The sequence below is a fragment of the Prevotella sp. HUN102 genome (assembly GCF_000688375.1).
Classification (GTDB): Bacteria; Bacteroidota; Bacteroidia; order Bacteroidales; family Bacteroidaceae; genus Prevotella.
The window spans coordinates 288357-332120 of record NZ_JIAF01000003.1 but is presented as its reverse complement, the minus strand read 5'-3'; the positions used below and the strand labels follow the sequence as shown (position 1 = coordinate 332120).

The 43764-nt window shown below is 46.7% G+C and carries 33 protein-coding genes, 2 tRNA genes, 3 rRNA genes, 2 pseudogenes and 1 riboswitch (1 of these 41 cut by a window edge); of the genes and pseudogenes, 25 read left to right on the top strand and 15 right to left on the bottom strand.

Annotated features, from left to right (window positions below; translation table 11 throughout):
• The 14 genes and pseudogenes from P150_RS0104565 to P150_RS0104495 form a co-directional block, all read left to right on the top strand.
• Positions 1–1300: ribosomal RNA gene (locus tag P150_RS0104565) — 16S ribosomal RNA — on the top strand; the annotation flags it as partial.
• Between the two features lie 158 nt (positions 1301–1458).
• Positions 1459–1532 (top strand) — tRNA-Ile (locus P150_RS0104560).
• A 14-nt stretch (positions 1533–1546) separates the two neighbouring features.
• Positions 1547–1620 (top strand) — tRNA-Ala (locus P150_RS0104555).
• 173 nt (positions 1621–1793) lie between these two features.
• A 23S ribosomal RNA gene (locus P150_RS0104550) occupies positions 1794–4706 on the top strand.
• Between the two features lie 161 nt (positions 4707–4867).
• Positions 4868–4980 (top strand): 5S ribosomal RNA (gene rrf, locus P150_RS0104545).
• Between the two features lie 52 nt (positions 4981–5032).
• Positions 5033–5173, top strand: coding sequence for a hypothetical protein (locus P150_RS17440; RefSeq protein ID WP_155952927.1), 141 nt, complete (start codon positions 5033–5035; stop codon positions 5171–5173).
• 449 nt (positions 5174–5622) lie between these two features.
• Positions 5623–6006 (top strand): annotated as a pseudogene (locus tag P150_RS0104530) (ATP-binding cassette domain-containing protein); the annotation flags it as partial.
• 7 nt (positions 6007–6013) lie between these two features.
• Complete coding sequence (locus P150_RS0104525; protein WP_028896662.1) at positions 6014–6496, top strand: hypothetical protein; 483 nt, start codon at positions 6014–6016, stop codon at positions 6494–6496.
• Between the two features lie 493 nt (positions 6497–6989).
• Positions 6990–7148 (top strand): hypothetical protein, encoded by a 159-nt coding sequence (locus P150_RS17435; RefSeq protein WP_155952926.1) that lies wholly within the window; start codon positions 6990–6992, stop codon positions 7146–7148.
• Between the two features lie 86 nt (positions 7149–7234).
• On the top strand, positions 7235–7996 hold the full coding sequence (locus P150_RS0104510; RefSeq protein WP_028896661.1) for a GLPGLI family protein: 762 nt from the start codon (positions 7235–7237) through the stop codon (positions 7994–7996).
• The gene (locus tag P150_RS17430; RefSeq protein WP_036932048.1) at positions 7993–8292 is read left to right on the top strand and encodes a hypothetical protein; all 300 of its coding nucleotides are present in this window, start codon (positions 7993–7995) and stop codon (positions 8290–8292) included. Before P150_RS0104510 ends, P150_RS17430 begins: the two co-directional genes overlap by 4 nt.
• Before the next feature lie 8 nt (positions 8293–8300).
• Positions 8301–8762, top strand: a complete 462-nt coding sequence (locus P150_RS17425; RefSeq protein ID WP_155952925.1) for a GLPGLI family protein — start codon at positions 8301–8303, stop codon at positions 8760–8762.
• Between the two features lie 73 nt (positions 8763–8835).
• The gene (locus tag P150_RS0104500) at positions 8836–11394 is read left to right on the top strand and encodes a carboxypeptidase-like regulatory domain-containing protein (protein ID WP_028896660.1); all 2559 of its coding nucleotides are present in this window, start codon (positions 8836–8838) and stop codon (positions 11392–11394) included.
• A gap of 439 nt (positions 11395–11833) precedes the next feature.
• Positions 11834–14626, top strand: a complete 2793-nt coding sequence (locus P150_RS0104495) for an outer membrane beta-barrel protein (protein ID WP_028896659.1) — start codon at positions 11834–11836, stop codon at positions 14624–14626.
• 290 nt (positions 14627–14916) lie between these two features.
• Here the strand turns inward: P150_RS0104495 and P150_RS0104490 are convergent, their stop codons facing one another.
• The 3 genes from P150_RS0104490 to P150_RS0104480 all read right to left on the bottom strand — a co-directional run bounded on the left by P150_RS0104490 (position 14917) and on the right by P150_RS0104480 (position 19187).
• Positions 14917–15585, bottom strand: coding sequence for a thiamine diphosphokinase (locus P150_RS0104490; RefSeq protein ID WP_028896658.1), 669 nt, complete (start codon positions 15583–15585; stop codon positions 14917–14919).
• A gap of 512 nt (positions 15586–16097) precedes the next feature.
• The gene (gene pnuC, locus P150_RS0104485; protein WP_155952930.1) at positions 16098–16694 is read right to left on the bottom strand and encodes a nicotinamide riboside transporter PnuC; all 597 of its coding nucleotides are present in this window, start codon (positions 16692–16694) and stop codon (positions 16098–16100) included.
• A 129-nt stretch (positions 16695–16823) separates the two neighbouring features.
• Entirely contained in the window at positions 16824–19187 is a 2364-nt protein-coding gene (locus P150_RS0104480; RefSeq protein ID WP_028896656.1) for a TonB-dependent receptor, read from the bottom strand.
• 19 nt (positions 19188–19206) lie between these two features.
• A riboswitch (TPP riboswitch) is annotated at positions 19207–19306 on the bottom strand.
• Between the two features lie 942 nt (positions 19307–20248).
• On the opposite strand from P150_RS0104480, the gene P150_RS0104465 reads away from it, so the two are divergent.
• The 8 genes from P150_RS0104465 to P150_RS0104425 all read left to right on the top strand — a co-directional run bounded on the left by P150_RS0104465 (position 20249) and on the right by P150_RS0104425 (position 30627).
• Entirely contained in the window at positions 20249–21193 is a 945-nt protein-coding gene (locus P150_RS0104465) for a hypothetical protein (RefSeq protein WP_028896653.1), read from the top strand.
• Positions 21194–21599: 406 nt separating this feature from the next.
• A complete protein-coding gene (locus P150_RS0104455) occupies positions 21600–23978 on the top strand; it encodes a C10 family peptidase (protein WP_028896651.1) in 2379 nt (792 codons plus the stop codon).
• 94 nt (positions 23979–24072) lie between these two features.
• Complete coding sequence (locus tag P150_RS0104450; protein WP_028896650.1) at positions 24073–24777, top strand: hypothetical protein; 705 nt, start codon at positions 24073–24075, stop codon at positions 24775–24777.
• A 65-nt stretch (positions 24778–24842) separates the two neighbouring features.
• Positions 24843–26714 (top strand): Omp28-related outer membrane protein, encoded by a 1872-nt coding sequence (locus P150_RS0104445; RefSeq protein WP_028896649.1) that lies wholly within the window; start codon positions 24843–24845, stop codon positions 26712–26714.
• Positions 26715–26960: 246 nt separating this feature from the next.
• Complete coding sequence (locus P150_RS0104440) at positions 26961–27449, top strand: TlpA disulfide reductase family protein (RefSeq protein ID WP_028896648.1); 489 nt, start codon at positions 26961–26963, stop codon at positions 27447–27449.
• Between the two features lie 4 nt (positions 27450–27453).
• Positions 27454–29127, top strand: coding sequence for a DUF6029 family protein (locus P150_RS0104435; RefSeq protein WP_028896647.1), 1674 nt, complete (start codon positions 27454–27456; stop codon positions 29125–29127).
• Positions 29128–29153: 26 nt separating this feature from the next.
• Positions 29154–29939 carry an Omp28 family outer membrane lipoprotein gene (locus P150_RS0104430; RefSeq protein ID WP_028896646.1) on the top strand — a complete coding sequence of 262 codons (786 nt, stop codon included), beginning with the start codon at positions 29154–29156 and terminating at the stop codon, positions 29937–29939.
• A 28-nt stretch (positions 29940–29967) separates the two neighbouring features.
• Positions 29968–30627 (top strand): hypothetical protein, encoded by a 660-nt coding sequence (locus P150_RS0104425; RefSeq protein ID WP_028896645.1) that lies wholly within the window; start codon positions 29968–29970, stop codon positions 30625–30627.
• 135 nt (positions 30628–30762) lie between these two features.
• Here the strand turns inward: P150_RS0104425 and P150_RS15930 are convergent.
• The 11 genes and pseudogenes from P150_RS15930 to P150_RS15915 all read right to left on the bottom strand — a co-directional run.
• A pseudogene (locus P150_RS15930) lies at positions 30763–31671 on the bottom strand (ATP-binding cassette domain-containing protein); the annotation flags it as partial.
• Between the two features lie 141 nt (positions 31672–31812).
• Positions 31813–32451 (bottom strand): thymidylate synthase, encoded by a 639-nt coding sequence (locus P150_RS0104415; RefSeq protein ID WP_028896644.1) that lies wholly within the window; start codon positions 32449–32451, stop codon positions 31813–31815.
• A 25-nt stretch (positions 32452–32476) separates the two neighbouring features.
• A complete protein-coding gene (locus P150_RS0104410; protein WP_028896643.1) occupies positions 32477–33307 on the bottom strand; it encodes a DNA adenine methylase in 831 nt (276 codons plus the stop codon).
• Between the two features lie 66 nt (positions 33308–33373).
• Positions 33374–33616, bottom strand: coding sequence for a hypothetical protein (locus tag P150_RS0104405; RefSeq protein ID WP_028896642.1), 243 nt, complete (start codon positions 33614–33616; stop codon positions 33374–33376).
• A gap of 254 nt (positions 33617–33870) precedes the next feature.
• Positions 33871–34113: a hypothetical protein gene (locus tag P150_RS0104400; protein WP_231477574.1), complete on the bottom strand. Its 243-nt coding sequence runs from the start codon at positions 34111–34113 to the stop codon at positions 33871–33873.
• 379 nt (positions 34114–34492) lie between these two features.
• Positions 34493–36358, bottom strand: coding sequence for a hypothetical protein (locus P150_RS16835; protein ID WP_051617547.1), 1866 nt, complete (start codon positions 36356–36358; stop codon positions 34493–34495).
• A gap of 54 nt (positions 36359–36412) precedes the next feature.
• Entirely contained in the window at positions 36413–37507 is a 1095-nt protein-coding gene (locus P150_RS16830; protein ID WP_155952924.1) for a hypothetical protein, read from the bottom strand.
• A 555-nt stretch (positions 37508–38062) separates the two neighbouring features.
• Entirely contained in the window at positions 38063–38536 is a 474-nt protein-coding gene (locus P150_RS0104385) for a nuclear transport factor 2 family protein (protein ID WP_036932045.1), read from the bottom strand.
• A gap of 50 nt (positions 38537–38586) precedes the next feature.
• Complete coding sequence (locus P150_RS18150) at positions 38587–39144, bottom strand: DapH/DapD/GlmU-related protein (protein ID WP_028896638.1); 558 nt, start codon at positions 39142–39144, stop codon at positions 38587–38589.
• 3 nt (positions 39145–39147) lie between these two features.
• Positions 39148–39510 carry an aldo/keto reductase gene (locus P150_RS15920; protein ID WP_081819275.1) on the bottom strand — a complete coding sequence of 121 codons (363 nt, stop codon included), beginning with the start codon at positions 39508–39510 and terminating at the stop codon, positions 39148–39150.
• Complete coding sequence (locus P150_RS15915; RefSeq protein WP_051617545.1) at positions 39488–40021, bottom strand: flavodoxin; 534 nt, start codon at positions 40019–40021, stop codon at positions 39488–39490. Before P150_RS15915 ends, P150_RS15920 begins: the two co-directional genes overlap by 23 nt.
• A gap of 136 nt (positions 40022–40157) precedes the next feature.
• Here P150_RS15915 and P150_RS0104365 point away from each other — a divergent pair, with 136 nt between their 5' ends.
• Complete coding sequence (locus P150_RS0104365) at positions 40158–40991, top strand: AraC family transcriptional regulator (protein ID WP_028896637.1); 834 nt, start codon at positions 40158–40160, stop codon at positions 40989–40991.
• Between the two features lie 212 nt (positions 40992–41203).
• On the opposite strand, the gene P150_RS0104360 is transcribed toward P150_RS0104365, so the two are convergent.
• Positions 41204–42220 (bottom strand): hypothetical protein, encoded by a 1017-nt coding sequence (locus tag P150_RS0104360; RefSeq protein WP_028896636.1) that lies wholly within the window; start codon positions 42218–42220, stop codon positions 41204–41206.
• Between the two features lie 494 nt (positions 42221–42714).
• Between P150_RS0104360 and P150_RS0104350 the strand changes: the two genes are divergently transcribed.
• Together P150_RS0104350 and truA are read left to right on the top strand one after the other, a co-directional pair.
• On the top strand, positions 42715–43116 hold the full coding sequence (locus tag P150_RS0104350) for an OsmC family protein (RefSeq protein ID WP_028896635.1): 402 nt from the start codon (positions 42715–42717) through the stop codon (positions 43114–43116).
• A 174-nt stretch (positions 43117–43290) separates the two neighbouring features.
• A protein-coding gene (gene truA, locus P150_RS15910) for a tRNA pseudouridine(38-40) synthase TruA (protein ID WP_051617544.1) crosses the window boundary here: on the top strand, positions 43291–43764 show its 5' portion. It continues 336 nt past the right edge of the window; the window shows 474 of its 810 coding nt (coding positions 1–474); its start codon is at positions 43291–43293; its stop codon lies beyond the right edge, outside the window.

Sequence of the window (43764 nt, the reverse complement as noted above, 5' to 3'; positions counted from 1 at the left end):
GGGATGGGGATGCGTCTGATTAGCTCGTTGGCGGGGTAACGGCCCACCAAGGCAACGATCAGTAGGGGTTCTGAGAGGAAGGTCCCCCACATAGGAACTGAGACACGGTCCTAACTCCTACGGGAGGCAGCAGTGAGGAATATTGGTCAATGGCGGGAGCCTGAACCAGCCAAGTAGGGTGCAGGAAGACGGCCCTATGGGTTGTAAACTGCTTTTATGCGGGGATAAAGTGGGCCACGCGTGGCTTATTGCAGGTACCGCATGAATAAGGACCGGCTAATTCCGTGCCAGCAGCCGCGGTAATACGGAAGGTCCGGGCGTTATCCGGATTTATTGGGTTTAAAGGGAGTGTAGGCGGCCTGTCAAGCGTGTTGTGAAATGCGGATGCTCAACATCCGCACTGCAGCGCGAACTGGCTGGCTTGAGTGCACGCAACGTAGGCGGAATTCATGGTGTAGCGGTGAAATGCTTAGATATCATGAGGAACTCCGATCGCGAAGGCAGCTTACGGGAGTGCGACTGACGCTAAAGCTCGAAGGTGCGGGTATCGAACAGGATTAGATACCCTGGTAGTCCGCACGGTAAACGATGGATGCCCGCTGTCGGTGTTTTGCTCCGGCGGCCAAGCGAAAGCGTTAAGCATCCCACCTGGGGAGTACGCCGGCAACGGTGAAACTCAAAGGAATTGACGGGGGCCCGCACAAGCGGAGGAACATGTGGTTTAATTCGATGATACGCGAGGAACCTTACCCGGGCTTGAATTGCAGATGAAGGATCCAGAGATGGTGACGCCCCTCGGGGCATCTGTGAAGGTGCTGCATGGTTGTCGTCAGCTCGTGCCGTGAGGTGTCGGCTTAAGTGCCATAACGAGCGCAACCCCTCTCCCCAGTTGCCATCGGGTTATGCCGGGCACTCTGGGGACACTGCCGCCGCAAGGTGCGAGGAAGGTGGGGATGACGTCAAATCAGCACGGCCCTTACGTCCGGGGCTACACACGTGTTACAATGGCCGGTACAGAAAGTCGGTGGCGCGCGAGCTCCATCCAATCCTCAAAGCCGGTCCCAGTTCGGACTGGGGTCTGCAACCCGACCCCACGAAGCTGGATTCGCTAGTAATCGCGCATCAGCCATGGCGCGGTGAATACGTTCCCGGGCCTTGTACACACCGCCCGTCAAGCCATGAAAGCCGGGGGTGCCTGAAGTCCGTAACCGTCCAGGAGCGGCCTAGGGCAAAACTGGTGATTGGGGCTAAGTCGTAACAAGGTAGCCGTACCGGAAGGTGCGGCTGGAACACCTCCTTTCTGGAGAGGGTGCCTTTTCCGGGGAAGTTTTCCTGTTCGGAAGTTGCGTTTGGTATTCATTGGTGGGTTCATTTCCCTTCTTGTGCTGCGCCTCCTCTGTATTCCTGATACCGAATAGAGAAAAGCCCGGCTGACGGCCGCACGGTTTTTTCCAACTCAGTCCTATAGCTCAGTTGGTTAGAGCGCCACACTGATAATGTGGAGGTCGGCAGTTCAAGTCTGCCTGGGACTACTTCGGAATCCCCCGGGGGATTAGCTCAGCTGGCTAGAGCACCTGCTTTGCAAGCAGGGGGTCAACGGTTCGAATCCGTTATTCTCCACCCTGCCCGTCCTGCGCGGAAGCGCATCTGGGCATAAGATCTTTGACATATTGACACAAGCAAACTGTAAAGTAAAGACGAAGGCGCACTCTCCTTTGTGGAGTGTGTTCGCAAATGATTTCTAGATACAGCTGAAAGTATGAGCTACTCGCTCCTTTTTTGGAGCCGAGTCGAGCAGAAAGTATATAAGGGCGGATGGCGGATGCCTAGGCTCACGGAGGCGATGAAGGACGTGATAAGCTGCGACAAGCCCGGGGTAGGTGCAAATGACCTTTGATCCCGGGATTTCCGAATGGGACAACCCGGCATCCTGGAGGGATGCCATCCCGGCGGCTGCCGGGAGGCCAACGCAGGGAACTGAAACATCTTAGTACCTGCAGGAAAAGAAAATAATTCAATGATTCCCCCAGTAGTGGCGAGCGAACGGGGAGCAGCCCAAACCCGCGGCGTGGCGACGCGCTGCGGGGGTTGTAGGACCGCGGGGGCGCATCCCGGAGGCGAGAGGAAGATTCTGGAAAGAATCCCGGTACAAGGTGACAGGCCTGTACTCGAAGCCCGAGGGAGCGTAGCGGTATCCTGAGTAGCGCGGGACACGTGAAATCCTGTGTGAATCCGCCGGGACCATCCGGCAAGGCTAAATACTCCCGTGAGACCGATAGTGTACGAGTACCGTGAGGGAAAGGTGAAAAGCACCCCGGCGAGGGGAGTGAAACAGTTCCTGAAACCATCCGCCTACAAGCGGTCGGAGCACGCCCTGCGTGTGACGGCGTGCCTTTTGCATAATGAACCTACGAGTTACCATGTCTGGCGAGGTTGAGGGGCTCAGCCCCGTAGCCGCAGTGAAAGCGAGCCTGAAGAGGGCGTTTAGTCAGATGGGGTAGACGCGAAACCAAGTGATCTACACTTGCCCAGGTTGAAGTCCCGGTAACACGGGATGGAGGACCGAACGGATAAGCGTTGAAAAGCTTCCCGATGAGGTGAGTGTAGGAGTGAAAGGCCAATCAAACTTGGAGATAGCTCGTACTCCCCGAAAGGCATTTAGGTGCCGCGTGCGATGTTCTCCGTGAGAGGTAGAGCGACCGATAGGTCGAGAGGGCTTCACCGCCTATCGAGACCTGACGAACTCCGAATGCTCACGGACTGGAGTCGCGCAGTAAGGGGGCGGGTGCTAAGGTCCGTCCCCGAGAGGAGAAGAATCCTGACCGCCGTCTAAGGTCCCGAAATTCCGTGCTGAGTTAGTCTAACGAAGTCTGGTCCCGGTGACAGCTAGGATGTTGGCTTGGAAGCAGCCATTCATTCAAAGAGTGCGTAACAGCTCACTAGTCGAGGGTCCGGGCGTGGATAATAATCGGGTATAAGCCGGATACCGAAGACGCGGGATAGCATTGTATATAAAAAGTATCGGTAGGGGAGCATTCCATGTGCGCCGAATGGTGCGGGTGACCTATCCTGGAGCGCATGGAAAAGCAAATGTAGGTATAAGTAACGACAAGGGGGGTGAGATTCCCCCCCGCCGCAAGACCGAGGTTTCCCGGGCGATGCCAATCAGCCCGGGGTCAGTCGGGTCCTAAGTCTCAGCCGAACGGCGATGGCGATGGCAGACACGGTTAACATTCCGTGACTTGCGTGTTCAGCGACGTGGAGACGGAGCAGTGACACTCTCGCGCCCTGACGGAATAGGGCGTTGAAGGGCGTAGTCCGTGAGGGGTGCAGGCAAATCCGCATCCCGAGACGAACCCCGACAGTACGGAGCCTCCCCCGGGAGGGTCCGACAGCAGAGGTAACCATACTCCCGAGAAAATCCGCTAAGCTCATGTTCACGCAACCCGTACCGCAAACGGACACACGTGGTCGGGTAGAACATACTCAGGCGTTGAGAGATTCATGGTTAAGGAACTAGGCAAACTGACCCCGTAACTTCGGGATAAGGGGTCCTCCCTGTTAGCTCAGGGAGGCGCAGAGAATAGGTCCAGGCAACTGTTTAACAAAAACACAGGGCTGTGCAAACTCGAGAGATGACGTATACAGCCTGACACCTGCCCGGTGCCGGAAGGTTAAGAGGAGAGCTCAGGAGCGATCCGAAGGCTTGAATTGAAGCCCCGGTAAACGGCGGCCGTAACTATAACGGTCCTAAGGTAGCGAAATTCCTTGTCGGGTAAGTTCCGACCTGCACGAATGGTGTAATGATCTGGACGCTGTCTCAACCATGAGCTCAGTGAAATTGTAGTATCGGTGAAGATGCCGATTACCCGCGATGGGACGAAAAGACCCCGTGAACCTTTACTACAGCTTAGCACTGACCTCGGTCATCCGATGTGTAGGATAGGCCGGAGGCTTCGAAGCGGGTGCGCCAGCATCGGTGGAGCCATCCTTGAAATACGGCCCTTTGGCTGTCTGAGGTCTAACGCGCGATTTGTGCGGACACTGCTTGGCGGGTAGTTTGACTGGGGTGGTCGCCTCCAAAAGCGTAACGGAGGCTTCCAAAGGTGCCCTCGGGCCGATTGGTAACCGGCCTTACAGAGTGCAATGGCATAAGGGCGCTTGACTGGGAGGCAGACATGCCGAGCAGGCAGGAAACTGGGGCATAGTGATCCGGTGCAAGTGTATGGAAACTGCATCGCTCAAAGGATAAAAGGTACTCCGGGGATAACAGGCTGATCCCCCCCAAGAGCTCATATCGACGGGGTGGTTTGGCACCTCGATGTCGGCTCGTCACATCCTGGGGCTGGAGAAGGTCCCAAGGGTTGGGCTGTTCGCCCATTAAAGTGGCACGCGAGCTGGGTTCAGAACGTCGTGAGACAGTTCGGTCTCTATCTATCGTGGGCGTTGGAGTTTTGCGTGGTGCCGCCACTAGTACGAGAGGACCGTGGTGGACAGACCTCCGGTTTGCCGGTTGTGCCGCCAGGTGCACCGCCGGGTATCTGAGTCTGGTATGGATAAGCGCTGAAAGCATCTAAGTGCGAAGCCTTCCGCAAGATTAGAGCTCCTATTTGAGGGTCGTCATAGACGATGACGTTGATAGGGCGCAGGTGTAAAGACGGCGACGTCAAAGCCGAGCGCTACTAATTGCCCGAAGCTTTCGCTTGTTGGTTTATGCTTTGAGCTGTATTCCGGTTCGGGTTTCCCCGTGTGGTCCGGAAGTGAGAGAGGATTCTTTGCGGCGTCTTTCCTTTGTTTTGCTTGTGGCGATAGTCGCCCTTACGGTTCCTCCCCAGAGTGAGCGGGGATGGTGGTCCGATAAAACTTATCAGGTGGTTATTGCGCCGGGGTTCCACCTCTTCCCATTCCGAACAGAGAAGTTAAGCCCGGCTGCGCCGATGGTACTGCGATGCAATGTGGGAGAGTAGGTGGCCGCCTTCTTTTACGGAGAGTCCCCTGAACGATATGTTCGGGGGACTCTTTTTTTGTATGTGTGCCGTTCCTATTCCGCTGCCTCCTCCCGTATGCCGTTCCTGTTCCGTGGAGTGCTGCCGGATTGGGGGAAGCGGCATTTGATGGAAGAAGGCTCGGCGTGGTGGAAAGCACGGATGGAAATCCTGTGTTCGGCGAGTAGCTGATGTTGTTTTATGGAATTTTTCTTCTTGACTTATTCTGAAATTCAGATTTTCAGATGTTTTTTGTTATAAGAAGTATATTTTGCAGAAGAAGTATGTGGTACTACTAATTTTTTATTGTACTTTTGAAAATTTATGAATAAAAACTGTATATTCTGAATGGCTCAAATGTTCAAAAGAACGGTCATCGGCGTGGCTTCCAAATGTACTGTTGTCGGGATTGATGATAACTCTTTAAAGCCAATTTTAGAGGAGCTGCTTATAAGAGCTTCTTTTTGTTCGAACTTCAAAACTATATACAAAATCCTTACCTCTTTTATATTACCTCTTATTCTTCTTGTAGCCTAAGCACGAATTTCATCCAAATACTATGGGTGGGATTTATATTGTGTATCAGTAATTTTATGAAATATAAATTTTAAGATAAAAGAATGATTTATTAGGCAAGTGCATCGATGAATACGTTATGAACCTGCCCCTGAAGTACAATACCAAAATCGGTAGATATGGTGTGGGGCTAAGTCAGGGACAGAAGCAGCGCATACTCATTGCCAGAGCCGTCTACAAGAATCCGACCTATATCTTCCTCAATGAAGCCACAAATTCCCTCGATGCCAACAATGAGAGGAGAATAGTGCAGAACCTTGACGCATTTTACAAAGGAAAAACCGTCGTAATCGTGGCGCATAGGCTCAGTACTGTCAGGAATGCCAGACAAATAGTGGTGCTGGACAAAGGAAAGGTGGTAGAGACCGGCAATCACGAAGAGCTTACGAAAAAGCGTGGCACATACTACGCCCTTGTGAAGAATCAGTTGGAACTGGGAAACTAAAAGCAATATGGAAAAGAACGACAAGATTGAACTGAGAAGTGAAAAGGTAAGGAATATCATAGGAGAGATTCCCCCAACAGTAGTGAGATATGGCATCCTCTGCATCGCGCTGACGGTAATAGGGCTGCTTGCGGCAATCTCTACCCTGCCATGGCCCGAAACCGTCAATGCCAGTATCGTGGCATTGGACGAGAATCAGGCGATTCTGTCTGTCCCCTACCGGTATGTGAACGACATAAAGCCGGGGATGAAAGCAAGCGTGGCATTCGAGGGATACAATGCTGAAGACTTCGGATACAAAGAAGGGGAGATTGTGAGCACCGACACGACGCCCAAGATGAGAAAGAATGGAAACATCTTTACAGCAACTATCGCCATCCGAGCAGAGAAGTACAGGATGAAGAAGGGGATGGCAGGCACGGCAAGCATACTCATATCCAACAGGACTGTGTTGGAAAGGATGATGCAGAGACTATTCTATTCCAAGTGATATGCTGAATATAACCAAGCAGCGCGTAACGAATTTGCGCCGCACACTCAATAAAAAACTATTCAACACCGAGGGAACAAATGGATTGGACAAGCGTATCAGAAGCATTTAGCCTGCTGTGTACTGAGTAAACAGTTATCCATAAACCTCTTATAACCAACGATATACAAACTTTTTATACTGCTGTATACTAAGTGTACTCATTTTCTTTGGCATTTTATTTATTATTCTTTACCTTTGTAGCAATCTTCTGTGTTTATCTACAATTATATAATTGCTCGATGAATGTAAAATAGCTGATATATTACCTAATGTATATCAAACATAGTAGATGAGAATAAAATAATAGATATCAAGGACAAAGAAGTAGCTAACCTTTTAATTTGTTATCTATATAGAGGGCAAGGTCTAACCTCTTTAAAGGCAAGAAGTCCCCAAACCGGTTAAGGACGTTATTGGCAGACTTTTTTTAACATTAATAAACAACAAAAACATGGAAAAATTAAAAATTGAAGAATTAGAAAACATCTTTGGTGGTGAAAATAAAGAACTTTGCAAGGCTGTACAAGCACTTGCTGCTCTTTATCGTGAAGACGGTGCCTCTGAAAAAGACTGGAGCACTTGGGTTGCTTTATATGAAGAGTATTGTTAATAACACTATTCATATATTTCAAAATACGATTTAGGATAATTTAAATTTTCCTAAATCGTATAGTTAAATATATAAAACATTTCATTATGAAAATCTTTTTCTTGGGATTTCTTTTACTTCTTTTCAATTTTCAGAATTGTAAAAGCCAAGATACGCATATAATAGAACCCTGCCTTATGGAGATTTCATATCAGGAATCTTATAACGGAATGGGAAGCAACTTTGCCTTACGCATAGGAAAAAATCATAGCCAATATTTCTGTTATGACAAGTTGCGTTCCGACTCTCTTGGAAGCAATCAAGAAACAGGAATGATTCTTTTAAACGAATTGTTGGATGCTGCTAAAAACAGACAAGATAAATCCAAACAGAAAGGGACAGGGCCCGGATGCGATGAGTATACGTATCGAAATATCGAAAAGAATACTTTTACAACTTATGCGCAAATTGTCAGCACCTCTTATAGAATTGAAGAAACGATTCCTCAACAGGACTGGACTATCAATGAAGACACTACAATGCTGATACTTGGATTCAACTGCTATATGGCTACAACGCATTTTCGAGGAAGGGACTGGACTGTATGGTACACCGAAGAAATACCTGTGCAGCAAGGACCGTGGAAATTAGGAGGACTGCCCGGGCTTATTCTTTCTGCCGAGAGTAAAGATTTTGTAAACTTGAAAGCTATTGCCGTCAATACCGGGAATCTAACGCCAATAACATTCTATAACTACTGGAACAAGAAATTCGAGGACGTGGAGAGGGAGGCTTTTCTAAAGATTTCAAATAATCACACGCTATATCCCAAAGGCACCATTATGACTCCTAAATTTGAATTGGAATGAAAAAATACATCTTAATATCTCTACTGCTCATATTAAATCCACTTAATGGATTTACACAAGAGACGCATATAATAGAGCCTGCCGAGCTGGAGGTTATCTATTCCACACAAGAAAACTTCCGATGGGACAAGTATGCACTGCGATGCGGCAGAAATACAAGTCAGTATTTCAGTATCAGCAGGTTGGGATTCCTGAAAATGATGGCATCGAAGGATGATGTAGCCGTTCTGGCTGATATGAAGCAGTCGCTCGAAGACTTGAACATAACTGATCCCAGAAAGAAAAAAAGGCACTGAGCACAGGAATGAACGACTTTATCTATCGAAACCTCGAACAGGGAAAAGTTACCACCTATACCTATATTATGTTCGACAAGTACGTGATTACCGAAGATATTTCCACGCCTGAATGGATCATCAACGAGGACTCGGTAATCAATGTATTGGGAATGGAATGCAAGAAAGCAACGGCAGACTTCCGCGGACGCCATTGGGAAGTGTGGTACACCGAACAGATACCCGTTAGTCTTGGTCCTTGGAAACTGAATGGCCTCCCGGGGTTGATTCTGAAGGCAAATTGTCCTGGTCTGATGTCAATCGAAGCCACCAGCGTCAGCAACAAGAACCTTGAATCGGTAACATTCTATAATCCTTTGAGCTTTAAGTATATGCCCATCAACCGGAAAGTGTTCCTAAAGAAGATGCACACTCCGGGGGCTTATCCAAACGGGGGGATGGGAGAAACCATAGAACGGGATTGGGAATAACCTGCATCAGACTCTGATATGAGTATGAAAGAGGCAAGAATCATTATAGTATGACTCCATAATCGGGATTGCAATGATAAAAGAAATACGGATGTTCACAGCAGTATTGTTCCTGTGTCTAGCACAAACTGTCCTTGCACAAATAACCATTACCGGAACCGTAACCGATAAGGGTGGCAGTCCCATACCGTCTGCCATCGTGAAGAGCGTCGATGCGACTACCAAAAAGACCACAGCCTATTGCAGCACCAATCTCGATGGGAAGTTCAGCATCAAGACAAAAGTTGGAAATGAGCTTCAAATCACGGCAATGAGTTACAGGAAATGGCAGATGCCGGTAAAGGAGAATATGGCAGAACAGCATCTCGTACTGGAAGAAGACCCGAAGGCATTGGATGAGGTAATCGTGAAAGCAGCCCCCGTAAAGCTCAACGGCGATACAATAAAATATCTTCTGGGGGCTTATGCCAAGCCCGGCGACCGTACTTTGGCAGATGTTCTGGCACGCATTCCGGGAGTGGAGGTGGATAAATCGGGAGTCATTTCATACGAAGGGCGCAGCATCAGCAACTTCTACATAGAGGGAATGGATATGTTGGGCGGCAAATACGGTGCTGCCACGAAAACGTTGCCGCAAGGCGATGTTGCCACCGTAGAGGTAATGAAGCACCATCAGCCCATCCGTGTGTTGGATGATTTTATTTATTCCGACGAAAGTGCCATCAATATCCGTATGAAAAAAGGAGCAAAAGCACATTGGATAGCTTCTTTCAATTCGGGTGGAGGCTATAAAAGCAAGGGAGCATTGTGGAGTTTTGAAACCTTTGCAATGCGATTGAAGCAGAACTGGCAAACCATCATTACCTATAAAACCAACAATACGGGCAAGAACATTGTAACAGAGACGTCCGACATATTTTCCTTCAACGACTTGAACAGCAAACTCAACCAACTCATTTCCCTACCCTTGCCCGCAAACAGCAGCTTAGAGCGACGCTCCTTATTCAACAGAAGCCACGCGCTGAGCCTGAATATGTTGCAGCGCATCAATGAATCGTCGCAGGTAAACTTCCAAATTACCTATACCAACGACCGTCAAGAGGGAAATTCGCAGCGTACTGCCGAGTATTTCACGAACAGGGGAAACAGAACAACCGACAACCACAAGCATTATACAGCAAAGACCAATGAACTCTTTGCCAAGATAAAATACGAGAACAATGCCAACAGGCAGTATCTGAAGAATGAACTTTCCACTAACCTGAACTGGAACAGACAGCTCCTGACCGAGCGTGGCACCCATCCACACGATATGAATGGCAATCTTCCTGTTTTTACGCTGAAAGACAATCTCACGGTTATGCGCAAATACGGCAACCGTCTGTTTTCCTTGGAATCACGAAACATTATGGAAGTACGTCCCCATCAGTTGGCTGTGGACTCGCTTCGGCAAGATATCAATCAGCACTATTACGAAACGGACACAAGGATTTCGGGCAGCTTTCGCCTCGGCAAGCTCATCTTGACAGGAAAGATTGGTGCAAACGCAGCACGCTATCAGTTTTCTTCCCGGCTTTCAGGCGTGTCCGACAGCATCGGAACGCTTGCAGGGAGAAGCCGTTTCTCTATGCTCCGTCTCTATGCCAGCCCGAATATGGAATACAAATGGGCAGATTTCATCTTCACGCTTTCTTCCGAGATTTCCTATAATCAATATAAATATAGCCTCGACAGGCGTAAATCCCGCACTTTGTTCTCGCCCAATCTTCACATTCGCTGGAATGCAACTCCACGTTTCACTTTCTCTTTCAATGGCAACATCGGACAATCGGAAGTAGACCCCAACCAGTTCTATCCCACCCTTGTGCTGGAAGACTATGAGTATATTCACAAGGGACTGGCAGATTACAGAATCGGAAGGGACAAGAGTGCAGACTTTATCCTGAGATACAACAATGCTCTGCAAGGCACATCGCTGCTATTGAGCCTGAACCGAACAATCAATACAACGCCCTATACCACCTCGCAGCACTATGCAGGCGACTACATCATACTCGGACTGGTGCCACAGGAGACGAAGAACAATCTGTGGAGCGTGAGATTCGTGGGAGCGCAAGGCATAGGATTTCTGAAAGGAAAACTGAATGTCAGGGCTATATACAATCGTCTGAAATCGAACCTTATACAGAATGACGAGCCAATGCCGTTCAATACCAAGACCTTGAACCTCAGTGCAGGGCTGACCATCGGCTTAATTCCACGGGTAGATTGCGGCTACAACCTTCATTACACCTTCCATCAGTCGGCGATGCCATCGCTTGCCACCACCTCCAACATCAACAACTGGAAGCACGAGGGCTATGTTCGCTTCCCCATTCTCAGGCAATTAACTGCCGAGGCAAAAGCAGAATACTATCACAATCAGATGGCAAACAATCTGTTTAAAGACATCTTCTTTGCAGATTTCTCTATAAGATACGCCTTTAATAAGTTTGACGTAACGCTGGAACTCAATAATATCCTGAACAAGAAAAACTATGGCTACGGCATCAATGGCACGCTGATTCACAGTTATAGCAATTTGGAGATACGTGGAAGGGAAATAATGCTGACCCTGTACTACAAGCCATAAGCCAATCATCACGCAACGAATTTACGTGAAAAACAGAACTGAAAACCATTCCATATTGAGGTATCAAGTGGACAGGGCAAGCGTATCAGAAGCATTTAGCTTGCTGTGTACCCACTTTTTACTCATTTATAACTCCCTATAATTCAAAACGATACGGATTATTTTTTACGCAGTGTACTAAGTGTACTCATTTTTTTGGTGCTTTTGCTTTATTTTTTTACATTTGCAAAAGACAATACCATTATTTACAACAAATAATCTAAGCGAATTATGGAAAAAATCAATACAACCATTCGTGCATTGTCTTCCTTCTCCACATCGCCTTTATACCGATGGTGGACAGAAGAGAATTCTTGCTGCACCCCGCGCTGACCTGAAAGCATAAATCCTGAAAAGCTGACTAATAAAAAAGAAATACTGATTAATAAAAAACTGATATATGGAAAACTACCTAAACAGAAAAGCAAACAATTTTCTCGCCGTTGTGCTTTGCCTTTTGCTCGCCACACTCCCTGCGAACGCCAAGGACACAGAGCACGCCATACAGGGAAGAGTGGTTGAGAACATTACCGGAGAGGCAATCCCTGCCCTCGTTACCCTGATGACGGCCGACAGCACCGTGATAGACACCGTTACGGCAACACTCGAAGAAGACCCGTATATGGGCGGATCGGTGGCTTTCTATGTCTTCAAGAAAGTGCTGCCAACGGGCAGATACATTCTGAAAGCATCGTATGCGGGCTATCACGACACGTTCGTGAACTGCGAAATCAGGAGCAGCCGCGAGGCTTTCATAAGCGTGAAACCCATCAGAATGCCCAAGATAAAGCAAAGGGAACTCGACGAGGTGGTGGTGGTAGCCACAAAAGTGAAGATGGTAATGAAAGGCGACACGATAGTCTACAATGCCGACGCCTTCAATCTTGCCGAGGGAAGTATGCTCGATGCGCTCATCAGCCGGCTTCCTAACACTACCCTGACCAAAGACGGAGAGATATACGTGAACGGAAAATACGTGCAGAGCCTGCTCGTGAACGGACAGGAGTTCTTTGCTGGAAACCCCAAGCTCGCACTCGAGAACCTTCCTTCCTACACGGTAAACAAGGTAAAGGTCTACGATCAGGAGGGAAGTGCGTCCAGAATGATGGGCAAGGATATGGGCGACAAGTCATACGTGATGGACGTAAGGCTCAAGAAGGAGTATTCCGTGGGCTATATGGGAAACATTGAGGCGGGAATCGGAACGGAGAAACGCTATCAGGCACGCGCCTTCGGTATGAAGTTCTCGGAAAAGGAACGCCTCGGCGCATTCGTGAATATGAACAACCTGAACGACAACCAGCGTGCGGCACTCTCGGGAGAATGGTCGCCACAGGACGTGGGCAACGGTCTTCTCACAACGAAAAGCGCAGGCGTGAGCTACATCCGGTTCCTGAACAATATGTTCTCTTGGTTCAGCACCGACAACACGTGGACGCATACCAATGCCAATATTCAATCCGTGTCGAACAGTCAGACTTTCCTGACCGGAGGAGATGCCTACCAATACAGCAGAAACGTGTTTATGAACAGTTCCGACAACTGGCAGACCAACAACAGTCTGCTCATAGAGGGCGACAGCTATTCTACCACCAACTTCCTCAAGGCATCCTATCTGCGCAAGAACGGACTGGGGAACATTGAGACGGAAACATCGGATGAAACATCGCCTCTCAACCGTATGCTTTCTGCCAACAGCCTGAAATCGGACAATTTCGATTTCAGCGCAGAGCATTCAAGCAGATACAAGGTTATTGCAGACCTGATAAGATGGGGTGTAAGCCTGAAGCTGAACAGGAACACACAGGAGAACTTCGCTATGGACGACCTGCAGGGACTGACAGGTTTAAAGCCGCGCGACTACCGAAACAATTATCTCGATGCGCTCAACCAGAGCCTGAGACTGTCCTCCAACATCAGCTATGACTACGGTATAGGCAATATCCATTTGCAGCCCGGCTATCAATACACTTATAACTACATCAAGACCGAGAATCTGCTCTACCGTCTCGACAAACTTTCGGGCAGAGACAGCAGCCGATACGACCTTCTTCCTTCTGCCATTGATGCACTGAAGAACGTCATCGACCACAACAACACCTATCAGTACCGTGAATACAGAAACGAGCACAGGTTCAACTTCCATTATATGAACCTGCATTCAAAGTTCCTGAACGCCGAGGTGCTCGTCAATCTGCCGCTGCGCCTTGCTCACGCACATCTCTACTACGACCGGATGGGACGGCACAACGTGGTGCGCAACAGATGGTTCTTCGAGCCTGACTTGTGGCTGAAGGGCGAAAAGGACTGGGATTTCACGGCAAAGATGTATTCCGAGCTGCCCGACCTCACTGCTATGGTGGGTTATCGCGACGACAGCAATCCCCTGAACATTATGCTCGGAAATCCCGAACTGAAAGACATTCACCACTACGAAGTGAATGCGGGCAAGACTTTCAGGGGCGCAAACCAACTGAATCTCAGCATAAGGATGGGCTATCACAGGATTGACAATGCCACAGCCTACGCACTGACCTTCGACAGACAGACCGGTATTTCCACTCTTCAGCCGATGAGCGTGGACGGAAACTGGAACTATAATTTCGGAATGGACTTCAGCCGGGCACTCGACAAGAATCGGAAATTTACGATCAGCAATCAATTCCTTGCAGACTACAATCACAATGTGGATATGGCGACCGTTGCCGGAGGAACGGAAAGTCAGCGCAGCATCGTGAACAACTGGCGAATCGGCGACAATCTCAAAGTAAACTACCGCCCGAACGACAGATACGAGTTCACGCTCCACGGAGGTGGAAACTATTACTTCATCAGCAGCAAGCGCAACGGATTCGAGAATATCCACGCAGGCGACTACAACGTGGGAATGAATGCACAGATAGAATTGCCGCTCGATTTCCAACTTACCACCGACATTACGATGTTTGCCCGACGTGGTTACCAACAGTCGGAAATGAACACAACCGACTGGGTATGGAACGCACAGCTTACCCGAGACATCATAAAAGGAAAACTGCTCGCAAAGCTGCAAGGCTTCGACCTTCTTCATCAGCTTTCCAACACGCAGTACCTGATGAATGCGCAGGGAAGAACCGAAACGTGGCGCAACAGCATTCCCCGATACGTGATGCTCACGCTCGCCTATCGCTTCAATGTCAATCCGAAAAGATGATAGTCAGGGGACAGGTTTACGAGTGAACAAGGGGACAAGGAGGTTAGTTTACAAGGAGACGAGGGGACAAATGAACAAGTAGATAAATATAAAAGCAATATTGGAAATGACAAGTTTTAAGCAAATTTACTTGTAAACTTGTCCACTCGTCCACCTGTCCCCTTATAAACTTGTTCACTTGTGAACTCGTCCATTTGTGCTCTTATCCTCTTGTTCACTTCCCAACTCATTCACAAACCTACTCGTTCACTTGTCCACTCGTCCCCTTGTAAACTTGTTCCCTTATAAACTTATTCACTCCCTCCTTTCGCCTCGTGCGTGCCATAGACGAGGTAAGGGCCGTCGCCGTCCAACGTGAACGAATCGCCGAGGGCTTCGTTTAAAGTGCCTTGCCATAATTCCTCGAACGGATACACGTTCCATTTCAGTCCTTCGCTCTCAAGTCGGGTGCAGCCGAACTGATAGACGCTTATCTGCTGGCGTGGAAAGGAAACGAAAACAGTCTTGCCCGAAGCCGGTACAAACCATCCGTAGTCGCTGACAATTATCGGACGAATCTTTAAATCCCTGTAATATCTCAGCAGTAGTGAAAGATTTCCGAGCGTATGATCCTCACGCTTTCCCGTTGCTCCGAGATAGCAGAAACGGGGATGCTCGCCAAGGCAGAAGTTGGTTATTGCAAACTTCGTGGCTTTGGTCAGGTCGTTATCGTCCTGTTCGTCAATCTGATGAAAGATGTGCCTGTATTTTTCTCTCAATGAGGGAGATATGGAATCGCCGTCACCGATAACGGCCTCGGGTTCAAATCCCAAGTCGAGCAGGTCGGCAAGTGCGCCGTCGCACGCCACGATGTGCCGGGCATTGCGCAGAATCCTGATAGGCAGAACACTATTCGGCACTTCGCCTGCGCCAAACACCACAACGTCGTATTGCTCTTCTATTCTAATCACTTCTTTCATCTGATTTTATTCTTAATTTTAAGGGAACAAGGAACGAGCTGACAAGGAAACAAGTTCTGTTGCAATCCCATCCGCCATAAACCGAAAGAGAAAAAGTTATCTTCATCGGGATATAGTTTTTATTCCAACACTCCAAAGGTAGTATATATTTATTGATTCGGGAGCCGAATATGGGGATAAAAATCCCCTTTTCCCATCTGCTTTCCATAACCTTAAAATCAAGGGTCGGGAAATATTACGTAATATTTAGAGAAATATCACGTGATATTTGAGGAAATATTACGTGATATTTGGATGAATATCACGTGATATTCTGATGAGTATAAAGTAATCTTCCTTGAAAAGACACGTGATAAACCATCTCAATTAGTCCAAGAGCGCAAAAACAAGACTGAAATCACAGGAATCAGGACTCTTTTACGTGTCCCCCTCGTAAACTTGTCTACTTGTAAACTCGTTCACTTGTCCACTCGTTCACTTGTAAACTTGTCCACTCGTTCACTCGTCTACTTCTAAACTCGTCCACTCGCAAACCTCTCCTCCCTCATCATTCTCTTCCACTTGAAGTAGCCTGCCACGGCAATGATGACGTAGAATCCGTAGAGGCCTGCCGTAAAGGGGATGCCCTTGATGGCATAGAGCACCGAGAGTTCCACGTCTACCACTATCCATATCCACCATTGTTCGAGATATTTCCTTGCCAACGCCCACAGTCCGATGAAGCTCAGCGAGTTGCCGAAACTGTCGAGAACGGGAACCGTGGAGTTCGTGAAGTTCACAAGCACGAGATATACTGCCAGCCACAGCACCAGAAAAACGATGACGGACGGAAGAATCAGCCGTAAGGGAAAACGGGTAATGGGGATTTCCACGCTGCCGGACTTCTTTCTGCCGAACTTCCAATACAGAAATCCGTAGACGGCGGCGAGCGTATAATAAATCTGCATACCGAAATCGGCGTACAGCCCTGCCTTGAAATACACGTAGGTGTAGACCATCGGCATAATGATACCCGTGAGCCAGAGCCATATACTGGCCTTGTATTCCTGATAGATATATATCAGTCCGATGACGGTACCCACTATCTCAAGTTTCTGATAGGTGTCCATATCGGCAAAATAAGATTGAATCTGCTCGAGCATACTTGTTCCAACTATTTTTACTGCGTGCTGCATTGCTTGGCACGCAGCGTGATAAAACACATATCCCTTCCCCACTCCCGGGGAAGGGATGTTTTTTTAGAATCTCAGCGTAACATTGCCCATCATTGTGAATCCGGCCATCGGGATAAATCCGATCTGATAGTAACGGTTGTCGTTCGTGTAGCCGCTCTTCTGGCTCACTGCGCTATACACCCATCCGCTCGCCGCATAGTGGCGATTGAAGATGTTGTTGAGGTTCAGACCGAACACTACTTCCTTCACCCCTGCAAACTTCCTGTTCAGACCCAGCGTATAGTTCAGATTGATATTCGTCTGACTGAACGACGGCAGCGAACGGTCCTTGTTCTCAGAGTTGTCAAGATACTGACGGCTCACGAAGTTCGTGTGCCATACGGCTTGAAATCCCTTGTAGTGCGCATTCACGAATCCGTTGAGGATGGTAGAGGGCGAGAAAGCAAGCGTTGAATTGTCGTAGTGAATCTTCAGGCTCTCGCCGTCCCAATTATCCACAAACTCGTCAAAATCCTTGATTTTGTTGACGCTCAATGCCGCATTTCCTTCCAGCGAGAACCAAGAAGCAACGTTCCAACCTGCCGAAAGCTCAGCACCCATACGGTAGGACTCGGCAATGTTCGTTGTGAGGTTCTCGCCGATGTCGCTCTTTGCTCCCGTCTGCACGAACTGATTGCTGTAATTCATAAAATACAGGTCCACGCCTGCGTGCCACTTGTGGTTCGCAAACTGATAGCCCAGCTCAATATCCATCAGTCTTTCCGGCGTCGGAGCAGGATAGTTGCCGTTGTCGGTGAAGTTGTTGCGCTCCGGCTCACGGCTTGCGTAGGCTATTGACGCATACGCCTTATGGCCATCTTTGAGGAAGCTCACGCCGGCCTTCGGATTCACGAAGTCGTAGTGCTCCGAAATGTTGAGCATCTGATTGGCATAGCCCGATGCCGTCTCGTAGAACTTGTCGTTCTTTCCGTCCGTCTTGTAGTCGAGGAATCGGTATTGCAGGTCGGCAAACACGTTCCAGTAGTCGGCAAAATGATAGTTGGCCTTGAAATATCCGCTGTAATCGTATTTCCTTGCATCCGAATCGTAATACTTGTAGTCCGTTCCGTTGGGTCGGAATTTCGCATCGGCCTCGCTGTTCTCTATGTAGGTAAGATAGCCGAAGTGGCCGCCGCGGAACTGCTGCAGGTTGAGTCCTGCCACCACGTCCCACTTTTCGTCCTTATAGTTCACGTTGTAGACTGCGCCGTAGGTATGCTGCGTGAGTCCCTTCATACGCACGAAATCGGAACGCTTCACGAAATTGCCGTCCTTGTCATAGAACGACAGACCGAACTTCGAGAATTTGTTGTTCGGACGGAACTCGCTGTAATAGCCGAAACCATAGGTGTAGTGCAGCGCAACGTTGTGCGACCAATGCTCGCCCCTCGCCCAGCTTGCCGAGAGGATGTTGTGGTTCTGATAGAAGTTGTCCGTCGTCTTGTCCCACAGCGAACCGTCCTTCAGCTTGTACCTGTAAGTCTGGTAGTTTCCGTTCGCATCCTGTGGGAACTTCCAGTTGTCGCTGTCGAACACGATGCCTTCGTAAAGTGGATTGAAACGTCCGAGGCCGTGGCTGTACATATCCTTGTAAGTCTTTATACCTGCATCCATCAGCGATGCGTCGTCGTTGCCTGCCACCACTCCGTTCCACGCCTGACCGGTCTTCTCGAAGTTTCCTATGTTCTTGTACCTTATCTGAAAACCGTCTCCAAAGTAGGTAAGTCCGCCGTAGTAAGAGCCCGAGCGTCCCTGTGTGCCGTGAACATAACCGTCTGTCGATGTTTCGTTGTATGCCCCGTCAAGAACCAGACGGTTCCACAGTAGCCCGGTAGAGAATTTCACACCTGCATTATACGTATTGTACGAACCATAAGAGCCGCTTACCTCGAAAGCAGGCTTACGGCTCGGAGCAGCCGTGGCAAGGGAAATCGAACCTCCGAAAGCTCCGTCGCCATTCGTCGATGTACCGATACCGCGCTGTATCTGAACGCTCCCGAGCAGCGATGCGTAGGAGTTCATATTTGCCCAGAACACCGTCTGGTCTTCGGGCGAGTTGAGCGCAACACCGTCCAGCGTTACGTTGATACGGCTGCCCGCCGCACCGCGGATGCGCATTGCCGCCGTACCCGTTCCCAGTCCGTTCTCGCCCCACGCAAGCACGCCCGGCGTCTGCGAGAAGAGGAACGGCAGTTCACGTCCACTTTTGGAGAATGCCTCCAATTCTGCTTTCTTGATGTTTGCAACGGCGTATGGTGCATTCTTCTGCACACGCACGCCCGACACCACCACCTCGTCGAGTTTCTGATTGGCGAGCGTGTCAGTTGTCTGTGCCTTCAGCCCACTTGCGCAAGTAATCGCGGCAGCGAGCAAAACTACTTTCTTCATATTCTTGAAGTTAATAAAATAAAGTACAAGGGGATTTTCCTACGACGGCATTACCCGTATCAGGTTCTTGGGTATAATCTCAGCCACGCCCAAAAAGGCGAGCACCCCTTAGCTTCCACTTTGAAAGCCACTGCAAAATTACTACTTTTTGTTGGAAAAATCAAACGAAAATGAATCATCATTATTCTTAACTTTATAAACATCTGAAAATCAGGATATTGAAATCCCAATCCATTCTTGCGAAGAATGCGTTTCGTTTGTGCGAAGAATGGAATGCAATCTTCGCAGAAATGCAATGCAAACGTGCGAAGAATGAAATCCCTTCTAAAGTCCGGAATAAGAGAACAAAGAAAACTCTCGCAGATTGCACAGAATCACAGTTTCCCCCTTCCCTGACAAACACAGAGAAGGCAAAGCCTTCAAGGATAACACAGATGCTTGATAAACAAGAAGTTGGCATTTACCTTGCAACACAGGTTCTGCTAAGGAAATCTGTGTCATCCTTGAATGCCTGCATTCTCTGTGCGAAAAAGAAAATCTGTGCCTCTGTGCAATCTGTGAGAAGAAATATATAACCTCGTGCGGGGAAAATAAAAACAACATCTGTGTGTGCGTGAAATCTGTGAGAAAAAGGACTGTTTCAGAATCAGTTTGGCAGATTACAGTGCCGAAAGCGTAGATTTTAGATATTTTTCATATCCATATCTTGCATTTTTTTAATATAAATAGGAGGAGTTCAAAAACTTAAATAATTAATAAATAATTATGCAATTATTTTCATTTTCGGTGCAAACTGAAATATGTTTAACGTTTTTTCACACTAATAATTTTGCATCATTTGTTTTTTAGTTTACTTTTGCTACCGAAAAAATTAAAACAGAACTTTTCCCGTTTTAATATTTATAATTCCTAACCATAGGATTATTTGTATTAAAATTTGAATAAATCGAGAATCTAAATACTGTCGAACACAAAACAAATTCGCTGACTGAACATCGGTGATGCGTTCCAAAGAAGACAAACATAAAATTAATAAATTTACTTACTTAAACAATAAAAAAATGAAAAAACATTACATCTTAAAGGTTTTTGTGGCAATTTTCTTTGCTGCTTTCGGAGTGTCTAACGGCTTTGCACAGAGCTTGGAAGAGTTGGTTTTCCTCGGAACCAAAATGACCAAAGAAAACGGAAACAACCTCGACCCTAACCGTACTTGGGTACAGTCTGGTTCTGTAAAGTATGATGCAGAAAACCGTGTTATCACATTAGACAACGCTCAAATCGTTGTAACAGCAGAAAACTGCCCTACTTATTATGAAACTGACGGAATAACAAAGCATCCTATCGTTGGTACATTTCGTTTCTACTGTCCAGATGATGATATTACCATCAACTTGGTTGGTAAAAACTCTATCACTACAACTCAGACTGGCTTTGTGATGATTGGCTATCAGGGCATCCCTGCAGTAAAAGTAACTTTCACAGGTTCAGGCAACCTTACTATTGATGCAGGTCGCAGTGGCATTGATATGCGTACATCCGGTACTCTCGAATTTAAAGATGTAGATTACATCAATGTTAAGGCTGCAAATATGTGTGGCATCAACGGCGATGGTCTTTCAAATCGCTTCTATGTAATCAACACAAACGTTGATTCATACGGTAGAACCGGTGCTATATGCCAATTCAACAGATTCGTATTGAAGGGTGTGGAATGCACAAGTCCTGTACAGGACCCTAACGCAACTCCAATTGAGAATCCAGAAGAAGACAATGTTTCTGTTTCACTCGAAAAGGGTGGCGTAACCAACAAGGGGGGCTATGCTTACGACAGAGCTATTCTCGAGCGCATTAAGACAAATGGTATCGAAAAATCAACTGCCAACAAGTCTGATGCAAAGGTTGTAGCTATCTACGATGCTTCAGGCCGCGTGCTCAAGGAAATGCAGAAGGGTATCAACATCGTTCGTTACAGCGACAACAGCGTAAAGAAAGTTATCAAGTAAAACACATATTTGCATTGCGAAATCATTAATGTTTCGGAGCAAGTAAGGTTTTATCGAACCTCGAATAAAGAGAAAGCTTATCCCCCTCACAGGGAAATGAGCTTTCTCTTATCAAGAAAGCCCGAAAGAGAAGAGGGAGGGTTTCAGCAGCAGATAACGCATAACTTATTTTATGCTGATATTTTGCAAGAACATATACAGACATAAATGGGTGTCAAAACTAATTGCTGCAAAGCAAGATGCGAACAAACAGAAAAAGGATGTACGTTTAGTCTTGAACACCTATTTACATCTTGCAGACCTATCACACCGGTTGCAATATCCCGATTGTCTTTTTATAAATTTCAGGCACATCTTATTAATAGATAATAATTTACTTTACCTATCCTAAACAAGGAACTCTTTTATGAAAAAAACTTTACTTCTATTGGCAGCCGTTTCTTCAGGAATGGCCGTATGGGGAAATCCCGTGGATTTGGAGAAAGCCCGCCAGTTGGCTTTAAACCACATTCAAACCAGTGGCATAAAGACTGCCGATGCCACTAAGCGAGCAAAAGCGGCAGACATTACCAAGAACGTAAAAGTTTCTACCGACGCCTATTATGTGTTCAACGTGGGCAGAAACGATGGATTTGTCATTGTTGCCGCTGACGACAACGCCCCTGCTATCCTCGGGCATTCCTCAAACGGTGCATTCGATGAAAACAACATCCCCGACGGAATGAAGTGGTGGCTGGAGAATTGCCAACGCTATGTAAAATATGTTGCCAGTCAGCCACAGGCTGCACGGAAAGCCAAATATCAGGATTTGCCCGGACTGATTACCACCAAGTGGAATCAGGGTGCTCCCTTCAACAGCAGTTGCCCTAAATTCGACGGCGCAGGCTATGCCGCGACAGGCTGCGTGGCTACGGCTGCCGCACAGATTCTGAGATACCACAAATGGCCACAGGACAACACCAAGCTCATACCGGGCTATACGTCCAACGAACAGGGATTCTCCGTACAGCTCGAAGACCTCCAACCAAAGAAATTCAACTGGGATGCTATGAAAGACAGCTATACTCCACGGGAGGAAGCAAAGGAAGTGGCAGACCTGATGCGCTATTGTGGTCAGGCAATGGTAATGAAATATTCGCCCAAAGGCTCTGGCTCCAACGTGCTGGTGGCTTCGTTCAAGGAATATTTCAACTATGCCGCTACTGCACAGGAAATTGAGCGTTCGGCATATACCGAGGCTGAATGGGAAAAGGTAATCTACGACGAAATTAAAGAGAATCGCCCTGTATTGTACACTGGTGGCAAGTTCGATGCCTCTATGGGCTACAACGGCTATCACGCCTTTGTGTGCCACGGCTACAAGGATGGCAAGTTCCTCATCAACTGGGGTTGGGGTGGCTTGTCTGACGGCGAGTTCGACCTGTCGGTTCTCAATCCTTCTGCGCAGGGCATCGGCTCTTTCTCCGGTGCAGGGGGCTACACCACCAAGCAGGCGGTAATCGTCGGCCTGACGCCGAACAAGAGTGGTCAGCAGGCTGACAATGGCATTTACACCCTTTTTGTGAAGAACATCCAGAACATACAGGAAAAGTATCAGCGCACGGACAAGACACAGGATTTCGTAATCGACAAGATTGAACTGACAGTTGCACCCAACAACTACACGGCGCAGAATTTCAAGTTCGGATGGCAACTTCGCAATGCTGCCAACAAGCCGGTGGACAATGTGGATATTCTCGGCATAGCGAATATTGACAATATGAAAGCCAACAACTCCTCCAATTACAGTTGCGAAAGCACGGCTCTCACTTTTGGCAAGAACCTCCCATCAGGCACTTACTATCTCGTTCCTATGTTTGCCATCAACGACGATGCGCTGAACGTGAAGCCTTGGAAGCCTTTCATCAATTCAAGTATGTATATCAAACTTGAAATCAATGATACCGAACTCACGGCAACCAACTTTACCAACAGAAGCGATGTGCAGTGTACGGAACTGAAGGGCGAAACAGAAGTGGAGGAAAACATAGCGGCAAAGGTTACTACGAAACTCCTGAACAAGGGCATATCAAACACCGTAACCGTGTATCTCTACGACGAAACCGCCACTAATTCTAAAAAGGTGGATGCTGTGGAATTTATGATCGATGCCAATCAGGAAAAGGAGATTACGCTGCTGTGCACTCCTAAGATTGTGGGCCGGAACGAGTTTGTGCTCTATGCCGACTATGGTGCAAAGATAAAACTGGGAAGCATCGTGATCAATGCAACGGAAGCCAAGTCTGCCAACCTGCAGCCAAGAGGCAATACTCGTGTTAAGAATGCAAACGGCACTATTGTAACGGATAAGTTCGATTGCGAAGTTTCTGTTATGAACTGGGGAGACGAAACCTATAAGAACAAAATCATCGCCGTGCTTTCAGACCACAATGGTCCGGTTGAAATCCTGTCTCAAGATGTTGAAATAGAGCAGGATGAGGACGTGAAACTGACATTCAGCTTCAGCAAGATGCAGGATGGTGGCGAGTATTGCGTGTACGTCTACTACATCAACAAGAATTTGCGCAAGCGCTTGAGCTATGCTCAGCCTACATTCTATACTTTCCACGTCAGCGATGGCATTGAGAATGTAGAAACTGCTGACAATGCGAATCAACCCGTTACGATTTACCGCATAGACGGAAGTGTGGCAGCACGCGTAGAGAACGGCGCAGTGCAGCAGGCACTGAAGAATATGGCTAAGGGAGTTTACATCGTGAACGGCAAGAAATATCTGAGCTATTAAACAAAAAAACTGCTCGTGGGAATGCAAGTTCCCCGAGCAGTACAATAAAACAGACAAACATTATATTAATATTTACAAATCAAATTTTACAACTATGAAGAAGATTTTTATTTCTATGTTAATGATGGCGATTGGTCTTGTGGCTAACGCACAAACAGTGGAAGAAGCTGTTGAATTTATAAAGGGAACGAGTACTCCGTTAAAATCAGGAGCAATTATTCCTTGCACGGACATATCCCACGACAAAGACAATAAGTATTTCTATATATGGCCACGAATCTATATGAAGAGAAAGATAGAGAACGTGCCTTTGAAGGTTACTTACACCTTGAAGAACATTTCTGCAGAAAACGGTTTGATTTCTTTCTCCGACTTTGGTTCTGATGCAGAGGCACAGTATGGCTCTGAAGCAGGTTTCACACGCAGCTACTTCTACACTTTCAAACCGAGAGACCTGAGACAGCGTGTTTTCTATGTAATCTATTATATCGGCAAGCGCATCGCTGCTGGCGATGTACAGTTCACAGGCAAAGACTATGGTCAGGCTGAGGTGGAAATAACCATTGAGAAGGTAGACGAAGCTAACAAGGTAATTCCTGAAGCTGGCAAAATCAACTTGACACTGACTTTCAACATCGATGTTACCAACGGTATTGACAACGCATTGAACAACAATGGTCAGAACGTTAAGGAAGTAGCTCGCTACAATGCTAACGGTCAGCTCATCAATGCACCTGCAAAGGGAGTGAACATCGTGAAACTGAACAACGGTAAAGTTATCAAACAAGTTGTTAAATAATAACAAGGCTGTGTCGGAGTATTTTTGAAATGCCCAAGACACAACAAGATAAAAGATAAAATTCTATGAGACATTTATTTATCTCATTCATTCTCGCAACTGCTTCTATGGGAGCAGTTGCACAGAATGTGGAAATAGGCAATGCGCCTATTTATAACCAAACAAACGCAAAGGCTAAAGTAGCACCACTTACAGGAAACCAACGTGTAATTGGAGATTTTGACGAACAAAACAGAGTTGGCGAGGCTACTTTTCCCAACAGAGAAACTAAAATAGCTACTTTTTTCTCGCAAGAAATGCTACGACCCTTTATTGGTTGCAAAGTGAAGGCTGTCAGAGTAAAGGTGGCAGACAACAATGTTATAAAGTCTCTGTTTATCAATGAAGGCGAAAGCATTTCTAAGGCTAACGAACTGAAAGTAGAAATCAAGAAACCGGCAGGCAACGATTGGCAAGTTATAAATCTTGACAAGGATATCGAAATTACTGCTGCTACGAAAGGTTTTGCTATCGGCTATAACCTGACAACCGACCAAAAACGCAGACTCGTCATAGGTGAGAATCATCTGAGAGGAAATGTCTACGCATACAATTATGAGACCAACAGATGGGCTAATTGCTTCCCTACAAATGATCTCACATTGGCTATTCAGTTGATTGTTGAACCTGTTGCCGGAACGAATGTCAGCAATTTGGTATTTGGTCATATCGAAACACCACATTACGCAAAAGCCGGAGGAGAATTTGATATCAAGTGCTGGATGAGCAATGCCGGAACAGAGGCTGTCGATAACTTTACCGTTGATGTAAAGGTGGATAGCAAGGTAATCAAGAATGTTACCATACCAAAAGCAATAGAGGCAGGTGCAAGCAGCAGACCATTGACCATCGTTGGCCCGCTTCCAGCAGATGTTACGATGGGCAAGCATCAGCTCTCTATGGTATTGACAAAAATAAATGGCAAAGAGGTCAGCAACTTGAAGGGAACAGAAGGTATCCATAACATTCTTGTCTACAACAATGTTGTTGAACGCCAGAAGATGCTTGTTGAGGAATTTACTTCTCAAACTTGCGCAAACTGCTACAAGGGTATTCAGAATATCAAGGGACTTGAGAGCCGTCATTCAGATATGGTAATGGTGGCTGTTCACATCAACGACAGCAACTTCCCTGATAAGGTGGCAGCACCAGAGAGTGATAATTTAGAACGTATGGCGCATCTTAAAGGACTTCCTTCCTTCACTTGCAACAGACTTTACTTTACAATGGGAACAGAAGGCGCAATCGCCAATCCTACGATTGCTCAAGAACCATCAACGAAAGTAAATGAACTCCTTGATAAGTTCTACAATCATTCCAAAGGACAAACCTGCAATTTCGTAACACTTGGCATTGCCAACAAATATGATGCAGCCAAGAAGAGCATCGAGATTAAGGTAACCGGTACTGGAATTGAAAAGGCAAAAGAAATGCTCGAAGACTATGCTTTGTTTGTTCTCGTAAAGGAAGACGATGTAGATGGAGAGCAGGGAGATGAATATGGTGTATTGGTTAAGACAAAGCATCAGGATGTTCTCCGTGCTTACGTTACAGACGTGAAGGGCGACAGCGAACTGGAATGGAACAACGACAATTTCACAAAGACTTACAGCATCGATGTGAAGAATGGTTGGAACGCCGAAAAGATGGAGGTTGTGGCTTTCATCGCTCCTAAGATCAGTGAAATCGGTGTAGGACTGGACGACTTGTTCGTACAGAATTGTGTAGAAGAGCCTGTTGTCAAGAATACAAACGGCATCGAAAATATCTCGACCAACGACAATGCCAAGGAAGTAGAATACTACAACATCAACGGACAGAGAATCTCAAAACCTGTCAGTGGTGTTTATATGGTAAAACTTTCCAATGGTAAGGTTGTGAAGAGAATCGTGAAGTAACGATAAAACAATAAGGGGAGAGAATGTATAAAAGAATCATTCCCTCCCCTTTAAAAACTCCTTAACTCATTATTATCAAGAAAAACATTATTTAAAAAACAACACAAACAAAAACTAAAGTTTTTATTTTTAAAGAATTCATACCGAATAGGTTAAAATTAAAACCACCTTTTGGTTAAAATAATATAACACCATACGGTATTTTTAAAAAAATATATACTTTTGTAATAATCAAATATATGCCTTATGAAAAAGATAATTTTCACACTATTACTATTATTGACTTGTTCAATCAGTACAGTTTACGCACAGTTACCAACAGTAACACTTAAAGACATTAATGGTAAATCTGTCCGCACAGACACATTATCTAATAATGGAAAGCCTTTCATTATTGATTTCTTTGCCACGTGGTGCAAGCCTTGCAACAGAGAGTTGAAGGCTATCAGCGAGGTTTACGACGACTGGCGCGAGGAAACCGGCGTAAAAATCTATGCTGTTTCTATCGATCAGGCACAGAATATAAACAAGGTAAAACCCCTTGTAGACGAGAACGGATGGGAATACGAGGTGCTGCTCGACCCGAATGGAGAATTTAAGCGCGCATTGGGTGTACAGATGATTCCTTATGTATTGATTTGCGACGGACAAGGAAAAATCGTCTACAAGCATAACGGATATACCGAGGGTGCTGAAAATGAATTGATAGAAAAGGTTCGCGAACTTTTAAAATAATAGTATGAAAAAGTACAGCTGGCTTGTAGGTCTCCTTGCAGTAGTAGCTACATCGGCGAAAGCTCAGGAGCAGACTACTACGGACGACAACAAAGTAACCGTAACGGGAAGTATCCAGAGCGATGTTCTTGTTCCACAGGAAGATAAGAAGATAGGGTCGCCGGATTATGATGAATGGGCACTGACCAATTCGTTTCTCGACCTTAACCTTATCAGCAAGAACGTGGATGCAGGTGCCCGCTTTGAGTTCCTGAAGCACCCCTTACCGGGCTTTGAAAACGACTATAAAGGTTATGGTGTGCCTTACTTCTACCTGAAGGGAAAGTTTGAGAAACTTGAAGTAACCTTGGGTAACTATTACGAACAGTTCGGATCGGGATTTGTGCTTCGCACCTATGAGGAGCGCAGTCTTGGCATCGACAATTCGCTGTTCGGCGCACGCGTGGTCTACAAGCCTTACAAGGGTATCGTGTTGAAGGCCGTAACCGGCGAGCAGCGCAGATATTGGGCGCACAACAATTCGTGGATTAACGGTGCTGACTTGGAATTGAACCTTGATGAATGGATCAAGGGATTGCAGAAGTCGGACACCCGCGTGATGGTGGGTGGATCGTTTGTCAATAAATACGAGAGCAACCACCACGACAACATTATGATAGACCGCACGAATATGCTGAACTTGCCACAGAACGTGAACGCTTGGGACGCACGATTGCAGGTGCAGAAGGGTGGTTTCAATGTATTGGCGGAATATGCGCAGAAGACACAGGACCCATCATTTACCAATGGATATATTTACCGCACGGGCAATGTAGCAATGCTTTCTGCATCTTATTCAAAGAAGGGCTTGAGCTTTTTAGTACAGGCAAAGCGTTCTAACGATATGGCGTTTAAGAGCGACCGTAACAGTGTGGGCGTATCATCGTATATAAACCACCTGCCGGCTTTCACGCAAGACCAGACTTATGCGCTTGCTGCATTCTATCCATACGCTACCCGTCCTGACGGAGAATGGGCATATCAGGCACAATTTGGCTACAAAGTAAAGCGCAATACTTTCTTGGGAGGCAAGTATGGTATGAACGTTAAAGTGAATTTTTCACACGTACACGCTATTGATAAATCAGAAAACATTACCGGTTCGCTCAACGGAATAACTCCGAAGGGTACAAAAGGCTATGGCTCTGCTTTCTTCAAATGGGGCGACGAGACCTACTATCAGGATTTGAACATACAGATTGAACGTAAATTCTCAAAGAGTTTCAAGCTCAACTTTATGTATATGAACCAGTTCTACAACAAGACTGTTGTTGAAGGCGAAGGAGGTATGGTGCATTCCGACATCTTCATTGCTGACGGTAAATATACTTTCTCGCCAAAGGTAAATCTCCGCGGCGAGGTGCAGTATCTTGCAACGAAGGACGATTTAGGCGACTGGTGGTTCGGATTGCTGGAATTGGCTATCGTACCAAATTGGATGTTTACAATATCAGATACCTATAATGCAGGCGAAACAAATCTGCACTACTATCAGGGGGTCGTAACATTCAATGCAGGTGCGCACAGATTACAGTTGGGCTACGGCCGTACACGTGCCGGATTCAATTGCTCGGGTGGTGTATGCCGCTATGTGCCGGCAACCAAAGGTTTTACATTGTCATACAATTATAACTTCTAAATGTAGACTTAAAAATGAATCGGAAAATGAAAAAGATATTCCCTATATTGTTAGCAGCCGTAGCAGTATTTTCTTCGTGCGCTAATGTCGATGAGAATGACCGATATATCAAGATAGAAGCATCTGAAGCCAAACGTGCAATTCTTGTAGAAGAATTTACAGGACAGAAGTGTATCAACTGTCCTGAAGCTCACGAAGAAATAGCACGCATTGTGAAAGAATACGGCGAAGAGAACGTGATTCCCGTAAGCATTCACGCAAGTGCATTGGCTGTTTATCCTACTACAAAGATGGTTGGACTGAGAACCGAACTGGGCGAAGAATACTATAAGGCTTTCAACGGTAACGGCGTTCCGGCGGCATACATCAACCGTACTGGCAGCCTGACAAGTGTCGTGGCTCAATGGGCAAACATCATCGGCAGCGAAATCAGTAAAACTACTCCTGTCACATTGTCAATGGCGAACAGCTATAATGCAGATACCCGTAAGTTGGACATCGACATAAAGGCAACGAGCAGCGAATCGCTCAATGGCAAATTGCAGGTATGGATACTTGAAGACGGCATTGTCTGCACCCAACTGTTTAAAGGAAACAAAGTAGACAAGAACTATGTGCAGAACCACGTACTCCGTGCAGCCGTGAACGGCTCTTGGGGAACAGAGATTGCATTGCAGGCAGGTACAGAAAACAATTCCAAGCACAGTATTACGCTTGAGCCTAATTGGGAGGCAAAGAATATTTCTGTTGTAGCATTCGTTTACAATGCTGAAGGTGTGCATCAGGTAATCAAGAAACACATAAACAACTAAATTCATAATTTCTAAACAATAAAATCGTATGAAAAAAATATTTACTCTGGCAGCTGTATTGCTTATGAGTGCTGCTGCAATGGCACAAAATGCAAAGTCAATGATCCAGTTTGTTGATGCCAAAGGCAATGTTATTGCTGATGGTGCAACATTTGTAGCCAATAATATTGAAGCTGATCCTTTCGACGATACAAAATATCAGATTAAACCGGAAATATTTGTAAAAAATGTATCTGAAAAGGAAATTCCGGTAGCAGTGCGTTTCGACTTAACTAATATGCCGAACGGCGAGTTAGTTTCCTGTTTCGGTGAATGTAGACCGTTCACAAAGCCGGGGGCTCACGAATCAGCATATCGGACACTAAACAGTGGACAAAATGCCTCATTGGAAACGGAATGGAAACCAGATAATTCTGACCCTGCTACGTGGGAAGCTACTTTCACAGCTTGTCTCGGTCAGGAAGTTGATGGAGGATTTATAACTACCTACAAGTTTTTGGAAGCAGGTCCTTCTATCAAGGTTAAGTTCATCTATGACGTTACAGGCATTGAGAATGTAAACAACAACTTGCAGGTTAAGGAAGTGGCACGTTTCAATGCACAGGGACAGAAAATCACAGAACCCTGCAAGGGCATCAACATCGTGAAACTGTCTAATGGCAAGACCGTTAAACAGCTGATTAAATAGTTCTGACATTAAATTTATTCAGATAAAGTCTACTATTATACAAACTTTATCAATAGCTACTGCTCTATGGCAGTAGCTATTTTTTTATTCCCGACTTCATCAAGGTTCTTATAGGAAGAGCTATCGCTACTTCTTGGCAATTCTTGCAGCCTTGATGAGCCGCTGTTCGTCTATGTTGCCGTCGTCCACGGCAATGTTTCGGGCTATTGACTCTGAGAATACCACGCCATCCTGCATCACCACGCCACATTGTCTGCACCACCATTTCTTGTTGAGCGTGTTGATATCCATGCCTCCTATTCTTATCTCTCCTGTCAGCGTGGGATAATAGTCCAGCAAGAGTTTTATGAGAGTGGTTTTCCCACTTCCCGAAGCTCCTACAATGGCCGTGACCTTTCCCTTGGGAATATGTATGCTCATACCGTCGATGATGCTCTTCAGGGCGTGAGGGGCGTATCTGAAACCTATGTCGAAGAGGTCTATGCCCCTGTCTTCTTCCTTCACTTTGGTTTCAATCCCTTGCTTTCCATTCTCATCTTCCATACGATGTATCTCGTTGATGCGTTCAAGGCTAATCTTCATATCTTGGATGGAATAAAAGAATCCCATCAGTTGCTCCACCGGAGAGTTTAGCCATCCCCCGTAGACGAAGCTGCCGAGTATAAATATTGTGAAGACAAGCCAGTTATAGGCAAACAGCACGATGCTGAATACGATAAAGGTAAAGAACGAGAACACGATGTTCAGCGTCTGCTGTGTGAGGAAACTGTTCACACGCCCGTGGTCTCCCATTCTTTGCATAAGGTCTCCCATCAGTTTCGTATCGAAGAAGGCCATCGGCAGCTTGAGCAGCTTAATGAAGAAATCTCTCACGAGTGATATGTTTATCCTCATAGATATATGCAGCAGAAGCCACCGGCGTATGAAGTCTATTGCTGTCCGGCTCACGGTAAGCATCAGCTGCCCCAGAAGAATCAGCCAGATGAATCCGATGTCCTGATTCCTTATTCCCACGTCTACGATAGACTGTGTGAGGAAGTATAATCCGTAAAACGAAGCGTTCCGAAAAAATAAAACAAAGCGTTCTGCCTCGTAAAACGAAACGTTCTTTTTTAGGTTCCCCCCTCCCAATAAAAAAACGCCTCAGATTTTCTTGGGGCGTTTCTTGTTTCTTATCATTCTATTTCAGACATTCAAGTCAAACTTCATACTCTCATCACCTTCAAGCAGCAGCCTTGTTCGCTCCAAATTATTCTCGTATATGTGTACGTTTCCGAGATTCAGAGTTATGTTTTTCAGTGGCAGGTCTATCTGTCGCGCCATAAGATAAAGGTGGTATATATCGGCCGGTAGTCCAAAGTTTGCATCACTGCTGCGCTGGTAGGCCGACAGAACAAATTCTCCGTCATCAATTTGGAATTGTACCAGGCTGAGGCACGGAGCCTGATTGCTTTCTGCGCCTGTCTTACCGAGGAACAGAACATAATTCTTCGAGTTGCGCTTCTCGCGGTTTATCCTCGCTAACAAAGGCGGCAGTTTCTCAAAGTAAGTCGGATAACTATTGACGAGTACGCTCCCGCAATAGTCCCACCAGTTGATACCTGCCTCGCGGTATCTCTCCACCTGCCACTCACCCTTCATGAAGAGTTGTAGTTCATTCCTCAACTTCTTCCTGGCTATGCCGTGGCTCTCGAAAATGTCGAGCAGGTCGGCCGGCGACAATGAAAGTTGCTCGTTAAGCAAGTAGCGGATATTGCCTTTCTTGTTGGTCTGGGTCTTTCCTTGTTCCAGAATTTTGTCCAGTATCTGATAGTATTTATTCATCGTTCAAACGGTATTAGAATGTTATTCAAGCGGCATCCGTATAAAGCATGATGTCCGTATAGGACGAACTGTAATTCATGTGGGCGTTGAACTCCCTGCGGTGGCAGTTCCTGAACGGGTCGCCGAGGTTCGGGTGTCTGCCCATCCAGTCACACAACTCTATGATAGAGGACTTGTTCGAGGTGAAGTAGATGAAGCGGTGGCCGGAGAGAACTGTCAGCACATCGAGGTAATCGGACAGTTTCCAGTACATTCTGTAGGTCTTGCTGTCCGTACTCAGATAGGGCGGATCTACGAGGAATACCACGTTCGCCACGTCCTTGTAACGTTCAAACACCTCCTTGTAATCACAGGAGGTAATGGTCAGTCCATCGAGATAGTCGTCGCAAGGTGGATAATCCACCCCCTTTATCTTATTATATAAGGTCTCCTTTTCCAAGTCTGCATACTCTGTGGCATACTTCATCGAAAACAGAATGGATGAGGACAGTGTGATGTAGTCAACATATCCGTACTCTCGCTCATGCCTGCGGATACACGACAGCACCTGCTTACGCTGCTCTCCCATAATGGCCTTATGTCGCGGAACGTCCATTATTGCACGCAGTTCAGCAAGCAGGGCATTCGTCTGGGGTAAGGCTTCCAGCCGTTTACGATAGCCGTCAAAATCATTATATACAACGGTGGAGTTGGGCTTCTGGCACTTGGCGATATGGGACAGCAGCCCGCTGCCGCCGAACAAGTCCACGAAAGTCGTACAGTCAGGGAACTGCCGGAGCACCTTGATGTACTCCTTGGCAAACATCCGCTTCTGTCCCTGGAATGGAAGCGGTGCCGAAAGGTATTGTTTTCTCATTGTCGCACTTATTTGGTACGGCAAAGTTCGCCATATTCGGTAAGTCAAAAGAACTTTTGAACCAAATCACACTGCAAGAGTCTTGCAGTCGCTTTGAAAGTGCTTAATAAGTCGATAAACCTTTCTCACACTCACGGCATACTTGTCTGATAGGACAGCAACTATATAGGTTACCTTTTCGCCGTGTTCAAGCAATGCTGTGTAATCGGTATATAAATCCACAAATTCTTCATCTTCTAAACGTATTCCTGCTATTTTGAGCCTTTTTATTAGCTCTCTGTTAAATTTCAAGACCTCAATTATCTTCATCTTCATAAAATTTAGTATCTTTGCAATGTCTCACTTATTACTGTGCATAGCGCAGCCAAAATTAAAAACCGCAAGGACGGTCGGAATGGCATATTGCCCCCGGTCGCGTCCTTGCGGCGTTTTTGGTTAAATAGTAAGTGAGACGACTTTTAACAGGCTGGGGGCTTTTTATTTCCCCACGAGGTTTACTCCAAAATCAGCTCTCCGCTTTCGATGGCGAAATAGATATCGCGTACTCCTTTATAGGCTGCAGTTTATTCTTCGATATCTGGGATTGAGTTCCAATGCCCATCTGTGAATGTAGAGCCGTTGTGTCCATAATCTGCCGCACAACTTTCATCGGCAACGTCATCATGGGTACATTTGGCTACATGGTCGTGAAAAAACAACACCTTGGCATTCTTTGGGTCGCTAATATCTGCCTTATAGGTAACTACGTGGACAAAGCCATTTATAATGACAATACCATTCACGTCTGCCTCAACTCTTTTTTGCATTACTTTTAGTTTCATAATTCGTTTATTTTTATATTAAACTAACATTTTTCCTTTTATCCAGTCGTAATTATAATAACTTTCTGTACCAGTCTTATCTACCGATATTTTCACTTCGAGTGCGGCAAATTGATTTGGATAGACCGAAATACTACTGCCGCTGCCCCAAATGTTTATATAACTGCTTGATTGGTTGTATATCACTATTGTTTCCCCCAATATTGTCCGGGCAACCTCAAAATCACCATTCCCACCATTACCGGGTAATGTTATGAATATTGGATGTTTAAAAGTACTTTTAAACTCAACGAGCAGAAACTTATCCTACTCGTTGGGTATCGCTGCACCCCACTCGTGGGGTATGAAAGGCATTGCCGAACGGCTATTTCTTGAGGAACTTGCCGAAATACTTGTTGTGCTCCGTAGTGAGCTTATAGATGTAGATGCCTTCCTTCCACTCCTGCAGTGAAATTTCGGTCAATGTCTCCCCGGCCGGAATCTCTACCTTGCGGAGCAGCATTCCCTTTTCATTATGGAGCGTAAAGGTCTTCCTCTCCTTCAGTTTCTCTGTCTGCAACACGAGCTTGGGCACACCTCCATCGTAGCGTATCTCGGTAGCAACTTCGGGTGTCTCTGGCTGGCTGATGGCCGTCGGAGTATTGATTCTTATCGTCTCGCGGATCGTTCTCGTGTGGCTGCCCTGCGGCGTGGTTACGGTCAGCGTTACGTCATACGAACCATTCTTACCGAATATCACTTTTGGGGTGCGCGTATTTTCGCCCGTTACCTTCTGCGGCTGGGGCGAGAAACTCCATTCCCACTTCGCGCCGTCCTGATTAACGATGGAATAACTGTCGAAGAGAATTTCCTTGTTCGGTGTCTTGCTGATGTCGCCGTCGCCCAGATTGAGGGCTGTCGGCTGTGCCACGGGCTTGAATTTCTCACGATAGAGAGGGATTTCCCAAATGCCCTGATTCGTGGCCGCACGCAGTTTTCCTTCCTTATAGAACGGCACAAGGCGTGTGATGCGTGCTCCCGAAGGGAAGCCTGCCGAATAGTCTATCCATTCTGTATTGTCTTCCTTATAGAAAATGCTCGATTCGCCGCTCGTGCAGAAATATACGCCGTTGCCCTCGTTTCCTGTCGGGACAATCCAACTGAACTTGCGGTCGGAGAGTATATTGCCCTGCAATGGATAGTGCCAGGTCTTGCCGTAGTCGGTAGTATAAGCCACGCAGTCTGCATAGAAAGGATTGCTGTACCACAGTTTGGTCTCGTCGTTTGGATCTACGGCGATTGCTCCTCCTGCCAAGTCGCCGCGGTCGAAAGGATTTCCCGCAAAGGATTCCCACTTTTCGCCGTTGTCCACGGAGTGATAGAAACCACGCTGACAAACCACGTAGATGTGATTCGGATTGGAACGGGCGTATTCATAAGCCACGACAAACTCGCCTTCGGAATCGAAAATTTCTCTGAACGAATAGCCTTCGTCTTCAGAAATGAAGAGTTTGCCCAGTTCCTGATAGTCTGCCGAACTGATGAGAATGCGCTGTGCATAGCGCGGGTCGAAGCCCATTTCCTTATTGGTCATTACCGATTCCATCGGTTTCTTGAACTGGAACGGCTTGTAGTCCTTGCTTACCGTGCCCTTGATGTCGGCAGGAATTGTTACCATACCTCCGTCCGAGAAATAAACCTTGTTGGAATTGCTGAGCATCACGTAGCCCGTGGCCTGTTCCACGCGGCCTACCTGCAGCGAATTGCCCTCGCCATAGCTGTCGCGCATCACGGCATTTCCGTTGTGCCATCTTCCACCAGCCATCACGTCGTCGTTCCATCCCTGTCCGAATCCGTGGTAATCGCTGGCATAGATGCCGAAATTACGGTCCTGACCGGGCGTCTCAAAGAAATTATCGGAATACTTGATGCCTCCGTCGGTGCTTATCCGCGTTTCCTTGCCGCACACCACGATGTCCTGCATATCGGGGTGCATCCAGTCGCGGCGTTCATAGCCGCCGATGGCCGTCTTGAAGTGCAGTCCCTTGCCGCCCTCGGTGGAACGGTAGGCATTGCAGAGACCGAAGATGACGTGCTCGGGATTCTCTGCCGAGGCACCCACTATCATATCGAAATAACCCTGTCCGCCTCCCGGTGTATAGGCAGTAGGCTCGTCCGCGAAACCGGAGAACGTGGTCTGGCGTCCACCCTCGCGAACCGTCTGGTCTACCCATGTCTTGCCGGCATCCACACTCTTCAGGATATAAGGCTTGCCCAGCCCTCCCTGCGGTCCGTTGGACGAACCCTAAGGGTCTGAATTTACGAGGGCGTACACATAGTTCTCGCCCTTCGGCGCATCGCTCACAGCCAGTCGGCCAGCGGAAATGTCCTTGACAGGCATTTCTATTTTCCTGAAATTCAGTCCTCCGTCTTCCGACAGGTGGAAATCGAAGATAAGATCGTGTTGCAGTTTTGCCAGCATATAGATGCGCTGTGGGTTACCGGGCTGCAGTTCGTGGTCCTGACACACGGCATCGAAGGTGTGCCGGAAGCTCTGGCCACCGTTGTTTGAAACGTAGAAGCCGCTTATCTGCGTGTTCTTGCCGCGGCTGTCGCCCGTGGTGAGCGTAACGTTCTTCGAGTCCTTCGGCGAAATACGGATGCTGTTCACACGGTTTACGATTCCGGGCACCATCGTCCAGTTTTTGCCACCGTCCGTTGATTTCCACAGATTCTGTCCGCCGCCTGCATACACCACGTCGGGATTGTTCGGGTCCACCTGCAAGGCAAAGATAGAGCCGCCGAAATTGTGCAGCGCATTGCAGGGTTCCCAGTGCAGTCCCTTGTCGGTGGTCTTGAAGATAACGCCCGTTTCCGTGCCGCAATACACAATGCTGGTGTTCTTCGGGTACACCGTCAGTCGGTACACACAAGCCTGATTGTCCTTTCCCTTGTTCTCGTAATGCTCAGTAGTGAACGGACCGATGTTCCTCCATCGGTTTTCGCCGCCTGCCCGGGTTGCGGGCATAGACGAACGACGGTTCTGCCGCTCCAGCTTCTCTATATGTTCCTGCATCGTAGGCAGGTAGATATAGCCCTTTTCGCCCACGTATGGACGGTAGGCCTTCATCCATCTTCGATAGAAATTCACGATGGGCTTCTTCTTAAGTGTCTTTACCCGTGCGTCAATGTCAGCGGCAAGCCAATCGTTGAAAAGGGAGTCCATCCTGAGATAGTTCACTCCCGAAGGGTTATCCGAAATCTCCTTCATCCACGCCGGCGCACCGACAGGCAGTGGCTCACGCGTGTAAGGATCGAAAGTTATGTCCGACTGTGCCTTTACTTCTCCGACTGCGGCAAACGCAGCGAGCAAACTCATACATACAGTCTTTAGTGGCATAACTCTTTAAAAATGTGGTTTACTTGTCATAAAAAAATATTAACCGAGAGTTATCTCTATATTTAAATGGTGCAAAATTACACAAAAACTCAAATACACTTGTTTTTCAGTCATAAATCTATTCCACTTCCTATTTTCTTGTTTTGTATATTTTAACGGTGTGTACGCCAACACGCCCTATAATCTCACAAATATTCTTTTCAAATCTCGCAAAATTCCTCTCTCGCAGATAGCGTGAATCTCGCAAATAAAATGAAAAAGAATCTGCATTATCTGCGAAATCTGCGAGAGAAAAGCTCACGCTGATTGCGCAGATTACGCAAATCAATAAAAAGGAAATCAGCGAAATCTGCGCCATCTGCGAGAGAAAAAGCTCACGCAGATTGTGCAAATTGCACAAATCAATATAAATTATACAAGAAAAAATTGGGCAGATACGCACTTAGAATCTAAAAAGTAGAAGAGAATGAAAAGAGCAGTATCGGCACTCAAAATACAGAGTTCGATGAATGCCTGTCAGCATTGCAAAGACTTTCTATAATTTCAATAGGCTGCCTACTTACTTGACAATTCTCTGGTTTCTCTCCACATAAAGTTGGATATTCGGTTTTTTATATACCACCTACCATTTATTTTCTGATATTCGTCATTGTAGCGCACGCCTTGTTGGGTAATCATTCGCTTGTCATCGACCGTGGCAATCATAGCAACCTGACAATAGCTGATACCGGCGGCACTATCGCCATTCAAGGTTACAGTCTGCTGACCATTGATATGATAGATCGTTTCTTGCGTGGCAAGAAAGTTCCCGAACACCTCGGCTATCTGTTTCCTGCCTTCTAATTCCACCACCACCTGTCCGTCTATAAGAGTCTTTACCGTTGCGTCTTCCGTGAAAAGCTGTGCTTGCAGTTCTGCTTCTTTCGTATCGGAAAGGTTAGAAAAGGTGTCTACAAGATTCTTCAGGGCAATGCGGTCTTCAAGTTCGGCAATGCGCTGTTCTATGGTTTTATTACTTTGTGCGTTCATTGTTACTACTGATAAGATTGTAATTAAACTCAAAATGATTTTTTCATTTTCTATTCTATTGTTTTGATTACTTTTGCGGGAACTCCACCGGCTACACAGTTTGGAGGAACATCCTTGGTTACAACAGCTCCGCCGGCAACAACAGCATTCTCGCCAATGGTCACACCGGGCATAATGGTTACCCGACAGCCAATCCACACATTTCTCCTGATGATTACTTTGCCACAGATGAGCGTATTATGATTATGGAAATCGTGATTGGTGGTTACGATCGTTGCTTGCGGACCTATCTGCACCCCATCCTCTATCTCTATGCCACCTGCCGACATCATACAGAGCGAATGGTTGATAAACACATTCTTACCCAGTTTTACCTGATTAGCAAAGTCAATCTGGCAGGGAGTGGCAATATTCGTAGTTTCGTCCATAGGCTCATTGAATAATCTGTCGAAAGCTTCGTGCACTTTTTTATAGTCGGGACGCAACTGATTGATATCGAATATAGCCATACGCGTGCGGTTCATTTCATTGATAGCATCAGCATAATCCGGCTCAAACATATTGACAGGTTCGCCTGCGCATAGCCGTTCAAATACATTCTTCTTCATATCTTATCCGTAATTCTCAATGAGATATTTCACGAAATCAGGGTCGCTGAAGTTGATGAAACCGGCATCTTGCTGATTAAGGGCGGCAATCTGTGCCATATCTTCATCGGCAAGATGGAAATCGAAGATACTTAAGTTTTGCTCCATTCGCTCCACGTGCGTACTCTTGGGAAGGGCAACAATGCCCCGTTGTGTGAGCCAGCGCAAAGCTACTTGGGCTGCCGTCTTGCCATATTTTGCGCCGACAGCTTCCAATATCGGATTCTTCACTACTCCGTCTGCTCCCTCTCCACCCAATGGCCCCCACGCCATTATTTTGGTATCGGTTTCAGAATGAATGGACTCAATGCCGTTTTGCTGCGCCATAACGTTCCTTTACATCACTCACGCACGATGCAAGCCCACTGCCCTCGTGTGTGGTAAAAGGAATGACGGTTTTCCCGTCGAGATTGATGTCGCCAAAAAGCGTGAACATCACCTGTGGATAGGTTCCCCACCATATCGGCCCGCCGATGAACACAGTATCATACTGTGCGAGGTCGGGTGCTTTGCCTTCGTAGGGGGGCAATTCTCCATTTTGAGTTTCCTCTTTTGCCAACTTTGTAAGCGGCGTATAAGCCATACCGTCGTATTTATGGGTAACGATTTCATATTGGTCGGCACCAGTAAGCTCGCTGACATAGTCGGCTACAATCTTCGTGTTGCCCACTTTTATATCTCCCACGGCATAGTTCTCGCCTGCGTGAGAAAAGAAAATAACGATTGATTTCTTCATTTTTCCCTGTTTTTGTTGTTTAACATTGGGCTTGCTCTGCCCGTTGCAGCCCACTACCACAAACATAGCGGCAATGGCGATGATGATTGACTTGATGCTCATAAGCACTCTTTGCTTAATTATGATGATGCAAAGATAGGAAGATTTCGGCATAGCCTTGTATCATTTATTCCGTCAGACTTTTCACTTTTTCCACAAATCGCTTGCAATTTGGCTGAATAATACTTATTTTTGCCGTATGACAAGCAAAAAAGACTTTAAATTAATGTTCACAACCGACTTCTATCAGTTGTGCAGCAGCGAATTAAGTGATTGTTGCGCTCATATCATCTGCACAGCCGGAGAAGGCGGTTTTGTGTATAATGAATCCTGTTTTCACTTACAGAAAAACAGTCTTGCCGTAATCTCCCACCCCGATGAGGTAAGCAATCTTGCTGCTACCGACGATTTCCACATAGAAATGTTTGCTGCCGACTATAAGTTTCTGAACAACATCTTGCCCTCTAATAATTATAGCATAGGGGGCAGTATGAGTCTTTATCAGAATCCTGTGCTGCCTTTGTCAGCAGATAACGCCCAAAAATTTCTTGATGATATCCATCATCTACGCCGTCGCATCAACGATGACAGTTTCCTTTTTTATCAGGAAATCATTGCCAGTATGTGTCTCACGATGATGTATGATATTTTTGAATTCCACGCCATTCACTATGGCAGCACAGCCACTACCGACCGTGCCAATTACATTGTGAAGGAGTTTCTGCAATTGCTTTCCACCGGCATTACACGAACAGAGCGCAACGCATCTTATTTTGCCGACCGGCTGAACGTGTCGATGAAATACCTCTCAAGCACCGTGAAGCGCACCACAGGAAACACCGTTACATCCTATATCGACAGAGTTACTATTCCCATATTGCGAAGATATCTGGATGATGAGAAACTCTCATTCAGCCAGATAGCAGATATAATGAATTTTTCTTCTCTATCCTATTTCAGCCGTTATTGTATCAAGCATTTGGGAGTTACACCATCCGAATACAGAATAAGACGACAACCGAAGAAAATGTAATTATCTATCAAAATTTTCGCAATTACTCCTCTGTGCAGAGAAAACGATTCTGTGATTCAAGAAATCTGCGAGAAATAAGGCGCACGCAGATTACGCAAATTACGCAAATAAAATGAAAAAATCTGCATTATCTGCGCCATCTGCGAGAAAAACCTCACGCAAATGGCGCAGACAATACAGATATAACCAGGGAGAATCGGCGATAGTCCCGGCTATTCTGAAACCACGAAACCTGCCTTTGCCTTTTCCAGTGCCTTGCTCAATGCTGGCACATTGGCGGGAAGCGGCACGCTTTCAGGGCTGTCTCCCCGCTTGAGCGCAGCCATTGTCTCCCTCTCCGTCAGCAATTCTGCTTCCACGGCATAGAAATCCTCTACATAATCGTAGTGTGTGTCCTTCTTGCTCGACCGTGTATCAACGGAGTAAAATGCGTGGCTCACCGACAAGTCGGCCATCGTATATTTTGCGTCTGCACGGTAGGGTGTCAGGATCTGTCCGATGCTGATGTATTCAAACTTGAATTTTGCCCCCAAGAAATTAAACTTGTAGGGGTCGTCTACTATCATATCGGGAATTTCCACCACACAATAGTTCTCGGCTATCCTATCGCGCTGCGTTCCGAACGGCTTTCCATCTTTCATCAGCTGCCAAGTTCCGGCATTGCCGTTCTGCGCCACTACCCTTTTGTTCTTCACAATGAAAGGTCGGTAAGAGGAGAGCTGAATCCTCGTTACGTCATAGTCCGGAGACATCCCCTTTGCCATCAGTCCTTGCATTCCCTCCGTTCTATACCCCATCATCTTTTTCCCGTCGAGCGATATCAGATACTCCACGATTCCTTCTGTGATGAAAGTCAGCCGTTTGTTCTCGAACTGATAGTTGCGCTGCCATCCTCTGATCCAGACGTACTTTGCACCGCGCTTGTCTGTCCCCGTAACGGCCGTGCGATTCACATTCGGCGTCATTGCCAGACGCTCGGCTCCGGTGCCGTTCAGCTGAAATTCCACAGGTGCATAGGCAAAGTGCACCACGTCTATCTTCCCCGCCGCCGTCATTTCATCGCTCAATGTGCCGTCGGCCTTCGTTACTCCCAGCAGACGTCCGTCCTCGTTCAGAACCAAAGCACCCGCAATCGGCTCCTCGGTAACACTATTCACAAGCACTTTCTGCGCATTCGCTCCCATTCCCAAAAGACAGAGGAGCAGAACTATTACATTGCGTTTTTTCATAAGTAAGTGTTTTTTTATTGGTAACGTTTGCAAATATACACTTTTTCGACGATAAAAACCAACAAAAACCACACTTTTTCGATGATAGAAACCGACGAACTTCACATTTTTTCGATGATAAGCGACGAAAACAAATGATATTCATAATATCTTCCATCCTCCATCTCCCATCCTCCATCTCCCATCCTCCATCTCACATTTCCCATCTCACATTTCCCATCTCCCATCTCCCATCTCCCATCTTGCGAAGAATGATCAGTGATATAAAAAATATTAAACGCAACGAAATATGGCGGAAAAACAGTATTTTTGCATTGTAAGCCGTGAGAGCATTCCACAGAGAATCGCCTCTCAGCACATTCAGATAACAAAGCCGGGATAGAAGATTGCTTTTACCGATCAGCAACAAACAGGAAAAAAACAAACTTCCTCCCGAACTTTGTTCTGAACACGGCTACATATATTTATTGTTCAACTCACAAAAACATTACACAATGATTACAGCAAAACACGAGGGCAACTACCGCATTGCCCTTACTTACGCCGGAAACGGCAGCGTAACGCACACGGATGCACCAAAAGAATATAAAGGACTGGGCGAGTTTCCATCACCGGCAGACTTCCTTGCAGAGGCTCTCACAGCCTGCGCACTCACCACGGCTGCCATCTGGGCAACAGGACACGAGATAAGTGCCGAAGGATTCTGGGCAGAAGTGGAAGGAATGGAGGTAGACAAGGACACTTACAGTCTGGCTTCCATCGTCATCCGATTCCACGTTTCAGCTGCCATTCCCGAGAATCTGCGCAAGCGTCTTGAGTCGGCTACCCTCCGCAGCTGCCTCGTGGGCAACAGCCTGAAGTCTGAAAAGCAGTTCGTATTCGACTACGACCTCTAATACTCCCCTACACCTTTCGTGTGAATGGCTTGGGCTACACGCTCTCTGTCGTTCACACGATGTTATAAGGCTCACGCAGATTACGCTAATCCCATAATTGATGAAGACAATCAGCGTTATCTGCGTCTGTTTATTGCTTGCAAATCATTTATTTTGCTTAACTTTGCATCGGTTATGCAAAGATACTTTATCACATTTTCATACGACGGAACGGCCTATCACGGCTGGCAATACCAGCCCAACGGCATTACGGTACAGGAGGTTTTGGAGAAAGCTCTGTCCACGCTGCTGCGCGAAACCACGAGCGTTACCGGCGCAGGACGCACTGACGCAGGGGTTCACGCACGAAAGATGGTTGCACATTTCGACACGGAGGCAACCTTTGATGCCGCTCAGCTCAAGTACAAACTGAACCGACTGCTGCCGCGCGACGTTTCAGTAAGCGGAATCGCTGCCGTTCCGGAGGATTTGCATTCGAGGTTTTCGGCTGCATCCAGAACCTACCATTACTACATCCATCAGACAAAGAACCCCTTTCTGCGCCAGTATTCCTGTCCGATGTCCTATGAGCTGGACTTCGACAGGATGAACAACGCAGCAAGGTATCTGCTGGGCGAAAAGGATTTCAAGTGTTTCTGCAAGGCTGGT

What these genes read in the sequence shown, in the direction of transcription:
- P150_RS0104525 (WP_028896662.1), top strand. Translation starts at nt 6,014, where the DNA reads ATGGAAAAGAACGACAAGATTGAACTGAGAAGTGAAAAGGTAAGGAAT.
- P150_RS17435 (WP_155952926.1), top strand. Translation starts at nt 6,990, where the DNA reads ATGGAAAAATTAAAAATTGAAGAATTAGAAAACATCTTTGGTGGTGAA.
- P150_RS0104510 (WP_028896661.1), top strand. Translation starts at nt 7,235, where the DNA reads ATGAAAATCTTTTTCTTGGGATTTCTTTTACTTCTTTTCAATTTTCAG.
- P150_RS17430 (WP_036932048.1), top strand. Translation starts at nt 7,993, where the DNA reads ATGAAAAAATACATCTTAATATCTCTACTGCTCATATTAAATCCACTT.
- P150_RS17425 (WP_155952925.1), top strand. Translation starts at nt 8,301, where the DNA reads ATGAACGACTTTATCTATCGAAACCTCGAACAGGGAAAAGTTACCACC.
- P150_RS0104500 (WP_028896660.1), top strand. Translation starts at nt 8,836, where the DNA reads ATGATAAAAGAAATACGGATGTTCACAGCAGTATTGTTCCTGTGTCTA.
- P150_RS0104495 (WP_028896659.1), top strand. Translation starts at nt 11,834, where the DNA reads ATGGAAAACTACCTAAACAGAAAAGCAAACAATTTTCTCGCCGTTGTG.
- P150_RS0104490 (WP_028896658.1), bottom strand. Translation starts at nt 15,585, where the DNA reads ATGAAAGAAGTGATTAGAATAGAAGAGCAATACGACGTTGTGGTGTTT.
- pnuC (WP_155952930.1), bottom strand. Translation starts at nt 16,694, where the DNA reads ATGGACACCTATCAGAAACTTGAGATAGTGGGTACCGTCATCGGACTG.
- P150_RS0104480 (WP_028896656.1), bottom strand. Translation starts at nt 19,187, where the DNA reads ATGAAGAAAGTAGTTTTGCTCGCTGCCGCGATTACTTGCGCAAGTGGG.
- P150_RS0104465 (WP_028896653.1), top strand. Translation starts at nt 20,249, where the DNA reads ATGAAAAAACATTACATCTTAAAGGTTTTTGTGGCAATTTTCTTTGCT.
- P150_RS0104455 (WP_028896651.1), top strand. Translation starts at nt 21,600, where the DNA reads ATGAAAAAAACTTTACTTCTATTGGCAGCCGTTTCTTCAGGAATGGCC.
- P150_RS0104450 (WP_028896650.1), top strand. Translation starts at nt 24,073, where the DNA reads ATGAAGAAGATTTTTATTTCTATGTTAATGATGGCGATTGGTCTTGTG.
- P150_RS0104445 (WP_028896649.1), top strand. Translation starts at nt 24,843, where the DNA reads ATGAGACATTTATTTATCTCATTCATTCTCGCAACTGCTTCTATGGGA.
- P150_RS0104440 (WP_028896648.1), top strand. Translation starts at nt 26,961, where the DNA reads ATGAAAAAGATAATTTTCACACTATTACTATTATTGACTTGTTCAATC.
- P150_RS0104435 (WP_028896647.1), top strand. Translation starts at nt 27,454, where the DNA reads ATGAAAAAGTACAGCTGGCTTGTAGGTCTCCTTGCAGTAGTAGCTACA.
- P150_RS0104430 (WP_028896646.1), top strand. Translation starts at nt 29,154, where the DNA reads ATGAAAAAGATATTCCCTATATTGTTAGCAGCCGTAGCAGTATTTTCT.
- P150_RS0104425 (WP_028896645.1), top strand. Translation starts at nt 29,968, where the DNA reads ATGAAAAAAATATTTACTCTGGCAGCTGTATTGCTTATGAGTGCTGCT.
- P150_RS0104415 (WP_028896644.1), bottom strand. Translation starts at nt 32,451, where the DNA reads ATGAATAAATACTATCAGATACTGGACAAAATTCTGGAACAAGGAAAG.
- P150_RS0104410 (WP_028896643.1), bottom strand. Translation starts at nt 33,307, where the DNA reads ATGAGAAAACAATACCTTTCGGCACCGCTTCCATTCCAGGGACAGAAG.
- P150_RS0104405 (WP_028896642.1), bottom strand. Translation starts at nt 33,616, where the DNA reads ATGAAGATAATTGAGGTCTTGAAATTTAACAGAGAGCTAATAAAAAGG.
- P150_RS0104400 (WP_231477574.1), bottom strand. Translation starts at nt 34,113, where the DNA reads ATGCAAAAAAGAGTTGAGGCAGACGTGAATGGTATTGTCATTATAAAT.
- P150_RS16830 (WP_155952924.1), bottom strand. Translation starts at nt 37,507, where the DNA reads ATGCCACTAAAGACTGTATGTATGAGTTTGCTCGCTGCGTTTGCCGCA.
- P150_RS0104385 (WP_036932045.1), bottom strand. Translation starts at nt 38,536, where the DNA reads ATGAACGCACAAAGTAATAAAACCATAGAACAGCGCATTGCCGAACTT.
- P150_RS18150 (WP_028896638.1), bottom strand. Translation starts at nt 39,144, where the DNA reads ATGAAGAAGAATGTATTTGAACGGCTATGCGCAGGCGAACCTGTCAAT.
- P150_RS15920 (WP_081819275.1), bottom strand. Translation starts at nt 39,510, where the DNA reads ATGGCGCAGCAAAACGGCATTGAGTCCATTCATTCTGAAACCGATACC.
- P150_RS15915 (WP_051617545.1), bottom strand. Translation starts at nt 40,021, where the DNA reads ATGAGCATCAAGTCAATCATCATCGCCATTGCCGCTATGTTTGTGGTA.
- P150_RS0104365 (WP_028896637.1), top strand. Translation starts at nt 40,158, where the DNA reads ATGACAAGCAAAAAAGACTTTAAATTAATGTTCACAACCGACTTCTAT.
- P150_RS0104360 (WP_028896636.1), bottom strand. Translation starts at nt 42,220, where the DNA reads ATGAAAAAACGCAATGTAATAGTTCTGCTCCTCTGTCTTTTGGGAATG.
- P150_RS0104350 (WP_028896635.1), top strand. Translation starts at nt 42,715, where the DNA reads ATGATTACAGCAAAACACGAGGGCAACTACCGCATTGCCCTTACTTAC.